The following is a 57,671-nucleotide window of genomic DNA, read 5'->3' as shown; positions in this document are numbered from 1 at the left end:
GATAAGCGTAGTGTGCCAGTTGTCTTTCTATTGCATCAATTACAGTATGTTTTTCACTCCGGATTAAAATAGTCTGTAATAAGTCGTTCCCATTTAATTCATGTAATGCTTGAAATAAAACATTCCAGCCATTTTCCCAGACGCTTTTTAATTCCTGAACAGAGCGAATGGTATCCTCAAATTCTTGATCTCGATTTCTAGCCGGCTTCTCTCCATCTGATGTCAAAAAATCCGTCCATCTGGATAGCATATTTCCGTTTAAATGCTTTACAATCACGGCAATACTGTTAGATGCTTCATTTAACACCCAATGAATTTGCTCGTCAGTCAATTGACCAATCGTTTTGTCTCCAAGTTCTTTGACACTTTGAAACCTTTTTATTATCACCTTTAAGTATTCCTCTTCCACACGCATATCGCTCCTCCTATCTAGAATGAATTTAAATACATACAGATGTAACTGCTTTTTCTGAATGTTTCCGGGTTCTTATCACCTACAATATATCGTATTATTATGATTTAAACAATTGTTCATTATTCTATTGACAAACATGTATATACAAGTTAAACTGAAACCGTTAACACTTGTATATACAAGATATAAAAAGGAGGAAAGACATTGAGTAAATTTACTGGCGATGCTAAAAAGTTACTGGAAAAAGTCGGTGGAAGTGAGAATATTTCTGTAGTCACGCACTGTGCAACCAGAATGCGATTTGTTTTAAATGATCCGGAAAAAGCAGATGTTGACGCCATTGAAGATATTGATATGGTAAAAGGAACCTTCACACAGGCTGGACAATTCCAGGTTATTATCGGAAATGAAGTCGCTTCCTTTTATAATGAATTTACAAAAATGGCTGGTGTTGGTGATACTTCTAAAGAGGATGCCAAAGAAGCAGCAAAGCAAAATATGAATATCTTACAACGGTTAGTTTCCCATTTAGCAGATATATTTACACCAATTATTCCTGCATTGGTTGTCGGAGGACTAATTCTAGGTTTCCGAAATGTGATTGGTGATATCGAAATGCTTGAAAATGGTACATTAACCTTAGCTGACTCCTCACAATTTTGGGCAGGGTTATATGATTTTCTCTGGTTAATTGCAGAAGCAATCTTTCATTTTCTCCCTGTTGCGCTTACCTGGTCTATTTCCAGAAAGATGGGGACAACACAAGTACTCGGAATTATTTTAGGTCTTACATTAATTTCCCCACAGCTTTTAAATGCGTACGAAGTGGTAGAAACCACTGAAATACCAATGTGGGATTTTGGTTTCTTCCAAATTGAAATGATTGGTTATCAGGCTCAGGTTATTCCGGCCATTTTAGCTGGTTTTGTATTAGCTTATTTAGAAATTGGATTGCGAAAAATTATTCCACAAGTGGTATCGATGATTTTTGTACCATTCTTTGCATTGCTACCAACTGTTATTATTGCTCATGTCGTATTAGGCCCTATTGGTTGGACAATCGGTACATGGATTTCAAACATTGTCTATGATGGGTTAACTTCTGCAGTCGGCTGGCTATTTGCGGCAGTCTTTGGATTTGCGTACGCACCGCTTGTTATTACCGGGCTGCATCATATGACAAATGCTATTGACCTGCAATTAATGAGTGAATTTGGAGGAACAAACCTCTGGCCGATGATTGCCTTATCCAATATAGCTCAAGGATCTGCCGTTGTAGCCATGATCTATATCAATCGAAAAGACAAGAAAGAACAGCAGGTAACGATTCCAGCAGCAATCTCCTGTTATCTGGGCGTTACAGAACCGGCACTGTTCGGTGTGAACTTACGATATCTTTTCCCGCTTTTCGCTGGTATGGCAGGATCTGCCGTTGCAGCTGTTATATCTGTCGGGTCTGGGGTGATGGCGAATTCCATTGGCGTTGGTGGAATACCGGGAATCTTATCTATTCAAGTACCACATATGCTAATGTTCGCAGTAGCAATGATTGCCGCTATTGTTATCCCATTCATTTTAACGATTGTTTTATCAAAAACAAAAATGGGTGTAGATGCGTATAAACGTTTAGGTAAATAAACAAGGGGAGTAGTTTCTCTCCTTAATTTATATAAAACGAAACTTCACTCAGTGGGAGTTTTTCGACGCACAACTCTTTACGATGGGGCGAGTAATCGCAGCCCCAGTCCCAGGACGTCGCGAACTTAGTCTGCTTCCTTCATTCTCCCACTGCGTTAGCCTAAGTGATTCAGGGAGCTAGCGTCCGTTATCTCCCGCCTAAATAAATTTATTTTCACGCTTTATTTGGAGGTGGGAGTTTTACGGACGGTTCTCCGTGATAAAAGAAAAAAATAATAGAAACACAGCAATTTTTAGGAGGTTGATTATGCAAGAAAAATGGTGGCAAAAATCTGTTGTCTATCAAATTTATCCCAAAAGCTTTAACGATACAACAGGTAACGGAATGGGAGACATTAACGGCATTACCGAAAAACTGGATTATATAAAAGAACTGGGAGTCGATGTGATTTGGCTTACCCCTATTTATGTTTCTCCCCAAAAGGATAATGGCTATGATATCGCTGATTACTACGCCATCCAGCCGGATTATGGAACGATGGAAGATTTCGAAGCGATGCTAAGTAAAGCGCATAAACTAGGATTAAAAGTCATTATGGATATCGCTGTAAATCATACATCCACCGAGCATAAATGGTTCCAGGAATCGAGAAAATCAAAGGATAATCCTTATCGAAACTATTATATATGGAAAGATGGCGAACCTGGTGAATTGCCGACAAACTGGGAGTCAAAATTCGGTGGCAACACATGGGAATATGATGAAACAACCGGTTCTTATTATCTGCATCTTTTTGATGTTACCCAAGCGGATCTTAATTGGGAAAATGAAAAAGTCCGTGATGATGTTTATCAAATGATGAACTTTTGGCTGAATAAAGGAGTAGACGGGTTCCGTTTAGATGTGATTAATTTAATTTCTAAAGATCAGCGTTTTCCTGATGATGACGGCAGTATTCCTCCGGGAGATGGACGTAAATTCTATACAGACGGACCAAGAGTACATGAATTTCTTTACGAAATGAATCAGGAAGTATTTAAAGGCCGTAAAACCATCACTGTCGGAGAAATGTCTTCTACCTCGATGGAGGATTGTATCAAGTACTCCAACCCAGAGCGCGAGGAGTTAGACATGACATTTAACTTTCACCATTTAAAAGTGGACTATCCAAATGGTGAAAAGTGGACAAAAGCACCGTTCGATTTTCTATATCTGAAGCAGCTATTATCCGATTGGCAGACGGGCATGCAGGAAGGCGGCGGTTGGAATGCATTATTCTGGTGTAATCATGATCAGCCGAGAATTGTATCCCGCTTTGGGAATGATACAACTTACCATAAAGAATCAGCAAAAATGCTGGCAACCGCGATTCATATGTTGCAGGGAACGCCTTATGTCTATCAAGGAGAAGAATTGGGTATGACGAACCCTGGTTTTGATGACATTTCCCAATATCGCGATGTCGAATCACTAAATATGTATCAAATCAAAAAAGCAGAAGGACTTTCAGATCAAGAGATTATTGAAATTCTTCAGGAAAAATCCCGGGATAATGCACGGACACCTATGCAATGGAATAATGAAGCAAATGCCGGTTTTACAGAAGGAACTCCTTGGATTGGCATACCCGATAATTACCGAAAAATCAATGCAGCTTCTTCCTTAGCAGATGAAACATCTATTTTTCATCACTATCAAAAGCTCATTCAGCTTCGAAAAGACTATCAAGTAATCACAGATGGAAAATATCAGCTCATTTTGCCTAATGACTTTGCAATTTTTGCGTATATAAGAGAAAATAAAGATACAAAACTATTAGTAATAAACAATTTTTACGCAAAAGAAGCAGAGCTGGATTTACCTGAATCGATTCATCATGCATTTACGGGCAGCGAGATATTACTGTCCAACTACTCAGATTCACCGTTATTAGCTCAAGATATAATTTCACTTCGACCGTATGAGTCTATTGTTTATTATCTAAAGAAATAACTGGAGTTAGTTGCGATGCGAAATAAATATGTCATGATTTATCAAGAAATGGTTCAAAAAATAGAAAAAGAAACGTTTAAAGCAAATGAATTTCTCCCCTCGGAAAATGAATTGGCGGAGCAGTATCAAACATCACGGGAGACGATTCGAAAAGCGTTAAATTTGCTTGCCCAAAACGGATACATTCAAAAAATCCGCGGGAAAGGATCTACGGTGATTGAACGGAATAAATTCGATTTCCCGGTATCCGGTTTGGTCAGCTTTAAAGAACTGGCTGATAAAATGGGAGAAAAACCGATGACAACCGTACATCAATGTGCAAAAATCAGTGCAAATGATTTTATCCAGCATCAATTAAAACTGAAGAATAATCAAGAGGTTTGGGAAATTATTCGGACGCGCTCCTTCTCCGAGCAACGCGTGATTTTGGATAAGGATTATTTAATCGCAAATACCGTCCAGCATATTTCCAGAGACATAGCTGAGACTTCTATTTACGACTATCTGGAGAATCAATTAGGTCTTATCATCAGCTTTGCAAAAAAAGAAATCATTGTGGAAGAGCCAACAGAAGAAGATCGTGCATTATTGGATTTAGAAGGTTTTTATAATGTGGTAGTTATTAAAAACTATGTCTATTTAGATGATGCAACCTTATTTCAATATACAGAATCCAGGCATCGTCCGGATAAGTTCCGTTTTGTTGATTTCGCCAGGAGAGAACATTAAAGACAGGCTGATACAGATGTGAAACTGTATCAGCCTGTTTCATATACTATTTTAAATATAAAACGAAACTTTTGCTGGGGGAATTTTCGACGCACAACTCTTTACGATAGAGCGAATAACCGCAAAAGCCCTTCGGTGGGGCGAGTAATCGCAGCCCCAGTCTCAGGACGTCGCGAACTTAGTCTGCTGCTTTTCTCCCACTTAATGTCTTATGAACAACGCTAGAAGTCCAGAAAGTTATCCATGTCCCGCTCCATCCGGCACTCTGGACATCTTTTGGGATCATGAAAACCCATCTTTCTATAAAACTGCTGCTCACCTACTGAAAAAAGAAACCGGTCTCCACATTCCCAGCATTTCACATAAAGATCTTGCGGCTCGTCCCCCTTCAATGCTTCTTTCAAGCTCGATTCTCTTTCTTGTATCGCTTGATAGTCCGGTGTTTCTTCCGTTTCTAATGACCGGATCACAGAATTAATCCGCTCTCTTACTTTTCGGTAATCAACCTGCTTCCATGCCTCCAAATAAGGAATATACCGCTTATCCTGCGTTTCTCTCATCTTTTCTAAAAATAGGAATATCATATTTCGATTGCGGTCTTTTAAATAAGTCATATCAGGTGCCGGTTTTCCTTCTGCCAGCCAGTCATCCCATTCATGTAAAAATTCATCTGCATACTTATCCCTTTCAATATGCCAGCCGCGCTCTGTAAAAACAATCATCGGTAATTTTCCGCTGTACTCAATATCAAGAAAATCATGGTCAATCATCCAGTCAATCTTCTCCATCACCTCTTCCAGCTTGACTCCTTTAAAATAGCCATAAGCCGGACAGGCATCCAATCCAAGCTGCAATACTTTTTTCTCCCGTGATCCTTTTAAAATTTTAGCAAGCAGGGAGCGCCCACCTTGTGCTATAAGTTCATCGGCTGCACGCAGAATAGCTAAAATTTCCTCTTCCGACAGCTTGTTATCAACCATTTTATTTCAGCACCTTTCCAAATTTATCTTCATATAAATCTCGAACCCAGACTTTTACCGGTGCTTTCCATTGTTCTTTTGGTGCCGGGATATTCTTGATTAAACTTTTAGGCGTCATCCCCAGCTCCTTCGCCATCTGTATATCCTGTTGACTCAAACGGCAGCGCTTTTTTGCTTCTGCCCACGTTGCTTTTGTCTTACTTTTCCCCATTACCAACCGCTCCTTTCTTGATTATTGTTTGTCCGCTTTATTCATTCTGTCAGAGACTTTATCTAATAAATCAATCAAGATAGAAATATACTAGTAACCAGCGTATTCTATAAATCTATGGTAACATTCTCCCCCATTTACTCTGATCCATACCGTTTCTATCAGCAGTGTACTTTCGTGTTCTATTATTATTTTAACAATATTTCCTCACTGGAATAGAACAAATGTGAAAAACATCTGCAATCCGATGATCCAAAACCTTTCACCGGCATTGTTCCTTTATTTTCCCTCATCAGCCGCTGAAAAAGTCCACATTCCCCTTCAGTACCGGGATAAGTTTGCACAGCCTGCGTTTGTAAATATGGGCGCAAATAATCTATATGCCAACGCTTCTTTTTATCTACCTGCAAATGCCTGTCCACCCGTGCACGAATACTCCGCTTTGCACTTCCAACGTAAATATAATACCCTTTTAAGAATTGAAACTCTCCTAGTTTGCCGATAGTAATTGCATCCACATTTTCCGGAAGCCATGCTTTTATCGCATAAAGTGTGTCCGATTCCTGTACAGAATAATTGATAGGCTTCATCTGTTTTATCACCTCCATGGCTATTTCCTGCCATGATAAAGTACTGAAAATTGTCCTTTACTTCTTATTCTTCATAATTATATTTTAAAACGAACCATCGGTATTGTAAAAAAGACAGTATTCATTTCATACAAAAAATAATTTTTAAATTTCAACTTGAACCTTACGTCACGTCATGTTTTATCCTATTATTAGAAAGGGGCAGATCACATGACAAATAAAATAATCAAAACACTTATTTTAGATAAAAGTATTCGTCTTTACTTTACAGATAACACAAAAATGCTACAGGAAATCATGGAGTTAAGTAAAATAAAGGATAAGACCTGCTACCTGGCTTTAGCTAAAGCTGTTTCCATTATGAGCCTTCTTTCTGTAACGCTGAAGGATAATCAGCGAATCAGTGCTGTGATTACTTTGACAGATAAAAATTATAAAATGTATGTAGATACAGATGCAGAGGGAAATGTACGCGGCTATGTCAATCAAGCTCTTTTAATAGCACCCCAACAAAAGAATTCTAATTCAACGCTTCAAGATTTTATCGGTACAAAAGCTTCCATCCGGATAATGAAAGGGTTCGAAACAAATCACTTCACAGGGATTACGGATATGCCTTATCAAAATTTGGATGATGATTTTGCCTATTATTTTAAACAAAGTGAGCAGACAGATACCATGATCCAAACAAAGGTAAAATTGGATAGTGTTTCCTATCTTTTCAAAAGCTATGGAATCTATGCGCAGGCACTGCCGGGAGCTGAAGAGGGTGCATTGGATTTGGTACGGGAGCAATTCGAAGCAGAAAACCTTGCTCCCCTGCTGCTTAGTATGAATGATGCGGGGATAGAAAAGGAATTGAACCAGCGTTTTCCTAATTCTAAAGTACTGGAACATAAGCCGATACAATTTGCCTGTCACTGCTCGAAGGAAATGTTTTATGGCTTTCTGTATTCTTTACCCGTGGAAGAATTACAAAATGCCGTTGAATCAAACACATCTATCGATACAACATGCCATATTTGCGGTCAAAACTATGTATTCATTCCTTCTGAAATACAAACTATTTTACAAACGAGGTGAGCACATGCCAAATTACTGGTCAACTGGTCAGTTAGCAGCTCTGACAGGACTTTCCATCCGAACATTAAGATATTATGATCAAATTGGGTTATTTTCTCCTTCTCTCTATACAGAAGCTGGACATCGGCGTTATACAAGTGAAGATATGCAATTGCTGCTGCAAATTCTTGTATTAAAAAGAATGCATTTACCGCTGGAAGAAATAAAAGAAATGGTTCGTGCCGGCAACGAGAAATTATTAGATACACTAGATCAGCAAATTAGCCGGGTCAAAGCAGAGATAGCTGTTCAGGAAAAGTTGCTAAGTCAGTTAGAACGCACGAAACAAGAAGCTGCTAAAACGGAAAATATTTCTTTCCAAGAGCTTACTTCCCTTTTTGAATTGATTCGATTAAATCGTTCCGACTATTTTACCAATCAACAGCTTGATAAAATGAGAGAACACTATCGCAATACAAGTGATAAAGCACTCAAACAAGGAGAAGAACGCTTTCAGGAACTGCTTGAAGAGTTAAAAGACAAGCAGGAAAAAGGAGTATCTCCACAGGATAAATCCGTTCAGAATTTGGCAAAGGAATGGCAAAAATTAATGGAAACTTTTTCAGATGGGAATCAGGGCCTGATAAAAAGCGCCGAAAAATTTTATGCTGAAAACCCACAACCTGCTTTGCACTATGGTTTGGACGGCGCGTTATATAGATATATTCAGGCTGCTTTGGAGAGGTTCACGATGTAACTATCTGTTGTCCGGAAAAGGCTGATATAAAAAGAAATTACTTGTATCAGCCTTTATTTTCTATAATTAGTCAATATCATCATACTAAATCCTCGTATTTCTGAGCGCCATATAGAACACGCATAATCAATACATCTTTATTCTTAATTAAATAAAAAACGATATAATTTTCAATAATAAGTCTACGGTAACCTCGATCCCTCAGTATCTCATCTGTTACCAGTTCACAAGAAAATGGAAATCTATTTAACCTTTTAATTCCCAATTCTATTTTATTCAATAATTTATTGGCAGCATCCTGGTTGTATAAATTTTCAGATATATACTCATAAATTTCATCCAAATCCTCTGCAGCTTTTGGAGATACTTTAACGACATATTGATTATTTTCCATATTTTTTATTTAACTTTTCAAATACTTGTTCAGCTTCTAAGAAACTATCCTCTTGATGCATTTGCTTTTCAGCTTGAGCTAATTTTTCATATAGCTCTAATTTTGCTAAAGATTTTTCGTAAGTTTCCATACTCATTAGAACCATATCCCCATAACCATTTTTTGTGATAAATATTGGCTCCTCTAATTGATGACATAATTCAGATATTTCTGTTGTATTTCTTAAATCTTTTATAGGCCGTATTTCTGGCATATAATCCCCTCCTTTTTTATATAATAACATAATTATGTCTTAATTATGTTATTATATACGTTTTTTCAAACAGTTACTTTAATCATTTCACTTCACTAAGAAATGGATGACATCTACCCAACTAATCTGATCCAATATATAATTTATATTAAAAGTAGACATTCCATAATCACAAAGGAAGGGATCATATGAAATATTACGCAGCTTCCAGCTTTCGAAATATAAGCACTGTCAGATTTCTTACTCCGTATTAAATAACAAAGGATATTTTAGATTTTGACACCACCAGTACCTTTTATCATTTGGAAGGAGTTAAAATATTTATTGGCGAACTATCATCTTTTATCGATTTTATACTATCTGAACAAAACATTACGAATGACTAAGCATTTCTTTTCTCATAGCAAAACGGCTCCCTTACTGGAACCGTTTTTTAATATCTATAAGTGTATCATACACCTTATTCTTCATTATCTTCCGTCTCTCCATCTTCCAAATCCTCATCCAATTGCTCTTCCATAAGTTCATCAGGATCTACCTGCTCCACTTCGATACTATCATCCAGTACATCTTCCAGACGGAAAAAACCTTCATCATAATCAAAGTCCAATGCATAATCCTGTACTTCCATATGGGTTACCATTTCATCATTATTTGCATGCATATCCATTTGAACGATTACAAACGTTTCTGTGTCAAAATAATATTCAATTTCTTCTTCTCCATTTGTAAATACAAAATGATGTACATCATATTCATTCACGGAAGTTTCACCTTCATAAGAAACTTCATACGTATTCATCAGCTCTCGTATTTGTTCTTCTTCCATACGGACATCAGCAGGATCCATCCCCATATCTACCATTTCTACCTCATAGGCGGTCTCGTCACCTTCTGTATAATTGATAGAAGTTTCACTATCCTCTGAAGCGCTGTATTCTACCGGCCCGCCATCTGTTTCTATTTCTGTACGTTCGCTGACTGATCCATCTTCATTGTTCATTTGCCATGAACGCATATCCATTGTAGTAGAAGAGTCAGTTTCTACATTTTCTTCTTCTCCTAATTCTTCTTCAAGTTCTTCATCCATTGACATTTCAAGAGTAATCGTTGCTTCTTCATAGCGTTGATCAATTCCATTCAAAGCATCTAAAGCCCCTTCAAGAAGCTCCTCTTCCTCACTTGCTATGTCGTCTGTCTCCCCCGTTTCTTGTTGATCTGTCTCTGGTGCAGCTGCATCATTATCCTCTGTTCCATTTTCATCCGAATCATTACTGCAAGCTGTTAATACTAGAAAAAAAGATACCAGAGCAGCTAAAAAATAATATTTTTTCACGTAAACAGCACCCTCTCTATATCAATACTTACGAATGCGTTTCCCTTGCAAGAGGATGCTAAAACGTTTCCTTTATTAAAAAGGCTGCCACTTCAATTGTCTTGCCTTATTAAAACGATTCTCTACTTCTGTCCAGTTTACGATATTCCACCAATTGTCCACGTAGTCTTCTTTCACATTTTCATATTGCAGGTAATAGGCGTGCTCCCACACATCAAGAACAAGAAGAGGCACGACATCCCATTGACTTAAATTCTGATGCTTTTCCGCCTGAAGAATTTCTAAGCGCCTTGCCCGCGGGGACCATACTAAGATAGCCCAGCCGCCGCCTTCTACATGGTTTGCCGCTTCTGTAAAATGCGCTTTAAATTGGTCATAACTTCCAAATGATTGCTCGATTTCATGCAATAAATCTCCTGTAGGCTCGCCTCCACCGTCCGGGCTCATCACTTTCCAAAATATCGTATGCAGATAATGTCCTGCACCATTAAACGCTGCTTCCCTTTCCCAATGTTTAATCAGATCATAATTATTGTCCCAACGCGCTTGCTGCATTTCCGTTTCCGCTTTATTTAAACCATCTACATAACTCTGATGATGCTTATCATGATGCAGCTCCATAATTCGGCGGTCGATATAAGGTTCTAAAGCATCATAGCTATATGGCAGCGGCGGTAGTGTATGACCGCCAATTGGAACCACTCTTTCGCGATTCCCTTCTGCTCGTTTTTCATCCGTATGCTGTTCCAGATAATGATTAAATTTTGTGTATAAATGGTTCGCTTGGTTGTAAGCCTCCTGTTCTTCTATATCTTGGTTATTTGCAAGCTCTTCTTGAAATTGATTGAATTCCTTTTCCCATTCATCTAATTCTTCTTGATGGATACCATTCTGAAAAAGATCACTTGCTTCACGATATGTTTGCAAAATCTCATCACACCATAATTCTATTGATTGCAGATACTCTGACAATGAAAAAGCCTCCCTCAAATTAGTCGTTAATACTATATGCAAAAAGGAGATAGTATGATAATAGTTGTAAAATACATTGTTAAACAAACGTTTGAGTTAACTTTTACAAAGATATTTTTATTTAGAGACGATTATCTTGGAAAATGAAGGGAAGCAAATAGCGATTAACGTAAAAGAATAACTGCATCACTAGCTGTCTACCCTCTTGGCTCATGTAATCAAATATAAAGTACCTGTTAAATGAAGAGACTCATGATTATTATGCATCTTATTTTTCCTTTTAAGACGATGTCCATTGTCCTCCATTCACATGCAGTGTCTGCCCTGTTACAAAACGGGAAGCATCCGAAGCGAGATAAACAAAAGCAGGTGCTACTTCAAAAGGTTGACCTTGCCGTTGCATAGGATTTCCGGCCAGTGTCACTTCATCTGCAGAGAAACTGGACGGGATTAATGGGGTCCATATACGTCCAGGAGCGATAGCGTTCACCCTAATCCCCTGTTCCACTAAATTGTTTGCCAGCGCTCTTGAAAAACTGACTATAGCTCCTTTTGTTGCAGTATAGTCCAGTAATTGGTTATTCCCTTCGTAGGCGACTACAGATGCTGTATTAATGATTGAACTGCCTGCTTTCAAATGCGGAAGGGCAGCACGTGTTGTATAGAAATGAGAATACACATTCACTTTAAACGTATCGTCAAATTGTTCATCGGTAATATCTAACAAACTTAATTGCTGAAATTGAATTCCAACATGATTGCAGAGAACATCCAATTTACCAAAGGTTTCAACTGTTCTCTCTACAATATGAGAGCACTGGCGCTTATCTCTTACATCCCCCGGAAGTAGTAAGCAGCGTTGTCCAAGCTCTTCAATTCGATATTTCGTCCGGTTTGCATCTTCATGCTCATCCAGATAAGAAATAGCTACATCTGCGCCTTCTTTGGCAAAAGCAATCGCAGCCGCTGCTCCCATCCCGCTGTCTCCTCCAGTAATTAGTACAGCCTTACCAACCAGCTTATTGCTGCCTTTTTCATTTTTATTTTCAATAATTGGTCTGGGTACCATCCATTTTTCCAGCCCTGGCTGTCGATATTGACGCTGCTCCGGCACAGTCAAAGCAACCTCTTCATATTGCGTTACTTTCCCGTAATTTGGATACATTGGATATTGTGAATCTGTTGGTTCATTTGATTTATCCTGTGTCATACTTATCCTCCTTGAAAGCTTCTAGATGGGTTAATTTATGACACTTGGGCGAATATAGTGAAAAATGTGAGACAGTTCCATATCCGAAAAAGTTGAATAAAGTATAAAAGAGAAGGAAATCGAGGAGGAAGTTGTTATGCAGCAATACGATTATAATCCAGAGGCGACACTATTATTAGTGAATCATTCCAATAAAAAAGTGAATGTATTGTATGCAGCAAACCAGCATATGTACCAATTACCGAAAATCGGGCCAAGACCGCCTTATTTTATTCACCCTGTTTACGAGCAGTATTATCCAATTATCTGATCCTGTTTAATTTTTTGATGAATAGAAAACAAATAATCCTTTATATTTTAGTGGGTGCAAAAATGGAGTGGAAAGGGAAGACGACATTCAAAACAAAGGCTAGGTCGATATCTTACTATTCATCATCTAAGGACTTCAGAAATGCCCTCTTTTAGCTAATATTATTCTTTGGTTAGATTAATATTAGCCACTACATAGAAAAATTTGATTCACGCAGAGCTTACTCCGCTTCCATAAAATAAAGTTGTGAAATAGATCCTGCTGAAAAGCATCCTATGATGACAATTCCAATAAAAAATACCGATTTGAAATCGGTATTTTTTCATTACTCATTATGTTTTTCTTAATAAAAAGTCCCTGGCTGTGTAGGAGTTTGCGGTCTCCACCAAGACTCTACCATTTGCCACGCTGATTGAAAATCCTGTCCCTGCCCCATCAAATATGCTATTGCTACAGCTTCTCTCAATGCATGCGGATAGCCGAGATGTTGTGCTTCTCGCATCCCATGGTTGATAACTGGATTCACTGCAGATAAAACCTGCTGCTCCATTGAATGTTGTCCCATGTTTGGCTGTTGCTGATAATTTCGGGGATGTTGCTGCTGATTATAAAAATCCATATGCTGATTCGGGTTAAATGGATTAGACAAATTAGCCACCTCACTTATAAATGGAAGTCTTTTAGGTAAATTCCCTACTGTGCAGCCTATGCAACTCCTATTTTAAATGTTCCCTTTGAGTGATTTGATAAGTTTGTGAGTTTTTCCCGGAGTTATCAGATAACATAAAACGCAACTTCATTCAATGGGAGTTTTACGGTCGTTTCTCTGTGATAAATAGAGAAAGTCATCAATAATTAATAGGCTATCTACTTATTCAACAGAATCTTTAAATATAGAAAGTGGCAGCAGTGCGCTTACGACATATTGCCCTGCATCGACGATTTCAGAGATTTTCAAATCTACACAATGACTGGCAAGGAGGTATGCATCTATTCTCTCAAGGGAATAGGTTTCTGAAATATAATCTACCATGGAACGAAGCGCATCCTGAGCGCCTGTCATTAAATCTGGTCCAACACCAGTTGTACCATAAAATCCTTTATCATTTACTTTCGGAGTCAAAGCTCCCTTTGTTTGGAATTGAGGAGCCGGAATCGTTTTAACAGCCTTTTTAATTAACGTAAATCTCAAGCTGGAATACATCGGACATTCTAAAGCAGAAACACAAACCTCTCCATCACCTTGAGCAGCATGTCCATCCCCACAGCTGAATAAGGCACCTTTTTCCTGGATAGGTAAATAAAGTGTTGCCCCTACCGTTAACTGACGTACATCTATATTTCCTCCAAATGTTCCTGGGGGCATAATAGGACTCCCATCCGCATCTTTCGGACAAACTCCCATCGTTCCAAGAAATGGTTCAATAGGTATTTTAATATCTTCTCTAAAATGAATATACTCTCCATCAGATAAATCGAAAGTACGCAAATAAGCATCCGGGAAATCTTCCGCTAATAAACCCAGCCCTGGTAAAACAGCAGTCCATCCCCACGATTTTGCCTTCAAATCAAGGATTTCAACAGCCAGTGTGCCTCCCGGCTCTGCCCCATTTACATAAACCGGACCAGCAAGAGGATATACACGATCCCAATCAAGCGTTGCAATTGCCTCCGTCGTTGATTGAAGGTTAAATTGGTTATCTGTTACTTCCCTCGTTTCAAAAATAACTGTATCACCACTATCAATTGTCAGAATTGGTTCATGCTTTTTGTGCCAAGTATAATGTACTATATCCGTTGGACAGATATGTGTTTTCGCCATGTAAAAACCCCTTTTACTTCAATATATCGAATTTTTTTGAAAAGTAATAATATAACATATCTTCTTTTCAAATCTTTATCTTTTTATATTATAAAATAGAGCCTTATTACATCTAAATACTATTAAAAAAATAGAAAAAGCAGCGTTTTTCCACTTTTAACTGAAAAAATCGCTGCTCTTTCCAAATCAACCTTGCCCTTTTCTATTTAACAGTAAGAACGACATCTTCACTTGCGCTGACTTGCTTCACGTCTTGCTTATTTAAAGCTTCAATATCACTCATATTTGTAATAAGCATTGGTGTAATAGTACTTGCAGCTTTTTCACCTACAACAGACAGGTCTACATCAACAAGCGCGTCGCCTTTTTTGACTTTATCTCCTTCTTTAACATGGATGGTGAACCCTTCTCCATCTAAAGCAACTGTTTCTAATCCAATATGAATTAAAATTTCAGCTCCATTGCTGGTTTTAATCCCTACAGCATGTTTCGTCGGGAAGGCTTGTACAATATCTCCATCAACAGGTGATACAATTTTACCGTTAGATGGCTTAATTGCAATTCCATCTCCCATCATTTTTTCAGCAAAAACCGGATCAGGTACTTCTTCTAAAGGAATTACTTCTCCATCAACTGGAGCAAACAATTCAATTTCCTGATTCTCTTTCTTTTTAAAAAGCTTCCCAAACATAACTATCCCTCCAAGATTTATATATATTGATTTTATCATATGTTGCGAAGAATTACTTTAGAGAGCTAGAAAGATTATTGCATAAATAGATCAAAATGTATAAAACTAAAGGTAGATATTAAGGGTGAGTATTCAGGGCACATACAACAAAAAACTATTTAATAAGTTTAATTTTTCATTTAAAAGCCCTTGCTTATAATTCTTTGCTTCTTTTAAAACGCATTCTTATATAAAAGAATAGACGTATTTCATCTTAAATACATTAAACCCTATACTTTTAGCATCCTTACTTTTCTTTTAATTACTCGTATACGTTTTAAAACCTTCCAAAGCCTCATCAAGTTCTTCGTCTGTTAACGGATTTACACTGTGTAATGTGTTACTCCCATAGGCAAGCAACGCTACCTCTTCAATTGTTTCAGCCCTTCTATATGCATCTGCTAATGTACTGCCGACTGCCACAACACCATGGTTAGCTAATAAAACGCCATTTGCATCTCCAAGTGTCTCCACAGCATACTTTGCAAGCTGTTCAGAGCCATATCTAGCATAAGGTGCAACTGCAACTTCTCTACCTATATCTGCAATTGTATAGTGTACTGGAGGAATTGCCTTATGTGCACAGGCAAATATGGTTGCATAGGTAGAATGTGTATGAACAATCGCTTTAATATTTTCTTTTTGTAAATAAATATTTGTATGCATCGGCGTTTCTGAAGAAGGTTTACGGTATCCCTTCACAACCTCACCTGTTGTAAGGTCTACTTCTAAAACATCTTCTTCTGTCATTTCATTATAAGGAAGAGCGGATGGTGTGATGTACATCATTTTCCCTTCTTTAACGCTTACATTCCCAGAGGTTCCTACTGTTAATCCTGTATCATAACATTGCTTCGCTATCTTTACTAGTTCATTTTGAATGGACATAATCTTTTCCACTTCCTTTATTTTTATTTAAACCATTAATATCATTTCTATAGTTGTACCATGCTTGATAAAGTTCTCTTAATTTATTCTCATTTGAAGGGTAAAATATTTTGGCAGATTCCTTTACATTATTGACCTCTCCTAAAGCATCATTGCAAATAATAACACCGCCCATTAGAGATGCTTGCCGGTACCCTTCTTTTACAATGATTTGTTTACCGAGCAAATCAGCAAGCATTTGTGGTAAAACCATCCCCTTAAATCCTCCGCCACACCCATACACATATTCTTTGGATGTTGGTGATATATCAATTAGTACATCAAAGTTGTACTTAATGGAACTAGCAATATCAAAAAGGATTCCATAAACGAAATCTGCCGCTGTAATTTCATGATGCACTGGAGCATCCATATAAAAACCACCTTTTAACAATGGTAAGTTTTTATCAAACACTAAAGTTCCAAAGGATGCTATAACATTGGGATGTTGTATAGCTAGCACTTCTTCTTCCATTTCTTCATAGCTTTTATCTGGAAAAAATACTTTTTTAAGTCTCTGATAATTTAATCCTGAAACACCTGCATTCGTCTCGATAATAAATTCATTTTCATGAACATGACGATTTGCCCAGCACCTAGCTTGTTTATCCGTTTGGTAATCGCTTACAATTTTGACTATAGGTGTTGTTGTACCAGACACGATCACAATATCATCGATTTCAGGCAACGCATTTTTAGCTGCAAGTTGGGTATCAGCTCCTCCAACGATAAATGGTATACCTTTTTTTACACCAAAGTATTTTGATGCTTGTTGATTTACCTTTCCTAAGATAGTCCCGCTTTGTTTCACTTCCGGAAGCCAATCTTGATTGATCCCAAATATTTCACAAAGCTCCTTTGACCATTCTCCTTGTTCAATATCAAATAATAATGTTTCAGATGCTTGAGAAGTTTCGTAAACGAGGTGATTCGTAAATTCATAACCAATCCAATCACTTATGCTTGTGAAAGCTGCTATTTGATTCCATAATTCAGGTTGTCTTTCTCTGACTCCAACAAGCTTTAAAGCTGAAAATACAGTCACTGGCCATCTACCTGCCTTTTGATAGACAGTATCAAATTCTGTAATTTCTTCTTCCCATTCTCTTCCACGATTATCTACATTAGGGAAACCAATAATGGACTTTCCTTCTTTATCTATCAAAACAATACCCTCTCGTTGGCTGGTTGAAAGAATTGCAGTAATTTCTATATCTCGACTTTCTTCTAGCACTGTTTGAATCATATTCCGGATATCTTTTAACATCCCCTCTGTATGAAACGAAACTGCATCTGGAAAATCACTGTCTTTATGGTACTGCACATCTGCTGTCTGTAAGGAAATAAGTTTCCCATCAATCGTTGTTATACCAACTCTTGCATTACCAGTTCCAATATCTAGGATTAAATAGCCTTTTTGCATATTAGTCCTCTCCTCTCATTACCGAATTACGTTATCAAGTTTCTTTTGGTTAAATATATTCGGGGAAACTCCTTCTTGTTTCCACTTTTTTAAATTATTATTCATAATTGCAGCGTGATGATTTTCTACTTCATAACTTGCCCCTGCAATATGGGGTGTTGCAAGTACATTAGGCAATTTGATAAGCTGATAGTCTTTTTCTCTTGGAGGTTCATGATCAAATACATCTAAAATAGCCCCTCTAATCGATTCGTTAGATAAAATTTCTATCAATGCATCTGTATCTACTACTGCAGAACGAGCCGTATTTACAAAAATAGCATCAGGTTTCATCAGTTGAAGCAGTTCTTTATTAATTAGATTTTTAGTAGCATCATTTACTGGTAAATGAATCGAAACAATATCACTTTTTGCAAATAAATCTTCTAGAGATGTTTTTTTATAAGACGCATGCAAATCTTCAACAAATGGATCATAATACTGTATATCACAAGGAAAATGCTTAATTAAATTTGCTATTGTTTGTCCTACTGCACCAAAACCAACAAATCCCACCGTTTTTCCCGCTAACTCATTTCCTTTAAATTCCAAGTATGCACTAAGTTCTTCAGATGACCAATTATTCTCTTCAATCCATTTATTACTTGGAATGATATTTCGCATAAAAGAAATGACATTGCCAATAAATAATTCAGCTACAGCTTGAGCATTCCGTGCTGGAGTATTAAAAACCGGGATTTTGTTTAGCGTAGCTGCATCAATGTTAACGTTTACAGGATTAGCACGACAAACTCCTATAAAGGAAAGTTTATGATTTTCTATCACATAACTGCTTACATCATCAACTTCTGTAATCAGTCCCTCAATATCATTCTCTTTGCATAATTTAAGAAGTTCTTCTTCATTAAAACCTCTTCCATTGGCTTTCCATGGTTTGTATATCACTTTTTCATTATATTGTTCCAGCTCCTTCATAGCATCTTCGCTATAAGGAGCTGTAATTAAAATATTCATTCTTCTTCCTCCTTAGATTTAATCATTATAAAAGTAATTTTGCGGTTTCATCTGTGGTAATTAAAATATTTACAAGTCTGCCGTTTAAAGCACCTTTTATCGCATCTGCTTTTTCCTCACCATATGCTAACGCGATTCTAGTCGGAATTCTTAAAAGATCAATAGGCTCCGTTCCTAAAACCCTGTCTGAAATATGGTTTAGTGAAAAATTACCTTGTTTATCAAAAAAATGAAGTAAGATATCTCCAACACTATGTTTTTTTAGCATTTCACTTGTTAATTCAGGATCTAGATTTCCTCTTAGTATTGTTGCATCTGGACTTACATCTCCAATACTGACAATCGAAATGTCAATATTTCTAATCTCATTACAGCTAGACTCTATATTTTTATCCTTCAAAAAGTATTCCTTTACTTTTTTAGATTCAACAAGAGCTGGAGCAGGTAAGAAATAAGGTTTTGCATTTAACGCCTGAGCCCAATTTTGAATTAGTGAAGTGGAAGGGATTTCATTTTCCATTCTTCCAATACTCCCAGTCATCTGAACAATTTTCAAATCAGGTCTTGCATCACATACATGCAGATATTTTCCAACCTTGTGCACTGTCCTTCCTAACCCTAAACCTAATGAGCCTTGATATGGGATGATGCTATTCAAATAATTCCCAACTATCATTTCGTACATATTATCTCCGTTTTTTTGAACAACAACAGCGTCTTTCAGCTTATATTTCGTTACTAATTCATTTTCTAAATCACTTCTTCTTAGATTATCAATGTTAGAAGTAATATAGAAACGCACCACTCCTTCTTGTTTTGCTTCACTTAGAAAACGCGCAACGGAAGATCGTCCGATATCTAATTGTTCAGCAATTTCTTTTTGATTCATTTCTAGAACATAATACATTCGAGATATTCGTTCTAAAAAATCTCTTTTGGTATTTTGTTCATTATTAATACTTTTGTCCATAAGCTTATACACCTCATTATAGTAAATAAATTCAAATATTCAATAGTTAATACTAAAAATTTAAATAAAAACGCTAAAAAAATAGGATTAAAAAGAAAAACATAAACTTAAATTTTCCGAAAATACTATCTTGTACTTTTTTATCATTGATGATAATATTCTATTACACAATAACAAAATATCATATTTTGGACATATGTTCAAGTGTTTCGATTTTATTTGTAAGCGCTTTATAAAAAGGAGGAATAATAATGAATGAATTAGAAAAGCAAAATGAAGGGTTTCTTTACAAAATAGGTATTCCACCTAATCTAGCTTGGGGATTTTTAGGTGTTTTGATTTTTATGATTGGTGATGGAATTGAACAAGGTTGGATCAGCCCCTATCTAGTAGATAATGGTTTCACAGTTCAACAGGCAGCTTCATTATTAACAGTGTACGGGATTACCGTAGCTATTGCAGCTTGGTTTTCAGGTGTTCTTGTCGATATGCTTGGTCCTAAACAAACGATGACACTCGGATTGATCTTGTATTTAGCTGGAACAATAAGCTTTATTTCATTAGGTTTATCCAGTATGAATGAAGCAATCTTATTTCCCACTTACGCATTAAGAGGATTTGGTTATCCTTTATTTGCTTATTCATTTCTTGTTTGGATTTCCTATAGCAGTCCAAAAGAAAATTTAGGAAAAGCAGTGGGGTGGTTTTGGTTTGTATTTTCTGGTGGTCTATTTGTAATGGGAGCTTTTTCCTCCAGTTATCTAATCCCTGCCATTGGTCATATTCCAACATTATGGACATCTGTGCTTTGGGCACTAATTGGAGCATTTTTTGCGCTTGTATTAAACCGGGATAAAATCAAAAAAGACGATACTGGCGACCCAAATCAAGATAGCAAATTAAAAGAGTTGCTTAGCGGAATTACAATTATGAAGGAAGAACCAAAAGTTTTTGTTGGTGGGGTAGTTAGAGTTATTAATTCTCTTGTTACATTTGCATTTCCAGTATTTATTCCTTTATATATGATTGAGCTCGGCTACACGACCGAAGAATGGCTGAAAATTTGGGGAACCCTGTTCACAGCAAATATTATCTTTAATTTAATTTTCGGCTTTGTCGGTGATAAACTTGGCTGGAGAAATACCATTATGTGGTTTGGTGGTGTTGGAACAGCTCTAAGCACATTAGCGCTTTACTATGTCCCTCAGTTCTTCCCAGGAAACGCAACTGCTTTACTAATTGTGACAATATTATTAGGAGCATTTTTAGCCGGATATGTTCCACTTTCCGCCTTAATACCTTCCTTAGTAAAAAAGGAAAAAGGAGCTGCAATGTCTGTTTTAAACCTTGGTGCCGGATTACCAACTTTTGTAGGTCCAGCACTTGTCGGATTATTGATTGGCCCTATAGGTTCTACTGGGGTAGTTTGGGTTTTAGCTGCTATTTACCTTTTGGGAGCATTATTAACTAAATTCCTTACTATAGACACTAACATTTCATCTGCTCAAGATATAGATGATTCCTTAGCAGATGAAGAAATAAAACTTTCTTAAGTTTGATCTAAAAATCAGTTACATCCGATAAAACGAAACTTCACTCAGTGGGAGTTTTTCGACGCACAACTCTTTACGATGGGGCGAGTAATCGCAGTGCCAGCCCCAGTCCCAGGATGTCGCGAACTTAGTCTGCTTCCTTCATTCTCCCACTGCGTTAGCCTAAGTGATTCAGGGAGTTAGCTCACCTGATCTCCCGCCTAAATAAATTTATTTTCACGCTTTATTTTGAGGCGGGAGTTTTACAGACGCTTCTCCGTGATAAATTCTTAAAAATATCTCGTTAAAAATGGATGAGCTCACATATAAGTTAAGTTCATCCATTTTTATAATTCATTGTAACGACCAAATACGGCTCTTCTTAATTTCTAAACAGGGTGCAACAATTAGCTAAACACTAACTCCTTATTAGCTTCTCCACAACTTCTCTCGGCTGTACCTCCAAACAAAACAGCTCATCCAGCTTTACCCACACCGGCTGATAAGTCCCTCTCTTCCGATAAAAATTTGTGTATTCTTCTCCTTTTCCCGTCCCAAACTCGCCCCCTATCATTTCTGCTGCAAAATAATATTGTTTCCCTTTAAAATATATAATATCGAAAAGCTCTGTAATTCTGACATGGATTCCCAATTCTTCATATGCTTCCCGAATAGCAGCTTGCTCGGGAGTCTCCCCTTCTTCTATACCGCCTCCCGGGAACACATAATAAGTTAAGTTCTCACGTACTCTTTTTATCAATGCTATTTTATTCTCCTGAATAATCACCGCAGCACTCCTGTTTCTCATCCATACACCTCTTTTTATAACGTATCCCCTTCTATGCCAGACCCTAAGATACTTTTCGCAATCGTCATAGTCACAATAACTGAGCAAAAGAAAGTATCTGTTAACCCGAGTTTCGACCAGGCATCTCCGTCTCTTTCCACCACCCACGTCAACGCCCGGCAGAAGGTTTGGGAAAGGAATAAACAGCGCGGCAAAGAGAACCAGAATTCTCTTTTCTATTACCATCGAATAAGTGCTATTATATCAAAAACAACACGTAATTCAGAAAAGTTTAGATGAAATAGGTACATGCAAATGGATTCAAAGCATCGTAAAAACTTCAGATACCCCAGGTATGATACCTGAAGTTTTCCCAGTTATTCCTGCTCCTGCTTATCCCAGTCTTCAAAATCATCATTATTTAAATTTCTTATCTTACCGTTATTCTCGATGACCGCCTCCACTTCTACGTCCACATTTATATGCGGGTATATTTCATCCAGAAAGTTTTTCAGCTCATTATGGGTATAATTTTTTCTGATTCGATTACTGATTCCAAGGACATCTGCATGTTTATCTTGCAGTTTTTTCACAAGCTGAACTGTATCTTTTTTTACTTTTTCTTCAAACTTTTTCTGGATATCTTCATCGTTTAAATGATCCTCTGCTTCGGCAACAATCATCACAAATTCTAATTGGATGGTTAAATCAATCTCATCTCCATGATGTTTGTAATCGTACTCTACATCTCTTTCAACAAGCTCTACATCCGTTGTCTCATCAATCGTTATAAACGTTTTAATAACGTTTTCTTCATTATTTAATAAATTCATCAACAGCACTTCTAAAGAATCCAATGTTTCAATGTTTTTTCCATTCTTTAGAACAGATGCACCAAAGTAATCCAGTTCCAAATTTTCATTTGAGCTAATAATTGGGATTGCAATATCTGAGGTATACGAGTGAATGCCCCTATATACCTGCCATAGACTGACTTCGGGATTATAAATTTCCCACCCGGTCTGCTTTTCCAAAAAACCAAATATAGGTACTCCAACTTTTTGAAACGTGTTGATCATCTGATCAATATAGGTATCCATATCTTCTTTGGTAAATGCCACAGTTGGTGTTGCCGGCATATCACGCATGCGCATGAAGGTATTAATGATTTTTCCAATTCCCTCCTCCCCTAGTGCTTCATCTAAAACAATAAAACCGATATGTTCTAAATCAATGGTTGTTTCAATTTTTTTCTTGAGTTGTTCAATAGCGTCAACAATCGTAGCTCCTTTGCCGTCCACCTTAGCTAAATTCCTCTGCTCAGAAACCACGGAGACTGGGATAACCAAATACACTTGATACAAATCTTCATCTTTGGTTACCCCCATTAAAATAGGCGTAGAACGGTAATTAATATCTCTGGAATCCCAACATCCACTTAATAAAGCCAGCAGCATGAAAGAAATGATTATCTTTATCCAATAATTACGTTTCATGTCTATTCCTTCTTCCTATCCAAAAAATGAATATCAGCAGACTGATAATTGCGTAAAAGCGAAGAGGCAATATCCAAATAATATGCGACTGTACTTGCTCCCATGTAGAAATCATATTTGCTACAATTGTTATGAGGATAACTATAATAACTAGTGCAATTGAAGCATGGAGCTTGCCTGTATGAAACATACTTTGATATAACATCCGTAAAATATGCAATAACATCCCTAAAAATAATGTTGCGTAGATTAACAGGCTTAATCCAAAAAGGCTAGTCAGTGTTTCAAAGATAGACCAGTCGATATCAACAGTAGCTAGCATTTCTATATATGGAAAAGTAAAATTTCGCGCTATTTCATTTCCAAATACCAGCATGGGTGAATAAGCAGCCATAAATATAAACGGAATGATAAACCACGAAAACCAGAAGACTGTTTTGTAATTGAATTTTTTCCCCTTTGGTAAAAAAGCTATAAATAAAAAGGTTGGAGATAATATTAAAAATCCTGTAATAAAAGGCATTTCAAATAAAAAATCCATATTACTCACCTTTGCCGGGAAAAAGTTATACCATTCTGCATTGAAAAACGATAATATAAAAATAATAACAATGACATATGAAGAAGCTGCTGCTATTAAAAAGGTCGTCCGGAAAATACTTTCCATCGAACCAAGACCAATATAAGCAGCCGTTGTAATGAAAATAACCATGACATAAAACATTGGCGTCTGATTCAAGAATAATACCGTAGTAAACTCTGCATAAGTTCGGATGGAAACAATCACTGTTCCAATTATGAAAAGACCTAAGGGAACGAGTAAAGTAAGAGATACGAGCCAACGTTTTTTCGGCAAAATTTGTAAAATATTAGGTTCTTTCAACTTGGACACACCAAGCAATAAAACACCAAAAAGAACAACGTGTGAAAGTCCATGTATGAGAACAATCAGCCAATGCCCGTTATCTACTGTATCCAGGATAAGACTGGGAAACAGCAGAAACATCACTCCGATATTTGTAATTAAAAAATAGATTATAATCAATAAATTATTGATTTTCACTTTGAACCCCTTCCTTTTTCCACCGGACATAAGGAACTCCAAAACTCGAGATACGGGCTATATAGGAGCATAAAACCAGCAGACCGATGACATGCCCGAGAATTCCAAACAAGGCGGAGAAAACAACAATAATATACTTCATCAAACGCAGCGTGATCCCATTTTCAAAATTAACGACAATTCCATTGGCAATCGTCGTAGCAGCAATAATAATAATTAATACACCACTTACAAGGCTGGCTTCCACAATCGCCTGTCCTAAAATAATACCGCCTACCACGCCAATCGTATTGGATATCGAGAGAGGGAGACGGACTGCTGCCTCGGTAATCAATTCAATCAAGAGCAACATAATAATTATCTCAATAAAGGCAGGATAAGGGACGAACTGACGACTCTCTGTGATTGACAAAGCCAGCTGCACTTTTAACATTTCCGGATTGATTGTAATCAGTGCTACATATAACCCTGGCAATAATACAGCAATCATAATTCCGACAATACGAAGGAGATATAAAGAATATACAAATGCACTCAGATAGTTACTGTCACTTGGCTGCTTAAACACATCAAATACTGTGTTAAATAACACCAGCGCAAACGGATAGCCATCCATAAAGAATACAATTTTCCCCTGCTCTATGTATTCCATAGCATTTTCAGGAAGCTCTGTAGAGTTTACTCTTGTAATTAATGAAAATTTAGAGAAGCCAAATGCAACATGAATGTCTTTCACTTGTTTGATTTCATTTGAATAATCCTCGATTCTCTTTTTAATCATCTCTACCATGTGTTCCTCTGTCGTCCCTTTTAAAATAAGAAAAGAAAAGCGGCGGTTTCTTTTTCCGTGCTGTGTTGTAATTACTTCAATATCTTTTGATTGATATTTACTTCGCAACAGCCCTATGTTCTGTTGGCTATTCTCCGTAAAAGCATCCTTTGCCCCGTAAATAATCGATTCATTAACAGGAACCTCGATACTCCTGTAAAGAGGTTGGGAAACGGGATCGATAATCAATGACACTTCTTCCGCACGATTCCAAATGATTACTTTCCCTTCATATAATGTTTTAATTTGTTTATTGAAATCTATTTTCTTCCAGGATGTATTTGGGAAATGAAGACCGATTGATTCCGATGATTTTTCTTCTTCATGCCGGACCAATGTCTCCACCATTTCCCATGTGGCCGAAAAATCGACCAAACTTTCAAACCCAATCACATCATAAGGAATTTCATTAATAATGACGGACTTCATTTGCAAATCTTTATTCTTCTGTTTCAACTCTTCTATCTGATTGATGAAATCCATTCTCCGCATCCTTTCACTTATCTTATCTTTTAGTTATGAGCCAGGAAGTGCTTTTTCATACAAAAAATACGCTTCTCTGTTCTTACTATTTTTTTTAACGAGCGGGGATAAAACGAAACTTCATTCAGAGAGAGAGGTTTACAGGCTTTTCTCCATGATAAAGCGTAAATTATAAGAAACCTTTCCTCCTTTTTCTCGTATTATCTATAAAAGAATACGATTCGGAGGCTGGATAGCATGTTTCGTTTTTTTAAAAGCAAGCGCAGAGAAAGAGCAGTGAAAAAAGTAAAAAATGGGGACGGACATGCGCTGAAACCCTTTCGTTTTTATGAAATATTTTATCGTTCCCTTTTTTATATAAACCTTCATGAAGATGATGAAGAGAAGCATACTTATGCAGTCCATATTAATTACTTTGATGAAAATGAGTCCATCGATTTATACCGTGATGGAAAGCACCATGCAAAAACCTCTACTCCAGCTGTCTTTCCGGTTCCTGGAGGAGTTATTGAAGCTACAGCAACGACATATGGTTTAAAACGAATTCATTATATTACGGAAGATCAACGCGAGTTTGTACTCTCCCCAGATCGCCGTTCAGCGGAAGGTCTGCGCATGCGTTTCGATGCCAAATTCCCTGAAACAAGCGCCATTATCGGAAAGCTTGCCATTTTTATTCTGCTGGTTTCTTTAATACTAGGGCTTCCGCAGCTGGCTTCGCTTATTTCGGAGATTCCCTTTATTGCAGAGCGGTTTGGTTCTTTTGATTCGCCAATCATTCTTCCTTCTTGGGTGAATACGACACTTCTCATCGCTGGAGCCATCGCAGCTATTGAACGTGCTTTGACATTAAAAAACCATTGGCTGATTGATATGGAAACAAGCTGGTGGGATGATTAGATTTTTGAAGTGAACGGAAGAGGAAATGCATTGTTTATAAGCGGGGCATTTAAAAAATGTTCTGCTTTTTAATACAGCACCCATTCTTTAGGAGATGGATGCTGTATTACATATTTTTAGATGTGATTCCTTTTTATTGTTCTGATTATCAGCGATAAGAAGCGTATTCACACAGCTTTTTATCTATCTTTACGCTTCTACCCATATCCGCTCAATCTGTTCATGATGTTCTGAAATTTTTAACGCATAAACGTCCGGATTACTAAGTGTTCTCCATGCCTCAAATCCCGCATTCTTTTCATAATAGTGTAACAACAGAGAGATAATCCCTCCATGAGCAACAATGATGCTGTTCTCCGCATCACTTGTGCGCAAATCATTCACTACATCAACAATTCTTCTGGTTGCTTCATTACCACTTTCGCCACCTTCATATTTCAAATCTAAATCGGTATATGCCGCTTCGAGTTTTTCGATCCAATCTGGCATGGAAACAGTACTAAGCACCCTCTCCCGTAAACGATGATCTGTCTCTATTTTTAAATTATTCTTTTCGGCAAGCGGCTCTATCGTTTGTATCGCACGTAAAAATGGACTGGAGATAATACGATTAACTTCCTTGTCGGACAAAAATGCAGCTAACTCTTCCGCCTGCTCTTTTCCTTTTTCTGTTAAGGGAGCATCAGGAGCTTGTCCGGTTGCCTCACAATGCCGGATAATATAGACCGTTTTATTCATCTTTATCAACAATCCTTTCTTTTAAAAATTTGATTGATAATCTTAGCCTAACATGATTTTATAATATTTCTTTTATTTTTTATGAACCTTTTGCTTCGTTCATTTGTATAGTCAATAAGGAGGCGGTAATGAAATGAAGAAGTATACAAAAGGAGTTATCCGTGTTGGTGCGGCGATGATTATTCTATTTACATTAATCTCATTCATAACGAACAGGTGGTCATTTTTATGGATGTGCTTCATTATAGTCTTTCTTCATCTAATGTTTGCCGTTTTAGTAGAGAACAAGAATAAATATGTTAAAAAAGTTAATGAAAATCACTCTAAATAAAGCTAAAACAAGGGGGACGTGAAAATGAGTTTAACCGTAGAAAACCTGACTAAAAAATATGGAAATAAAACTGTTTTAAATAACATTACAGCGACATTTAAAGAAGGCAAGTGCTATCTGCTGTTAGGCGAAAATGGTTCTGGTAAATCTACATTGGCAAGGTGTCTTAGCGGTGATGAGCCTTATCACGAAGGTTCCATTTACTTCCATGAAAATGCAGCACCTTCTGATAAACCGATTATATTACAATATCAGACCTTTGACAGCTATCCCTATTTAAAGGTAAAAGAAGTCATAAAGCTATTTAGGAAATTGGTTACGAAGCCTTTTGATACAGATGAATTAGAAGAGATATTGGACATTTCTGCTTTTGCTAATACGTTAATGAAAAATACTTCTGGTGGACAGCGCAAAGCTGTTTCCATTCTAGTGGCATTCTTACTTCATAAACCTTATATCCTGCTGGATGAACCATTTGCTGATTTAGATCTGCATAAAAAACAACTGTTAGCTGCATTTTTACAACAGCAGGTACAACAAAATAATCAATGTCTGGTTATTATCAGTCATGAAATAGCTGGTTTGGAGGAGATATTTGATTATATCTATATCTTAAAGAATGGTACGTTTATTGAACAAGGCAGCAATACAGAGCTTCTGCAAAAATATCCACACAACGTATTTCCGGGATTATCTGGCGTATATTTCGAAGTAACTGGAAAAACATTGAAGGAGATGACAGGATGATTCAAACCATTGCCAAGAGTTATATATTAGAGACAGTAAGGAATTCAGGTGTCTTTTTAGGGAATGTCTTAACTCCAATTATTCTTATCGCTTGTTCTGCACTGGTCAACGTCTTTTTAGATCATCGTCCGGAGACTGTAGAATTCATGATTAAAGAATTATTTCTGCCTTTCTCTATTGTGTTATTGCTATTTTCTTTTTCATTTAACAGTGCAACTATTTATTTAGCGCAATTAAAAGCCAACAAAACCTTCCATTGGTTAACAAAGACAAATGTTTCACCATTTACTTACTTTCTTGGAATGGGAATCGGTGTATTTATTCTTATGAATGGATTTCTGATTTTTATTTTATCCGGATTTGCATTTTTAGTGTCTATTTCGATATCGGTATTTTTTACGATTCTGCTCACATGTAATATTATCTTTTTAGCGATGTATCCAGGAACCTTTATCGTAGCCGGCATTGTCAAAAATGGAGAAAAAGCACAAACCTGGCTGCTTCCAATCATGATGATTCTGATTTTCTCGATTTATATGCCCTCGGTATTTCTACCGGTAAGCGGGATCAACCCACAAGATTATTATATCTTTTTAAGCTGGAATCCAATGCTTTACTTCTTTGATATACTACATGTACAGTTAAATGTAATTGATCATACCTGGCTGAATCTTTATCAATATGCGTTGATTTTGATTGGATTAAGTATTTTGCTTAGTATACTTGCCAAGAAAATATATAATAGATAGGAAGGGAATTATGGGTACAGGATATATTGTTTCTTTAATTATAACTGGGATATTGTCAATATTGCTTGCAGCTATTATCAGATCATTCAATCATAAATATGTTGTTAAAGAAAAAGGAAAAATAAATTATAAAAAAACAACGATTTATTTAAGGTGGAACGTATTTGATACAATCACATTATTCCTTGCTATTTATGTCGTTATCTGTGCACAAATCTTATTTTTCTTCATAGCAGGTGGCCAAAACGTTGAAAATGTATGGGTGCAATTTCTATCCAATCAGACACAGACTTGGGTAATTGTTATTGTTAGCTATTTTGTTTCCCGTATTTCGATGACATTAAAATCCATCAAAGCGCACTTAAAGGATAATGAAAATGAGAAGTAATGAAGAATGGATGGAGATGTATCAACGTGGAGATAAAACAGGCTTTACGCAATTATATGAACGTCTGCATGAACCACTCTACTGTTTTCTATATCGATATACACAGGAAGAACAGCTCAGTATCGATATTGTGCATGATACGTTTGAAATCCTGCAGAAGAAAAAGCAGGCATTCAGCTCTGACAAAGGTACCGTCAAAGCTTATTTATTCCAAATTGCTTACCGCTTATTAATTAATAAATTAAACAGACGGAAGAAATGGCGGTCTCTTTTGCCATTTTTGGTTCCACAGACGGATCATGTGATAAACATAGATGAAAAAATGTGGGTCCAGCAGGCCATTGCCGGCTTACCCGATAAACAGCGGGCGATTATTTTACTTGTTTATTATGAAGATCTGCCGCAAAATGAAATTGCATCGATATTAGATATTCCAATAGGTACCGTTAAATCGAGACTACATAAGGCAATGAACACATTAAAAAACGACCTGGAGGAGGATTTTCATGCTGAAAGATGAATTTAACAAAGAAGACACATTAAAGAAAGAACTGGATCAATTCCAGGTGATTATTCCTGAGCAGAAACTCAGGCAAAAACAAACAGCCTGGCAGCGATTTATCCATTATTTAGCTTCCCCTGCCAAAGATCCTTTAGAAAAAGCAACCGTTACTTTAACCGGGCTAAATTTAACAAGGATGGTTCCTTTAGCTTTAGGGGTTGGGGTGAGCATTATTCAGTTATGGATTCATATGTAGACAATAAAACGCAATTAAAGAAAGATAAACTTTCTATTACTAATCTCTGTCCAACTTCCTTAACTGCAGTTTTACAGATACTAGATCAGGGAATGGATTTATAACCTGGAATAATGGGAGGTTCGTAAATTCATGCAGGCAGTATCCTGGATTATCTTTGGATATCTTCTCCTTCTCTTACATGTTTGGGTTCATGAATTGGGGCATTACCTTGCCGGCCGTTTTATTGTGGGAATCCATAAAGACAATATCCGGATAAAACTCTTTGAATATCCCCCTCATGTTGCGTTGAAAGGAGAGGATAAGCAATGGGTGGCACCGAATGACAAAGACGGAGATTATATAGAGAGCTATTTAAAACATGATCCGCAGGGTGAATGGTCATTTTTATACATAATGGCGGGTTTTATTTTTCAAACGGTTATTTTTTTCAGTCTGGCAGCGTGCCTCTTTTTTATTTTTAACCATTCTTTTGCAAACTTTATTATTGGCGGATCATTAATTTTCAATGCCGTATATATTTTCGGAGATGTTCTATTTTCTATTTGGAAAAAAACTCCTTTTGGTGACACGAGCGCTGCTTTTCTTTTTGCCAGGTGGCAAACGATTCTATTTGTCAGCATGCTTTTACTAAGCTATGTTTTCTTCTATATGTATATTTGGATTCAATCATAACTTTCATGTGATAAGGGGGCAGGTTTCATAACCGCTCCTCTTTTTAAGTTTACTGATACAAAATTATTTTTCCGGCAATATCATCTACTCGCAAGCTTTTCCACTACTTTTTCGGTTAATTTTTTAATTTCCGCTGCCTGACTGATGGACTCCCCTTATCCAGCAATTCTACAGCTATTTCCTTTCTTCCTTCTTCTTTCCCTCTCTCAAAATAAGAATTCGGCAACTGCATGATCATTTCTTTTTCCTCTGCTGGCAGGTTTCCCATTTTCTTCATCATTTGCGCTTTCTATTTGTTTAATTTTAAATAAGCCTCGCAGTAAGTTTTGCTTCATGTAAACAAAGTGAGCCAATTTACAATGAAACCAGCTCACTTTGTTTGTTAATTGAAACAGATAATCTATTTTATTTGTTTACTCACCAGCAAGCCTTTTAATTTCTGCTTCGCTTAAGTCTGTAATTTCCGCAATGTCACTCATTGACATACCTCTTGCTAACAGTTTCAAAGCTAATTCCTGGTTCCGCTTTTTTATCCCTTCTTGCTTTCCTCTTTCAAAATAAGAATTCGGCAGCTGCATGACCATTTCTTTTTCCTCTTCCGGCAAGTTTTCCATTTTCTCCATCATCTGTTTTTCCTCCTCTTTGTTTAGTTTTAAATAAGTCTCGAAATAACCATATAGGAACTCCATTTGCGCCGGATTGATTTTCAAACGGGTAATCATTCGCAGAAATTCCAGCTTTACTTGGACACGCTCATGTTCTTCATAGCCCATCTGACTAAGCAACGCGGCTGCCGCCGGGTTGTCTGATTGAATATATTCTTTCCAGTTTTTCTTTTTTAATTGTAATTGTAAAAAGTTAAATTGAAGTACTTCTTGGGTAGGTGTATTGACTTTGAATTGCGTCGGTTCTTCTTGTTTCCTATTATAACTCAAAACGGCGATAGGTTGAATTGGTTTGCGGTGTTTGGCATAGAGGTAAGCAAAGTAGAGAAACATTCTTTCAGGAAAATCTGCTTCATGGGTGGATTGTGCTTCGGTATGAATATGGAGAATTTTATCCTCGTGATGCAACTTTACTTCGGCGAGCACGTCAATTTCCTTTTTGGAGCCTTCAAGATAATCCAGGTAGACTTCCTGTTCAAGAAATGTGACGTTGGAGAAATCAATGTGGGAGTGAAGGTCGGGGAAGAAGCCTTCGATAAATTCCTCGAAAAATTCTTGTATCAGCTTTTTCGTCAGCCGATCATGTTTCATGTAATCTGCTTCTTCTAGTACAATGGGGACTGTAAACAATAGAGCACTTCCTTTCGTTGGATTATTTATATTTTAGCAATTATTCTGAAATACAACCAGTATAATGATTCCACTTTTGTTTCGAAAAATCTAATGAAATCAAGAAGCTCAAGTACTTTTAGCTATTGTAAAAACTTCCACCACTTCCTCATAAGAAAAGAGCATCGTCACAGACCATGCTCTCCTTCCCTTATTAGAACTGCTACACTAACCTTTTTCATTGTTTTACCCTTAAACTTGCGGTTTCTTTCCTTTAAATGAAACAAAGAAAACAATCAGACTCACAATAAAAGCAGCTAACGCTAACCATGAAACCGCATTTGACACGGGAATCACATTTAAAAATCCAAGTACAGCAATAATGGGCATAACAATAATGGCACCCAGAACCTTTTTAAAACGGGCATATCTGGCTCTTTCTTTAAATGAAGTCATGAAATGCCTCCCTTTCTAGTTATAAAAAGTTTTCCCGGTGCCCTTGCAAACAAAACATACTCTATGCTTTATGACGTGAAAATATAAGAATCTTCATTATTTTACAGGAGTAATTGTATTTATAAATCACTTATAGACAAAACCAAGTTCGTCCAATTTTTTATCTACCCAAGGACGTTCATACACCCCTTCAGTTAAAATTTTATTCATAATCAAATCTTCTTTCTCTGTTACTTTTCTCGTTTCTAAAGCTAATTCTTTTGCGCCGTCAGGGTCAATTATAACTATACCATCTTGATCTCCAACAACAATATCTCCAGGGGAAACCACTTTTCCACCAATCGAGATCGGAACATTAATTTCACCTGGTCCATTTTTATAAGGACCGTTGGGGCTAACCCCCTTTGCATATATGGGGAAGTCCATTGCTTCTAATGCTTCTGCATCTCTTATACTCCCATCTACAACAACACCAGTAATTCCTCTTGATTTACAATAAGAAATCATTAATTCTCCTAGAATCGCTCTCTGAGTATAACCCGCAGCATCGATCATAATTATATCTCCTGGTTTAGCCATATCCATTGCTTTATGAAACATTAAATTGTCTCCTTCAGGAACTTTTACGGTAAATGCTACACCAAGCAACGGGCTTTTATTCATTGGTCTTATTATAGAATCAACTGCACCCATCCGGCCCATACAATCATCAATGTTTGCAACCGGTATCCCTTTAAATGCATTCACTAAATCAGGCTCTGGTCTTTCAAAGTTATTTACTATTAAACATCCTACATCACTCATTCTTTCAACTCCCTATTTAAATGTCATTTTTATATTTGTGTCAAAAATTTCTTTATTTGCAATGAATTCTTTTTTTATCGTATTTCTATTTAAAACTTGGCTGACAAGTTCAAATGCCCATTTTAGTTGCTTTTGCTTAGAACCTTCACCATAAAAAGCGCTATGACTAGTTAGAATAACATTTTCCATATTTCTCAATTTAGATTTTTTATCTAACGGTTCATTCTCAAAAACGTCTAATCCTGCAAAACGAATTTCTCTTGTCTTTAACGCATCTACCAACGCATCTTCATCAATTAACGGACCTCTAGCAACATTTATAATCATTGCATCATTTTTCATTTTTTTAAATGCTTCTTCATTAAAAATATGCCTTGTTTCTGTATTGAGAGGAGCATGTAAAGAAACAACATCTGATTCTTTTAACATTGTATGAAAATCTACAAAATCTATATTAAACATTTCCTTTATTTCTTCTGACACATATGGGTCACAAGCTATTACTCTTGATTGAAACCCTCCATTGAAAATTTTGTATAATTCCTTTGCAGAACCACCAAATCCATATAAGCCTATAGTCATCTCTGAAATAGATTTTGGTGTATAATATTCTGCTTTCGGCCATTCTCCTTGTCTGATACGCCGATCATAATAAGCTGTATTACGAATTAAACTTAAAATCATAGATGTAGCATGAGCAGCCAATTCATCTAAACAGAAGCCAGGCATATATGACACAATTTTATGATTTTCTGTTGCAGCAGAGAGATTAATTGAATTAACTCCTATGCCAAACCTTTGTATCATTTTAAGGTTTGGCAATTTCGAAATCACCTTTTCACTCATTGGTGGATTTCCTGTACCTAAAATTGCTTCGGCTTCTTGACATTCTGATATTATTTCATCTTCTGAATAAAAATGTTTTAATTCCAACTCTATACTTTCTTCTTTAAATTTTTCTTTCAATATATTCAAATCGTCTATTGTTACGCTTCCATAATCCTTGTCAACTACAATAGCTTTTTTCATCTGTAAAACTCCTTCTTCTAGTTCTATTACAATGGCCAAAATAATGGAATTAGCATCATGCTACCAACGAGCACAACTGCAGAAAGTCCAATACCTGGAATAAAAAAATCTCTAAAGCTTAAATTCCCTGGCTTGATGATTAACGTATTAGTCCCCGAACCAACAGGTGTTAAGAAAGGAGCTGAAGCAGCTACGCATATTGCTATACCTATAGCCACAGGATTAACATCAATGGTAACGGCAATTGGAATTAACAATGGAGTAACCAAAAGAACAGTTGATGTATTCATCATCATATTTGTTAATAACATTGTTATCACTAGTACCAAGAATAAAAATAAAAGTTTATTTGGTTCTTCTCCTAATACCTGAACAACACCATCAGCAATTAATGTACCTGCACCGCTATCAGTCATTGCTTTTGAGACAGCGCTCATTCCTCCAACAATAAACAATGTTGGCCAGTCAATCGATTTTATTGCATCTTTTTCCGACATACACCTTGTTAAAATTAACAATATAGCTCCTACAGCAGCAACAAAATACATAGGGAAACTATCATGATTAATTGCCATAGCAATTAATACAGCTACAAGAATAACGCCTGCGATGATTGCTTTAGCAGGGCTAAATACATTACTTTCACTGCTTTTATGCGTATACTCCTCCAAATAGTCATGGTTAGATGTGTCCCCTTTTGTCAACGCTTTCTTACCAATTGTAAGAAAATAAATTAAAAATAGAATAGCAATGGGTATCCCAACTTTACCAATTTCAAAAAACGAAATGAATGAGATTCCCATATCTTCAATTAAACCGGCAGTACTTACATTACTTGCTGCACCAGCTAAAGTTAAATTTCCGCCAACACTCGCTGCAAACGAAAGGGGAATTAACTGTCTAGAAACCGATATATTTGCTTTCATACTCATTGCAATGACAATTGGCAGCATCATTGCAACGACTCCAAGTCCACTCGCGATGGAAGATAGTAATAATGCCACTAAGACCACGGCGATCATAATTCCATTTTCTGAGGTTCCCGTTATTTTGGTTATGCCAATACTTAACGTTTCGGCTATACCTGTATGGAAAAGTGCTGACCCTATAATCATCATGGCCGCTAATAATACAATTGTGGATCCTCCCATAGATTCAAAAACGACTGACTTATCTATAATCCCAAGTGAAGCTAAAACTAGTGCTCCAGTGACAGAAGTAACTGCTAACGGAATTCTTTCTGTAACAAAAAAGAATACCATGATGGCAAGAACAACCAATGTAATAATAGCTTCAATATTCATATTTTCCTCCTATAATATTAATGTGTAATTTCATTGAATTATATCTGCGCAGATTATTCATAAAACAACATTCAATAGAAATACTCAAAGAATACGCTTACATTAAATTGACTATTTCAATTGAATTATCGTTAATATTTATCTTATAACAATATCGATTTGATTAATAATGGGATTTATTCTATAGTGATTATAGACTTTTGGTTATATAGTAAAAGGAGACTACAAAATGCTGTTTAAAAATTTTGAATATTTTTTGACTATTGTAGAGGAGGAGGGCCTTTCGAAAGCAGCAAAAAAGTTATATATTTCTCAGCCTTCTCTTAGTAAATATTTAAAAAGACTAGAGGAAAATCTTGGGGTTGAATTATTTGACCGTAATGCATCACCATTAAAACTTAACTACACTGGTGAACGCTATTATCAATATATATTACAGATCATGACGCTTGAAAAGCAACTACAGAAAGAGTTTTCTGAAATACAATCAAGCAATCGCGGGAAAATTCGGTTTGGCCTTGCTATTTGGAGAGGCACTTCTTTATTGCCGGAAATTCTGCCTTTCTTTACAACTACTCACCCAAATATTGAAATAGATATTACGGAGGGGAAATCAAATTTCTTAATAAGAGAGCTTTTGAATGAAAAGATTGATTTTGCTGTAATGAACTTACCAACCGACATGGATTTTTCAAAGCTTACTTATGACACCTTGATGGAAGAAGAAATATTACTTGTAGGTAATAAGGATCATCCCTTAGTAAAAAAAACGAAATCGAAAGCAGATAACCTTAAGAAATATCCTACTATAGATATTTCCATATTAGAACCTGAGCTTTTTATTATTACTAAACCAGGTCAAAATTTAACGTCAGCTATTTTACATCACTTCAGCAAAAAACATTTCGAACCAAAAAATCTATTAGAAACTGAAAATTTAACTACAGCAATCAATCTAGTTTCTGCTGGAATGGGATTTACCTTTATGCCTGAAGGCGGACTAAAAGGTAAGCAACTTCCAAATAATATTGAGGTCTTTACACTAAATGATGCTAGTTTGATATGGCCCTTAGCAGTTGTATATAAGAAAGATACTTATATTACGAATATATCAAAATTATTTATTGATTCTCTAAAAGGAATTTATCAATAATTATACTCTCATCTACTAAATCAGAAAATTATGCTTGCATACATAAATAATTTATTAATGTCGTTTTGGAATTTAAGGCAGTCTTATCAGGAACATGATTTATCCAATTTTCAATAAGACTGCCAAATTATATTTTAAATGATTTCTTTTTAACGCACCGTATCCATATACCGGTCTTTCTCCAATTCCAACACTTTTTTCTGAATAGACGCTTCTTCCTCTTCTTGCTCCTGCTCCTCCAAGATACGGGACGCTGTATCCGACTCTTTGGAGAATAAATGAAAGAGATTCGCTTTTTCCCCTAACATTTCCAGCATTGCCACATCGATGCTATCCTCTGTCAGTAAACGATACACAACCACATTCCGGGATTGTCCCATTCGATAAGCACGGCTGATAGCCTGTTCCTCCATTGTCGGCTTCCACTGCGGTTCGCATAAAATAACCACATTGGCAGCTTGGATATTCACCCCGACACCGCCGGCAGTAATCTGGCTGACCAAAACAGAACCCGCTTCATCCACTGTAAAGGCATCAATCATTTCCTGTCTTTTATGATGCGGAACATCCCCTGTCATCGTTCGATAAGTTCCCTCTTCTAAATTTTCACTGATTATCTGAATCACATCTTTAAAATAAGAGTATACCAGCACCTTATGTCCGTTTTCCTTGGCATTCTCACAGATTTCAAGCAGCTTCTCCAGCTTAGGTGATTTACCTGGAGTACCGCCCTGCCAGCCTGCACGGCGCATCGCCATCACTTGTTCCTCTTTTACGGCCTGCTGATAGAACTTCTCCTCTTCTTCACCAAAACGAACCCATTCTGGAATAATCTCCAGATCTGGAAGCTCATGTAATACGTCCTTCCGATTTCTTCTTAAATAAACCGGAGCAATTGCTTCACGGAATGCTTGCGGCTTACGCAACAGCATTTCCTCTGATAAATTCTCCGCAATTCCAGGCTGTAGAACAGAAACCAACTGCATCATTTCTTCTACTGTATTCTCGAGTGGCGTTCCGCTCATAAGTAAGACATACTCCGCTCTATCTACCAAATGATACACATTTTGCGAGCGTTTGGTATTCGGATTCTTCACGTAATGTGCCTCATCTACAATCAACGCATCAAAATGGTGGCTATTTTCCAACGGCAGAGTTCCCGCCAATTCAAAGGTGGTTATTAAAAGACCAGCACCTTCTTGCCAAGCTTGAAACTGTTCCTCCCGATTGCTGCCATGAAAAATAAATGGCTGTAAATCAAAACGCTGTTCCATCTCTCTTTTCCAGTGGGCAATCACACTCAGTGGACAAATAATAACAGCATGTCCCTGATGGTTTTGCCTGAGATGGTTAAGAATAGCAAGTGCTTGAACCGTTTTTCCTAAGCCCATCTCATCGCCCAGCAGCGTTTTTTTATAAAGCAAGGCATACTTCGCACCAAAAATTTGATAATTTCTTAATGTAATATGCAGTCCAGTCGTATCAAGCGGATGGTTATTGACTGCTTCTACAACTTCTGCCGGTAAACTTTCGGAAACATTCTCCGTATCAAAATCGGTTGCTTTTTCAATTTCTGTATAATAAAAGGCATTTTCTGTTTCAAAATGTCGTTTAAGCTCTTCTTTACTTACTTCAAATTCAAGCATGTCATCTAATTTTTGCTTGATTGCATCTAATTCCTTCTGGTGCTTGCTTTTATTTAAATTGGCAAAAGCAGACCGGATTTTTTCCTTCTCCTCTTTCGGCTGGAACAAGCCTGCAAAAAAGCCTTTCTGCTTCTTAGCCATCTCAATATCATGTTTGGCTTCATTATAATACTCCTGAAACTTCTCCTGCATCTCTTCAAACATCTTCATCAGATGCCATTTCTTATAAATTGATTCCAGCAAATGAAAATCTACATCTGAAATATCATCCGGATTCACACGGGGAATTGCCTGTTCATACACAGATGCTTTTATCCCGGTAACAGCCGAATAAATTTGCTGCGCCGTATCCTCATCTACCTCATCCAACTGCATCAAATCTTGTACTGTATAATCCGTTATATCATTCATCGTTTTCAAACCATTATCTATCAAGCTGTTTATAGGAAGCCCATGTTGCACTGTTAAGATGGTGTCCAAAGGCATCTTCTTTAATTGCGCTTTTCCTGAGCTTGTTTTCAGCCTCTGCCAAATTCCTTTAATACGATCATTAAATAACTCCTCCGAGTTGATATCAATACTTTTGCGAATCCGGTTCAGCTCTGCTTCCAACCGTTCCACATCTTGTCTTGTCCGTACCATTCCAACTTCCTCCTGCTTCTCTATCTCAAACATATCTATATCTTTTATTTTTATTAAAGACAGCTGTTGTATCGTTCACACTTACTGTCTCACCACGTTTATAATTACCTTTCGTTCTCACAGAATAAACTACATTTTATTATTGTAGCATTGTTTAGAGCAGGTTAAAAAGAGAATACCGTCTTAATATTGTATATTCTCCTTTGTTACTCATGAAAAACCAATATCCAGATTCTAATAAAGATATGAAATAGCTTCTGAATGAATGAAAAAACCGCTTGATACAAGCATACCAAACGGATAAAAAAGCATTGATTTTATTTTACATAAAGCAAATTTTATGTAGTATGATAAGAATTCTCCTTATGAACCTTCTGAAAAAAATGTTTATAGGATTTATGTTCACGACTTCCCTTGATCAAATGATGATTTCTGCTTAATAAACTCTTATAATACGCAGTAAATCCTGCATGTGATAATCGCAAATTTGCCATTCTTTTAATTGGTTCATCTGTTTTACTCACCTTATCATCCTCCTTGCTTCAGCTTATGTACAAGAAGAATTAATTATGAAACCAGCAGAAATATATAAGAACAAATTAAAAATATTCCAAACATTTTCTTTGTTTGGTTACATCATTTTCGGTGTTTCTGTCCCTGTATCTTGTTGTTACACGATGAAAACCCCTTTGTTAGAGCCTTTTGGGTATGTTCAGAGCTGCTTAAATTGTTTACATTTTTATAATTATAGTGTATTATAAATTTATAAACGAATATACTAATAAAAACCGCCCGGTGCTCTAACACCGAACGGTTTTTACAATAGACTACTTATAGGAGTAGCGCGCTTGGATTAAAATAATCCCTCATAGCCCTACAAAAGCATACGAGGGATTATTTTTTATTATGCTTATCGGACATGATAAATGCAATCAGCATCCCGAAGGACACCGTTAATGTCATAATAGAAATGACTATCGTTATCACATTTGTTAAATCCATAAGCAGCACCTCCCTTCTTAAAAGAAGTTCAGTGCGCTGCCCCTCATATGCATGTTCGTCTATTGATTCTATTATTATAGCATACAGCCAATCAATAGTCGCACTATTTCGTTAAATATCCGATAACTTTTCCTCAGCTTATTCACATTCCATTCTCAGGAAGTCTATCCATAAAATGAATGCATAGATAGCCCTTCCTTTTGAATTTTGATTATTTCCAGCTATTCTAAACATACATACGTTTATTAACAGAATCAGCTTAAATCAAGTTCCGCAAATATTTTATCTTATCCATATCTTTATGATTATTTTTATCCGCACGGTAGCTGTCTTTAGAAGAAGCCTCGTACACTTTCAAATATTGGTCAGATTTTAACAAATAATACTTTACATCTCCCTGCCGATGAAGTTCTAAATCCTCTAAAGGTATCCCAGCAAAGGCTGGTAACGTATCCATAATGCCAAATCCAACAGCCAGGCCATCCTTTTCAAATTCATGCTCATGCAGATCGACAAGGCTGTATCCCAGAGATAACATACTATTTATAATTTCCTCCCAATCAAAAACAGCTTGTTCAGGCGGGACCTCCCATCCTCTTTTATCACCGGGAACATGAATATCCAGGTCCTGTGCATTCCAATTCTTCCCTGTAACTACTTCTAAACCGACTGAACCCATTAATAAAGGCGTAATGTTTCTCTGATTAAGCTGTTTTGCAATGATTAGAAAATTAGTGAACTTATTATTTTGCACGGATTCACCCCCTTTTCAATCTGGTATAATAATTTCTAATTATAGCGCAGGAAATGGCGAGATAACCTCTTTGTTCAAATTATCTCTTCTTTTATCGTAGAGACTTAAACATATACTCCTTGTATTTCCTGATTTTCATATTTTCGCAATACACTGCTTATCATCGTTGCAACATTTTCCTTCTCCACCGATACAGATGCATATTGTTCCACTTCATGTTCACCGACACAAACGCTGTGCAAGGCATTTTCAAACAGGCATTGATCATTACTGTCATTACCAAAAGCAATAAATTCCTGTACCTGTAAACGATGCAGCCCTCTTACTTTATTGATCCCGATCGGACTGATGTCGATTGCATTTTCCCCTTTGTAACAGGTTATATTTACAGGCAGGGTGGAAAGCTCATCTATTACACGCTGTGGAGGGTGAAACAGAACAAGCTTACATAGCTTATGTAGACTTCGCAGGTTGCGATTTTGTGCTGACGTTTGATTAATATTCTTATAAATCGGATGTATCATTTCCCCTGTAAACGCATAATCCCAATCACTATCTGCCAAATACGTAACTTGGGTTTCCTCCACCAGTTTTATGAGCTGTGTAAGCAAACTATCTTGAAAATGGATGACATCAATCTTTCCATTTTTTGAAGTATATGCCCCGTTCCCTCCAACTAATTTCTCTTGTTGAAGAGACTCCGGCAAGACCGGCAATAAATCGCGAATTGGTCTTGCGGACGCAAAAATTACTTGATGTCCTGCTTCTTTTATCTCTTCCAACACTTGTACAATGGATGAATCAATTGTTTTTCCATCAAAACAAATTGTGCCATCTATATCAAAAACAAAATTCATGTGAATCACCTCTTTTTCAAGTATACTATGGATAAAAAAATACGAAAGGACAAATGTCCCAAGGAGGAAATAACATGAAACTAAACCAATTCGCTGCTATTTACAATTATTCCATTCCAAATAAATTGGAAAAGGAAATCAGCATTCGCACATATCAATCCCGAGAATACATATTAACGGCTGGAGAAGAAATCGACGGATTTTATTTTTTAATAAGTGGAAAATACTTTGTTTCTACTCAAGAAATCACCGGCAAGGAACTGTTGCTTCGTTATTGCCAGACTCCTGCCATCATGGGGGATATTGAAATGCTGGAAGGATGCCTGATTGAATCGAATTGTATCGCTGCGGAACCATGTACTTTTGTCTTTATTCCCAAAAGGTTATATGAAAAAGAGTTACATTATGATGCAGCCTTTATGCAGATATTATTAAAAGAGCTGGCATATAAACTTCGGACATGCACCATTTCATCCAGAGTTAACGCACTGTCCCCTGCTAATGTCCGCTTAGCTGCTTTTTTGTGCACGACTGCTTCTGATTCAGATTCTAAGGCATCATATATTTCAACAAATAATATTGAAGAAACAGCTGCTTTAATTGGAACCACGAAAAGACATGTCAATCGCATTTTAAAACAATGGATAAACCAGGGGATTGTAGAGCGGGAGGAGAATGACATACGAATTTTACAATGGGATAAGGTGGAGGAGATTTCTGAGAATGTGCGGTTTGAATAACACCAGCCATTCCCGGAAATCTCCTTCTGTTAAAGCAGGAATCTACCAAAAATCATCGCATTTTCTAACCACATATGTAATCGCATTTGTTTGCAATAACACATCCGTTTCATCACGTGTAATTGTATACTTCAACGGCTTCACCAGCTGCTTCCGTACTTCCCAGCCTTCATACAGCCTGTTTAATTTATAAAGCATTTCATCTGTTTTCATATTCACTTCCATCATGACATCTAATTTTTTATTTTCTGCAATATCTATTTCTTCTACCTCTGAATTAACAATAATGCAGTTGATTCCATTCTTTCTGGTTCCCTTTGCCATATTCTTTATTACTTTGTCAAAAACAGTTTCAGAAGCAACATGTTCTAAGGCTGATACTGCGATAATAAAATCAAATCCCTCTTTTTCGATTGGATAATCCTCTATATCCACAGTTTCCAGCTTTATGACTTCTTCCACATCATATTCTTTACGGTATTGATTTAATTTTTCCGTTGCGGAGGACAACAAATCAACGCAGACAACCTCTCCACTGCCTTTTATTTCTTTGGCTATTGGAATACTGTTCCGCCCAACCCCCGAACCTATATCCAGTACACGAATATTCGTTTTTTCTTTAAAATACGGCAATTGCTCCATTACTGTTTTAACAGGCCTGTACAGCCATGATCCTTTCTCAAACAGCTTATAATTATCATAACAAGCATCATGGTATTCTTTTTCTTTGTGTCTAATGTATTCAATTCTGTCCAATGGAATCCCCCCAAGATTGTATAACTTTAGTCATCCTCAAACTCATGAAACAGCATGCCCCTGACTGTTGTAAATTACTTACTTTCTCGTTTTCCCTGCTTCTTTTTATTTGCTATAGTAAACATTATACAGAATAAACTGAATTTCAGGAGGTTTCTTATGCCAGACAAAACATCATTACAATTACCAGAAGCATTTGAGCAATACCGTTCTATCGTTCAAGATACGCTGATGCCGGTTGTAAAGGTTTCTACTACAGAGCGGGAAACATCTTTATTTGAAAGCAAGTTTGCAGGTGATCCATACTTTCCTGCTTCTAAGGAATATCCTAAAAATGAAGAGGGGGCTCCTTTAAAGCTATTAGCACAAATTAATTTTGAAGAAGTTCCTGTTCATTTACCGCATTTCCCTCATAAAGGGATTTTGCAATTTTATATTGATGGCAATGATGATGTGTTGGGAATGGATTTTGATGATAGGAAAAATCAATCTGGCTTTCGTGTGATCTTCCATGAAAAAATAATTCAAGATGTGTCTCAATTAATACAAGACTTTTCTTTTGTAACACTGCCAGATGATGAGCTATTTTTCCCTGTTGAGCAAGAGATGGGTTTATCTTTTAAAACAGATCTGGAAGCTCTTACGGAAAGCGATTATCGCAGTGATGAAATTTACGCAGATATAATTGATAAAATAAATGATGATGAAAATCTGACAGAAGCATTTTTCCAGTGTTTTAGCGGGACTGGGCATAAACTTGGCGGCTATCCTTTCTTTACACAGGAAGATCCGCGTGCCTATGGAGATCATCAAGATACAGATATTTTACTGCTGCAGATAGATAGTAATGGCGATAAGATTGTTTGGGGAGATTCCGGTGTTGGAAATTTCTTTATCTCCGAAGAGGATTTGAAGAATAGAAATTTTAGTAAAGTGCTTTTTAATTGGGATTGTTATTAGAAAGAATGGCTGTTGCATGATCAGATAACTGAACTGATTATGCAGCAGCCTGTTCTTTTTCATAAATAAAGTTATTCCCAAACTGTATCCAATTTATCTGCATAAAAACCGATTGCTCTGCCAAATTTTTTAATATCTTCATCGCCTGTCGTTTCTGCAATATTCTTTAATAACAGCTCCATTGCTTGGTGATGCTCTTTTACATTGTAAAGCGTCATTGCGTAAAATACTTGAATCGCTCTATTATTAGGAAATGATTCCAATCCTTTCAAAAATGTTTCTTTTGATTTTTCATATTCTCCTAATGTTCGATAAGTGCTTCCAAGCCCTAATAAAGCATCTTCTAAATTCTCTTTTTCCAAGCCTAACTGAATTGCTTTTTCATAATACGGCACGGCTTTTCTTTCTTCTCCTAAAACATCATGGCTCCAGGCGCATTGATAATTAAGAAAAGCATTGTTGGGATGATCTTCAACTAACCTTAATATAATATTTTTAGATTCATTCAGCTCTCCTTTTTCTCTTAATTCAATAGCTTTCTGCAGTTCCTGGTTTACCTGTGCACTTTTTTGAATATGCTCATTCATCTGCATCACCTCTCCTTAATCCCTTTCCCGGCAAACACCGTTGTTTTCGTCTCTTCAGGCATAACCAGCACCGGCCAGTAAAAAGCTCCACCGCGCCAGCCCTGTTCTTCCACTCCATTTTGCCTTGTCAGGATTAATGATGGCACAATCCGCGCTAAATTTCGTGCTATTTTCAATTCATCCTGCTTCGTATCTGGAGCATCTTCAAACTTTCCTGTGCTTTTCCGAATACGTGCCATATTACGATTCTGACGCAAAACAATCCAGACCAGCCCTTTTCGATTCGTATCCGTTTCCTCTGATAAATAATTTATCACAGCACCATATGTTTCTAAATCCCACTCATAGCCCTCTTTAAACGAATAGGTTTGATAAATCATCGCCAGCAGCGCTTGGACTTTCTCCTTTTTAACCAGAAAACAACGGTCATCTTTAGGGTGTACTGCTTTTGCTGTCTGCTTCATTGTTTCTACATGCTTATCTATCTTTTTCATTTCCCGTTCCAGATAGCTTTTCGCAATCGTTTGAAAACCAGATGGCAGCATCCGTTTTCCCGGCTTTAACATGTGTACGCTTGATAGTAAAATTTTATTCGGATTGCATGGTAAGATCGTATTATCAGTATCCTTTTGAATAAAAGTCACTTCGCCGCTGTTTGCCCCAGATTCAAAAGCCCGGCGCAATTCGGTATCAAATTCATGCATCTGCTCCATCACATCATAGATTCGTCTGGTTGTATAAAAACGGGTAACTGCAATATCAGCCAGCGGACGAGCACCGTACATTCTGGAATGCTGCAAAACCGTGTCCTGCTGGAATTTTTGCGGATTCCTTCCATAGTAAAAGCCAATTAAATTTTTAATCGTGATTCCACGGTCGAGAATCTGTCCGCCTATAAAGAAATTAAGCGGTGTCCGTAATTTCAGTTCTCCTGATTTGTCCAATAGATTATCAACATCCTGCTCTGAATTCACAATTTCAATCAACAGCTCCTCCTCTATCAAAGCATCACGGACGTTAGAAAGCACTTCATCAAACGCAGGAAAATACGTATCCTTCCTTTTTGAGCGCGCAAAATCCTGGTACGCCGTACGAATTAACTGATCAAAGATAGGGTCTTCTTTCTCCATTGCTTTGCGCAGCTGTTCCTCCATCCGCAGCATAACCTCTTCCTGCCACTGATGTGCAGCCTTCGTGGTGATCGTGTGCATGATGAAAGCATATTTTCCAGGCCGCTCCCCCTCTTTTTGCTGTTGAATATTACGTATTTTACTGCCGACAATAAAATGAATCAATGCGCTGCGAATCCCTTCATAACGTTCTCCTGTAAGCAGATGGTTGACTTTCACCTTACGTTTATCACTTTTCCTTAAAATTTCAAGCTCTTCCTCTTGAATTTCATGGTAGAGACAGCTTGCCATGTGTTTGTCCTCTTTCGATCTTTCAAAATACATTTCCCCGCCAACATATTTATCATGCACCGGCACCAATTCTGTAAAAGCCGGACGCTTCGGCTGAAATGCTTTATGCTCATGAACAGTCATATCATCCGGCTGGAGATATAAGGAATATGGTGTCGCTGTCACCTGCAGATAAGCCGCATCATCTAATCGGGCTCGAATCTGATCAATTTGCCCGGCAATCACTTTGAGATCTATTATATTTTTATTATTTTCATATGCCACAGAAGCAAAATCTGCCTCATCATCAATAAATAAGATTTTCCGTACAGCCAGATCGGGATACATTTCAAACAACAGGTTCTCTAAACGCTGCATATTTTTCTTTTCTTTTTTTAAAACAACCACAAGCTTTTTCTTCAATTCAAATTTACGCAGCTTTATCGGCATTTTCATAATGTCGTAAACTGCCAGATGATCCCCTTCAATACACTCCGCAAATTCACTCTCTACCCTTTCAAAAGTCTGTTTGACAAGGGCGTTTGAATTTTTAGTCAGGATAATCACCATGTCAAAACCATTATCAAATCCTAGTCCCATCGAACCAAGAAAAGAGCGTGTTTTTCCTGACTGGATATGTCCTAAAAGCATTCCAGGCTTTTTGGATGTCGTCGAAGTTTCTATTAGTTTTGACACTGTATTCTGCATGACATTTATTTCTTCTTGTTTATAATTATTTTTGTTAAGTAATGGGGAAAAGAAAGCTCCATCCATTTTTAATTCTTTTAAATCGACAGTTTGCATATGTATTTCCTTACCTTCTATATCAAGCAAAAAAGTGACCTAGACCGCCACTTTCAGCTTTTTTTATTTCTTCACAAGATGTATCTAAATATATCATTTTTAGATAGTATACTCAATTTACTGCGGCAAAAGATCCTTCTTATCTAAAAGTGCGTGTTCAAAAAGTCCGATAAATAGGACCAAGTCGGTTAAGAACGCGACGTCCTGTCGCAACACCGACACTAGCACGTCCTGTGCGTCGGAAGTTCAAGGCGACTAGCAAATTCCAAACGGAGCGTATGCCTTATGATACGTGAGTAACGGTTTTGGTGGGGCGAGTAATCGCAAAAGGTCTTCGATGGGACGAGTAATCGCAGTCCCAGACCCCATTGGAATTTGCTAGTCAACGCAGAAATTCGCCGCGTCATTTTTATTGGACTTTTTGAACATCCTCTAAAAGTTCTCATTCGTATATGATCACTTTTCCTATTTACTCCTGCCGTCTTATTTCTGCCATGTTCTTGCGAGATTCGAAAAGAAAAGCTACAATGAAAAGCGGACATACAAGCAGATTTCTATTATAATGATTGATCTTTCAAGCCATGAGGATGGTTAAAAATAGAATCTTTTTCCCTATTAAAATAAAATAACTAACATAAAAAGCTCCTTCTATTACACATAGAAGGATTTTGTAAGTCTATATCGATAAGGATACAGGAATAAACTTTATCCTTTTTGACCGTAAATAATGAGGAGTTATCAATATGAATAAAGTAAAGAACGAAAGCTATTATAAGATTCTTGGCACAACAGCCAATATTGGTCAAGCAAGAATCGAAGAAAAATATCTGGAGGCTTTGGAGAAACATCCATTGGAAACAGATCCGGAAGGCCATACCAAAGTACAGGAAGCTTATGAGGTTTTAAAAGATCCTGAGAAAAGAGCCGCGTATGACGAAACCCGTAAAAATGGAAAGAAAAGCAGCGGGCACAACACAAAGAAAACCGACACAGTTGGATCTACCAAAGCAGAGAAAGACAATATATCAGGAACAGAGACAAATGAAATCAAACAACCCGATGAAGCAGAACAATTAATTATCGATGCAAAAAATGCAATGGATAATGGAGATAACCAAACAGCCTTTGAAATTTATAAGAAATTAAACAAACTTGTACCCGATAGCGGTGAAATCAAGTTCAAACTATTAAAATTGGCCAGTTTAAATAACGATGTCAACGAAATGGAAAAGGTATTTTCAGAAATCATTCCTCTAACTATCAGCGACGAGGAGCAGCAGGTTATCTATGCTTTAAAAGCTGACATTTATCAAGATCACGGCTATCTCGACAAAGCTATCGAAACATATGAATATATACTGAAAAAGTTTCCTGAACAGGCAACCATGTTTGGACCTGCCCTTGCGCATCTTTATGCCCATACAAAACAACCCGATAAAGCTCTCCATTTAATGGAGCAATCCCAACCGACAGAAAATGAGGATATAAAAACAACAACAGCATTCTACCTGAATTGGATTGACACGATCATTATCCTGGAAAATTGGCCGGCATTATCTAAGGTATTATCAAAATTTAAAAAGCATCTAAAAAAAATCACTGACGAAGATACTTTAACTAATTTGAAAGATGAACTAATGGAGCAATATATGTATTTTCATAAAGGGGCACTATTTCAAGAAGCTGAAATTTACATCGGCTTAGCTGATACGGTCACAAACAAAAATGATAATGACATTAAACAAGCTTATAATGAAACCAAGAAACAAGCCCGACTACAAAAAGAAATAAATAAGTTATCTCGTGAGATCAATATCCATCAACTGATTTACTACAAAGCATACGAATGGTTCTATACTGGAAAAGTAGCAGCAGCTAGAGTGATTGCTGTCATTAATGAATTACCCACCTATATAAGACAACAGCTTGAAGATGATAAAGAGAGCTACGCAGCAGGTATTTTGCAGTTGAAGAAAAAATATCCGTTCATTTATAAAACATACCAGAATCAGTGGGATAGTTTATTTGAACAGTTAACTGTTGGACTTAGCCGGGAAGAGAGAAGGAATTTACGTAAGAAAAAATAAGAGATGAATATAAACTAACACTTAGCCATTCGGTTAAGTTGTTAGTTTTTTGTTTAATTAGATTCACAATTTATCTTGTGTTTGCAAGTATTTAAAAATGAAATAATATATTTTCATGAGTCTTTATTAACATTATCTTCAAAGCAATTTCATTATTAGAAAACAAGAAGGCTGGGTTCAACTTTAAAACCTGCCTTCTTGTTTTCTGATATTCTATTTCAAGTCCCCTCACTCATCCTTATTCAAAGGAACTGGAGGCCTACCCTCCAGCGGAATCTTCCAATACCACCATTTAAATATTCTTGCTATAACAAAACAAGCAATAACAATAGCTAAATAGATACTTACAAACGCCCAATGCTGTCCAGTCATCAGCATAATCGGTCCCGCCGACCATGCAAATAGCTCCAGAGGTGTATTTAATGGACCAACGATTGCTGTATCAGTTAACGTTTTTGATTTATTATTCGGATCAATAACTCTTAGCAAGGTAAGTCCAATGGCAAAAACTCCTGTGGAATAGCCGTATACAAAGATAGAGCGCTCAAACCAGCTTTCATAGTTCATTCCAGGACCAATGACCACAAGTGTGAGCACGATGACAACAAGACCTGAAAGCATTAATAACGTTAATGGCAGCCAGTACTCTCTAACGACCGGCAGTTGAATCGAAGCCACTCCGAAGAATACAAGATAATCAGTTGCAGAACTGCCAATACGGTCTACGATTTTACTATCTACATATTTATAGATACCTTTTTTCCCTCTTCCCAGGACAATATACATCAGCAAGGCAATAATAAATGCAATCGTAAATGTCGGGAATTCTAAATTCCAGGTCTCTGCAATGTAGTTATTTAATAAATACCCTAAACCGGCAGGAACCACTAACAACGCTACGTGGAAAGCCAGCGGATCAAGCGCGATAGGCGATACCGTATCCTTCCCCATAGATGTTCGATTTTCAGGCTTTACTAACCCCGTTTTTAAATCCTCGGATATCTCTGAAAAATCCTTTACATATTGTGTATAACCTTTTCTTGTCGCCCATTTGATAAAAATAAGCCCGCCAAAAATACCAATGAGCATACCACCGGTGGCTGCTGTCATACCTAAATCAGTTGCATTTGCCCATCCTAAGTTCTCAAAAGTCGTCCCTATTGCCGCTGCTGTTCCATGTCCCCCATAAAACCCAGCCGCTAATAGTAAACCGAATCCATAATTAATCTCCGGCATAAACTTGGAAATAACAATGATTGCAAAAATAATCGGAATCGCAACCTGAAGAGCAATCCCTAAAATTTTATAAATAGCATAAGCACCCATCCGGTTAAGGTCTTTCTTCATATTGCCCGGGGAGAAAGAAAAACCATTAATCCCTACAGCTGCAAATACTAATATGGTAATCACGCCTGCATAGGAACCAATATGTTCAGAAAGCGGTAAAATATCAAGAAAACCGGGGCCTAAAGCTAGACCAAGGAACCCCGCTAATAAACTTGCAGGCACGAAGCTTCTTTGTATAAACCTAATTTTTGCACGTAGAAACATCCCTATTAAAATAAGAATGCTTGCACAGGCAAAATCTACTAATAATGTATTTATCGTCATCTATTATCCTCTTTCCTGCATTAATCCGTAATAAAATTGGTTGATCTTGTGCGTGTAGCTGGAGGTGCAAAATCAATTTCTTCCTTTTGAAGATGAAGCACATCTTCCGGACGGGCCCAAGGCCGGTCTTGAATCGCACTGGTTTCTTCATGTGTAAGATAGCCTCTATAAGCCGTTAAACTTCTTCTCAAAAAGCCATCGCGCACACAGGCTTCTTCCACACCATGATTTAAAATCGATTGAATATGCGGTAATACCGAAGCCGCATAAGCAACGGAAGTAGAATTTGCAATTGCACCAGGAATATTACTGACACAATAATGTACCACGCCATTTTCAACATACATCGGATCTTCATGGGTTGTTTCACGGAAGGATTCAATGGCACCATCTTCATCATTACTGATGTCTACAATAACAGAACCCTTTTCCATTAAGTGAAGCATATCCCGGTCAATTAAATAATCTTTATTTTCCTTTGGCCACTTCACACAGTTAATCACCATATCTATTTCCGGAAGTAATTTCTTAATATTTTGCTTTGTGGATAATTGTGTATTTACTTTTTCGTTATATGTTTTCCCGATGTCTCTTAATACACCATAATTAACGTCCATTACCGTACACCAGGCTCCTAAAGATTGCAGCACCTGTAATGCAGAGCGTCCTACAAGTCCGCCTCCTAAAATCAGCACCTTCATACCAGGAGCTCCTGCAAGTCCGCTGACAAATTTTCCTTTTCCGCCATTGATCGTCAGCATTGCATTTAGACCCATCAATGCACCTTGTTTTCCTGCTGCTTCACAGTTAACAGAACCAAAACGATGCGAATCCTCTGCTGTAAAGGCAATACTCTTGCTATCGAGAATAGCCTGTACTTGTTCCGGGTGCGCAGCCGGATGGATACATGTATAAACAATCTGGTTTTCTCTTAATAATCCATACTCGCTTTCTTCAATCTCTTTCACCTTTGCAAGAAAATCACATCGTTTGTACATTTCCTCCGTAGACTCAACTATTTCAGCGCCTTCCTGCTCATACTGTTCATTCGTAAACCCCGCTGACAAGCCTGCATCTTTTTGAACGAAAACGGTATGTCCATCTTCTTTAATAGTTGCTACCTCAACAGGAGTTAATACCACACGGTACTCTCCTATTTTATTATCTTTTAACACACCAAAAATCATTACTATTCCTCCAATATCTTTGTGAAGCATTTTTTTACATATAAATTAATACGATTAATATTTCACACTTTAAATACTTAACAAAGTATAAATTATATTACATGAAATTTCAAAATTATTTTCATTATGCACAAAATCTCAAATGAGAAAAGTTAGCGTCAGCTTTTTACTAAATAGAAGTATTTTATGATATACTTTTATTTAAATTGCTTTATAATGAAGTTAACTTAATTATAAAGAGAGGTGCTTTATAGTGGACTCAAAAATAGAGCTTATTCAAAAAATAAACGCTCTACAAAACCAGCTGAATGTCCAACTCGCCAGCAGATATGAGCATGAACTTGATAATCAGCTTACCGCAAAGCAAGTTTTATTATTAGAATTGATTCAAAATGGAATTGCTTCCACGAAAGACTTATCTCAGCATTTAAATACTTCCATGAGCGCCATTAGCCAGCTGCTGAACAAATTGGAGTCGAAGGAATATATCACTCGTCATATTAATAAAGAGAACCGCCGTGAAATCATTTTAAATTTGGCACCAAAGGCAGAGTTATATTTTGATAAATTACAAGAGCTTAACGATGACATCAACTATCATGTTTATGGACAGCTTTCTTTAGAGGATTTGCAACATTTAGATCGAATACTTAGCCATTTAAATACGATTGTAGAAGAGGTGTAGATGATGAATGTTATTCAGAAAGGAAAGTATCTTTGGCTGCTGATGCTCAGCCTTATTTTAGCCAGTAATTATATGCTGTATCAAACAGCGGTCGGAGCTGAGGTTTTACCGCCGGGGACTAATCCGGTTGTTTTAGGCTCGTTAATTGATTTAGTTATTATCGGGCCACTATTTTTCATGCTGTATAGAAAGAAATTCTCTATCAAGACAGCTGTTTTATTCGCAGCAGCAGGCTGTATAATAGCAAGACTTCTTATCCCCTCTCACTTGTTAGGCCCTTATGCAACAATTACTTGGGTCGGGATAGGCGCAGAAGCAGCATTAGTGCTTTTCGAGCTTTTATTTGTTATCGCTTTTTTCCGGTACCTTCCTAGCATCATACAAAAAGTGAAAACAAGCGCATTGCCTGTTATTTTTTCTTTTCCAAAAGCAGTGGACCATTATGTAAAGAATAACCCGATTATCCATGTGATTTGCTCGGAGTTTTTGGTTTTTTACTATGCGCTTTTCACTTGGAAAAAGACACCGTCAAACGGGATAACACTCCATAAAAAATCAAACTTTATCGCCTTTCAGATTATGATGATTCATGCAATTATCGTGGAAACGTTCGCTATTCATTGGTGGCTTCACGAAAAGTCTATTGTTATTTCTATAATTTTATTGATTCTTAATATCTATTCGGTGATTTTTTTGATAGCGAGTATTCAATCCATCCGCCTGAATCCAATATATACAGATGAAAAGGCTCTCTATGTATCGTTCGGAATATTAAAACGGGTCAAAATTGATTTTCAGGATATTGAGAGCATAGTAGAGGATCCTGTTGTTTTAAAAAGTAAATTAGAAAAGGATACCATTGATTTTATCGCAAAGGATTTTGAGCAGGTTTATCCAGATATGATTTTAAAAATGAAAAAGCCAGTTAAAGCAACTTTATTTATGGGGATTCAAAAGGAATATTCCAAGGTCGCTATTAAGTCAGATGATCCGGAAAAACTGAAGGCTGTTATTTTTGCTAAGTAACAATAATGATTGATTACGCAGATCTCCTCATTCCAACAATCTGTACCGAATTAGTGTAGGATTTTTTTAAATTGGGTATAGTAATTATGGACATCTTAGCAAGAGATGTAAACATGAAATACTGGTAATGTGACCTGGGTTTGATGATTGACCGGAAGCTCTGTTTGCTGAAGGCCGCTTGTTGTTTTCATAATGGCAGACATCTATCATTCTCAGCTTGCATTACAAAGATTGTAAAGGAGATGAGATTGTGACTGTTAATCATAACGGTTTTATTCTAAATGATGGCTCTGTACTTCCCTTCGTAGGACTAGGCACGATTGGTATTGATGGGGATCAGGGTACATTTGAAATTTTAAACGCCTTGAACCTGGGATACCGTTTAATCGATACTTCAACAAACTATAACAATGAAGGTATTGTCGGGGAAGCTGTGCGTCGATCTGCACTCCCAAGAGAAGAAATTTTAATCAGTGCGAAATTGCCCGGCTCGCACCATGAATACGATAAGGCATTTATCTTTATTCAGGAATCTTTACGCCGCATGGGACTAGAATATTTTGACAAGTATTTAATTCATTGGCCGAACCCTAAAGACGGCAAATATGTAGAAGCTTGGAAGGCTTTAGTGGATGCTCAAAAGCAAGGATTAATCAGAACCATCGGTGTTTCCAACTTTGAACCCGAACATTTAGATAACATTATCGAAGAAACAGGTGTGACGCCTGCTACAAACCAGGTAGAACGTCATCCGTATTTTCATAATAACCGCATGGTTGAAGAAAATGAAAAACGGGGCATTCTTACGGAAGCCTGGAGTCCTTTTGGCCGGGGTTATCTGAATGACGTGCTGGAAAATGCTACAATAAAAGAAATTGCGGATAAATACGATAAAACTCCGGCACAAATTATTGTGAATTGGAACTATCAGGCTGGCGTATTTACTATTCCAAAATCAAGCAATCCAATGCATCAAAAAGATAATATCAATAGCACCAACTTTGAATTATCTCCTGAGGATATGGAAACAATTGATTCATTGGATAAAGGGGAAGACGGCCGTGTAGAAGGACAGGACCCCAACGAATATCACGAATATGTATAGAACGGCCATCTTTTTTGGCATTACAGCCTTTTAAATAAAGGGAAATTTCCTTTAGCGGGCATTTTTTGACGCATAAACATTTTCGATGGAGCGATCGTCCCATCGAAAAGCGTTGTCTCAGACTTCTTGGTGACCTGTGTTCTGCAGGGACAATCCAAACAGATCCATTACTGAGATAAAATCAGTGAAAAAGCTTTAAAAAACAGCCGTGCTTCCTTTTAACATGTAGGAGGCACAGCTGTTTTTGTTTCTTTTTAATTTCCACTCCTTTTCTCATCAAACTCTGTAACTTTTCTCCATGATTGCTATAATGAACAAGTAAGATGTTCAAAAGGGAGAGGAACAAAGCAATGAAATACGATGTCATATTTTTTGATATGGATGATACCTTGTTTGATTTTGGCAAATCGGAGAAAGGGGCTTTACAAAAAACATTTGATGCCTTTGGATTGCCGAACGGTCTTGTAGACTACCGGAGCAGCTACCGCGAAATCAGCAAGGTGCTCTGGGGCGAATTGGAGCAGGGAAAGCTGACGATAACTAAATTAGGATCCGAACGATTTAGAAGATTATTCGAAAAACATAGCCTTTCTATGGATGGAGCAGCATTTAACCATGCTTATCTTGAAAATTTAAGCAAAGAAATATATCTGGTGGATGGTGCTGACGTCTTATTTGATTCGCTTCCTGAACAGCGTTCCGCGATTATCACGAACGGGTTTAAGCATGTGCAATTACCTAAGATAGGAAATTCGCCGCTTCAGAACACGTTTGAAGCGGTGATTATTTCAGAGGAAACGGGTTTTCAAAAACCGGATCGCCGCATATTTGATTATGCTTTTTCCAAGCTTGGACTCACCGATAAAGCGAAAGCATTAATGGTCGGAGATTCCTTAACTTCTGATATGCAGGGCGGAATAAACTATGGAATCGACACATGCTGGTTTAATCCTGACCATAAGGAAAATACGGCAGGAATAGAGCCTACATATGAAATCAACCACTTAACAGAGCTTATTCCGATTGTTAAATGATGGTTAGACAAAGAAGGAAGATTCCCGTATGAAACCTTCCTTCTTTGCTGTTTTTTTCTATTCAATCGGAGCTAGATTTGCTTCAATTTCAGCACGCTTTTCTTCTAAGAATGGCGGTAAATCAAGTTTTTCTCCCAAATGCTCGACATCCCCGTCAACAGTGAATCCCGGACCATCTGTTGCGATTTCAAACAAAATACCATTGGATTCGCGGAAATATAAGCTTTTAAAGTAGAAACGATCCACGATGCCGGAAGTTCGGAATCCGCGTTCCTTGACTTGTTCTTCCCAATATTGAAGCTCTTCATCGTTTTTTACACGAATTGCTAAATGATGAACGCTGCCACGACCCGGTCTTTCAGAGGGCCCGTCTAAATATTTCACAACGACTTCTCCAAAAACCTGACCTGGAACAGATTGAAAAATAGCTTCCCGCTCGCTGCGGCTGACCTCTGTGTAACCAAACATATCTGTCAATGTGGACGCCAGCTTATCCAGTCTTCTTACGGTTATTTCCACAGAGCCCATACCTTGGATTTGGTATTCAATAGGAACTTCTGACTTTTCCCAGCTTTCCCAGTGGTCTGCTTGTTCTCCATTTGCAACAAGCAATACCATCTGCAGTCCTTCTGGATCTTCGAATTTCATTGCAGTTCGATTGGCATACGTTGTTACCCCACTGTGTAATACATTGTACGTATCAAAGCGCTTTTCCCAATAACGCAGACTCTCTTCCGATGGAACCAACAGACCGATTCGAGTAATGGCATTTGTTCCTCGATGCGTGTTGCCAACCATCGGGATCTCAAAAAAGGTCAACTCCGTACCTGGACTGCCTGTTTTATCACCGTAAAACAAGTGATACATGGAAGGGTCATCTTGGTTCACTGTCATTTTCACACGGCGTAAACCTAATACATCACGATAAAAACGATTATTTTCATTTGCATTTTTTGTAACCATCGAAATATGGTGGTGTCCTGGAATGGTATACATAAATCATCTCTCCTTTATCAGTTTACTAGTCAAGTTATAGCAAAAAAAATAATAGACATATTATTTTTTTAATTTGCTTTCTGTATGCTTCTGCAGCTTCGACATCAGCGTATATAGTGTTCGCTGTTCGTCTTCTGTTAAACAATCATCAACCATAGACGTTTGAAAAGCCAGCTGATGTTCAAAAACTTCCTCTATCTTGGTTTCTCCCTTTGACGTCAAACTTATCCATTTTGTTTTCCAATCCTGCTTACGCTGAATATATCCTTCCTGCTCCAGCCGGGCAAGCATACGTGAAATGCCACCCTCTGATACGGTCACTCGGTCAGCAAGCTCACTCTGCACGAGCGGCTGATAAGACCAAATCTGATTTAATACATCAAATTGGGCTACGGTAATATCAAATTGCTTTAGAAAGTCATTGGACAGCAGATTGCTCTGATGCATGAAGCGGGCAATCCGAAGCCAAATCAAGGAACCAAGGGTATTCTTTTTCATTCGCCTCATATCCTTTCTATATCTTCATTTTACTACTCAAGTGATAAGAATGCAATAAAAAT

62 protein-coding genes (1 of these 62 cut by a window edge) are annotated in these 57,671 nt (G+C 37.1%); 23 read left to right on the top strand and 39 right to left on the bottom strand.

The annotated features are described in order from the left end of the window. Nucleotides 1-415, bottom strand: partial view of a DUF1572 domain-containing protein gene (locus BN986_RS09180; RefSeq protein ID WP_040979509.1) — the 5' portion only. The gene continues 119 nt to the left of window position 1, outside the view; the window shows 415 of its 534 coding nt (coding positions 1-415); its start codon is at nucleotides 413-415; the stop codon falls past the left edge of the window. Between the two features lie 204 nt (nucleotides 416-619). Between BN986_RS09180 and treP the strand changes: the two genes are divergently transcribed. From treP to treR, 3 genes are all read left to right on the top strand, one after another. Beyond that, complete coding sequence (gene treP / locus BN986_RS09175) at nucleotides 620-2,053, top strand: PTS system trehalose-specific EIIBC component (protein WP_040979508.1); 1,434 nt, start codon at nucleotides 620-622, stop codon at nucleotides 2,051-2,053. A gap of 307 nt (nucleotides 2,054-2,360) precedes the next feature. Next, a complete protein-coding gene (treC, locus tag BN986_RS09170; protein ID WP_040979507.1) occupies nucleotides 2,361-4,046 on the top strand; it encodes an alpha,alpha-phosphotrehalase in 1,686 nt (561 codons plus the stop codon). Nucleotides 4,047-4,061: 15 nt separating this feature from the next. Next, complete coding sequence (treR, locus tag BN986_RS09165) at nucleotides 4,062-4,775, top strand: trehalose operon repressor (protein WP_040979506.1); 714 nt, start codon at nucleotides 4,062-4,064, stop codon at nucleotides 4,773-4,775. A 221-nt stretch (nucleotides 4,776-4,996) separates the two neighbouring features. On the opposite strand, the gene BN986_RS09160 is transcribed toward treR, so the two are convergent. The 3 genes from BN986_RS09160 to BN986_RS09150 all read right to left on the bottom strand — a co-directional run bounded on the left by BN986_RS09160 (nucleotide 4,997) and on the right by BN986_RS09150 (nucleotide 6,556). Continuing rightward, nucleotides 4,997-5,755 carry an RQC-minor-1 family DNA-binding protein gene (locus tag BN986_RS09160; RefSeq protein ID WP_040979505.1) on the bottom strand — a complete coding sequence of 253 codons (759 nt, stop codon included), beginning with the start codon at nucleotides 5,753-5,755 and terminating at the stop codon, nucleotides 4,997-4,999. 1 nt (nucleotide 5,756) lies between these two features. Further along, nucleotides 5,757-5,966, bottom strand: a complete 210-nt coding sequence (locus BN986_RS09155; RefSeq protein WP_040979504.1) for a hypothetical protein — start codon at nucleotides 5,964-5,966, stop codon at nucleotides 5,757-5,759. 188 nt (nucleotides 5,967-6,154) lie between these two features. After that, nucleotides 6,155-6,556, bottom strand: a complete 402-nt coding sequence (locus BN986_RS09150) for a GIY-YIG nuclease family protein (protein ID WP_052400727.1) — start codon at nucleotides 6,554-6,556, stop codon at nucleotides 6,155-6,157. A gap of 210 nt (nucleotides 6,557-6,766) precedes the next feature. Here BN986_RS09150 and BN986_RS09145 point away from each other — a divergent pair, with 210 nt between their 5' ends. Both BN986_RS09145 and BN986_RS09140 read left to right on the top strand, forming a co-directional pair. Beyond that, a complete protein-coding gene (locus BN986_RS09145; protein WP_040979503.1) occupies nucleotides 6,767-7,639 on the top strand; it encodes an Hsp33 family molecular chaperone HslO in 873 nt (290 codons plus the stop codon). A gap of 4 nt (nucleotides 7,640-7,643) precedes the next feature. After that, complete coding sequence (locus tag BN986_RS09140; RefSeq protein WP_040979502.1) at nucleotides 7,644-8,375, top strand: MerR family transcriptional regulator; 732 nt, start codon at nucleotides 7,644-7,646, stop codon at nucleotides 8,373-8,375. A gap of 79 nt (nucleotides 8,376-8,454) precedes the next feature. Here BN986_RS09140 and BN986_RS09135 read toward each other — a convergent pair whose 3' ends face one another. The 5 genes from BN986_RS09135 to BN986_RS09115 form a co-directional block, all read right to left on the bottom strand. Next, nucleotides 8,455-8,769, bottom strand: a complete 315-nt coding sequence (locus BN986_RS09135) for a type II toxin-antitoxin system RelE/ParE family toxin (protein WP_040979501.1) — start codon at nucleotides 8,767-8,769, stop codon at nucleotides 8,455-8,457. Further along, nucleotides 8,759-9,022, bottom strand: coding sequence for a type II toxin-antitoxin system Phd/YefM family antitoxin (locus tag BN986_RS09130; RefSeq protein ID WP_040979500.1), 264 nt, complete (start codon nucleotides 9,020-9,022; stop codon nucleotides 8,759-8,761). The genes BN986_RS09135 and BN986_RS09130 overlap by 11 nt, the downstream gene beginning before the upstream one ends. A gap of 460 nt (nucleotides 9,023-9,482) precedes the next feature. Next, nucleotides 9,483-10,358 (bottom strand): hypothetical protein, encoded by an 876-nt coding sequence (locus BN986_RS09125; protein WP_040979499.1) that lies wholly within the window; start codon nucleotides 10,356-10,358, stop codon nucleotides 9,483-9,485. A gap of 75 nt (nucleotides 10,359-10,433) precedes the next feature. Next, nucleotides 10,434-11,330, bottom strand: coding sequence for a superoxide dismutase (locus BN986_RS09120; RefSeq protein ID WP_040979498.1), 897 nt, complete (start codon nucleotides 11,328-11,330; stop codon nucleotides 10,434-10,436). A gap of 280 nt (nucleotides 11,331-11,610) precedes the next feature. After that, complete coding sequence (locus tag BN986_RS09115; protein ID WP_052400726.1) at nucleotides 11,611-12,540, bottom strand: SDR family oxidoreductase; 930 nt, start codon at nucleotides 12,538-12,540, stop codon at nucleotides 11,611-11,613. 136 nt (nucleotides 12,541-12,676) lie between these two features. On the opposite strand from BN986_RS09115, the gene BN986_RS27345 reads away from it, so the two are divergent. After that, on the top strand, nucleotides 12,677-12,850 hold the full coding sequence (locus BN986_RS27345; protein WP_187378541.1) for a hypothetical protein: 174 nt from the start codon (nucleotides 12,677-12,679) through the stop codon (nucleotides 12,848-12,850). A gap of 343 nt (nucleotides 12,851-13,193) precedes the next feature. Here BN986_RS27345 and BN986_RS09110 read toward each other — a convergent pair whose 3' ends face one another. From BN986_RS09110 to BN986_RS09080, 7 genes are all read right to left on the bottom strand, one after another. Beyond that, on the bottom strand, nucleotides 13,194-13,499 hold the full coding sequence (locus tag BN986_RS09110; protein WP_244444979.1) for a hypothetical protein: 306 nt from the start codon (nucleotides 13,497-13,499) through the stop codon (nucleotides 13,194-13,196). A 222-nt stretch (nucleotides 13,500-13,721) separates the two neighbouring features. Beyond that, on the bottom strand, nucleotides 13,722-14,672 hold the full coding sequence (locus tag BN986_RS09105; protein WP_040979497.1) for an acetamidase/formamidase family protein: 951 nt from the start codon (nucleotides 14,670-14,672) through the stop codon (nucleotides 13,722-13,724). A gap of 202 nt (nucleotides 14,673-14,874) precedes the next feature. Beyond that, a complete protein-coding gene (locus BN986_RS09100) occupies nucleotides 14,875-15,363 on the bottom strand; it encodes a PTS sugar transporter subunit IIA (RefSeq protein ID WP_040979496.1) in 489 nt (162 codons plus the stop codon). 297 nt (nucleotides 15,364-15,660) lie between these two features. Further along, complete coding sequence (locus BN986_RS09095; RefSeq protein WP_040979495.1) at nucleotides 15,661-16,290, bottom strand: class II aldolase/adducin family protein; 630 nt, start codon at nucleotides 16,288-16,290, stop codon at nucleotides 15,661-15,663. Further along, a complete protein-coding gene (locus BN986_RS09090) occupies nucleotides 16,274-17,752 on the bottom strand; it encodes an FGGY-family carbohydrate kinase (RefSeq protein ID WP_052400725.1) in 1,479 nt (492 codons plus the stop codon). Before BN986_RS09090 ends, BN986_RS09095 begins: the two co-directional genes overlap by 17 nt. Nucleotides 17,753-17,770: 18 nt before the next feature. Further along, on the bottom strand, nucleotides 17,771-18,766 hold the full coding sequence (locus BN986_RS09085) for a 2-hydroxyacid dehydrogenase (protein WP_040979494.1): 996 nt from the start codon (nucleotides 18,764-18,766) through the stop codon (nucleotides 17,771-17,773). 25 nt (nucleotides 18,767-18,791) lie between these two features. Continuing rightward, on the bottom strand, nucleotides 18,792-19,655 hold the full coding sequence (locus tag BN986_RS09080) for a sugar-binding transcriptional regulator (RefSeq protein WP_187378540.1): 864 nt from the start codon (nucleotides 19,653-19,655) through the stop codon (nucleotides 18,792-18,794). 332 nt (nucleotides 19,656-19,987) lie between these two features. On the opposite strand from BN986_RS09080, the gene BN986_RS09075 reads away from it, so the two are divergent. Beyond that, the gene (locus BN986_RS09075; RefSeq protein ID WP_040979492.1) at nucleotides 19,988-21,289 is read left to right on the top strand and encodes an MFS transporter; all 1,302 of its coding nucleotides are present in this window, start codon (nucleotides 19,988-19,990) and stop codon (nucleotides 21,287-21,289) included. Between the two features lie 397 nt (nucleotides 21,290-21,686). Here BN986_RS09075 and BN986_RS09070 read toward each other — a convergent pair whose 3' ends face one another. The 5 genes from BN986_RS09070 to BN986_RS09055 all read right to left on the bottom strand — a co-directional run bounded on the left by BN986_RS09070 (nucleotide 21,687) and on the right by BN986_RS09055 (nucleotide 25,926). Then, nucleotides 21,687-22,076, bottom strand: a complete 390-nt coding sequence (locus BN986_RS09070) for an NUDIX hydrolase (RefSeq protein ID WP_040979491.1) — start codon at nucleotides 22,074-22,076, stop codon at nucleotides 21,687-21,689. Nucleotides 22,077-22,090: 14 nt separating this feature from the next. Then, a complete protein-coding gene (locus tag BN986_RS27885; protein WP_262362462.1) occupies nucleotides 22,091-22,219 on the bottom strand; it encodes a hypothetical protein in 129 nt (42 codons plus the stop codon). A 213-nt stretch (nucleotides 22,220-22,432) separates the two neighbouring features. Beyond that, entirely contained in the window at nucleotides 22,433-23,551 is a 1,119-nt protein-coding gene (locus BN986_RS09065; RefSeq protein ID WP_040979490.1) for a Ger(x)C family spore germination protein, read from the bottom strand. Then, nucleotides 23,541-24,614 carry a GerAB/ArcD/ProY family transporter gene (locus BN986_RS09060; protein ID WP_040979489.1) on the bottom strand — a complete coding sequence of 358 codons (1,074 nt, stop codon included), beginning with the start codon at nucleotides 24,612-24,614 and terminating at the stop codon, nucleotides 23,541-23,543. Before BN986_RS09060 ends, BN986_RS09065 begins: the two co-directional genes overlap by 11 nt. Further along, nucleotides 24,601-25,926, bottom strand: a complete 1,326-nt coding sequence (locus BN986_RS09055; protein WP_040979488.1) for a spore germination protein — start codon at nucleotides 25,924-25,926, stop codon at nucleotides 24,601-24,603. Before BN986_RS09055 ends, BN986_RS09060 begins: the two co-directional genes overlap by 14 nt. A 237-nt stretch (nucleotides 25,927-26,163) precedes the next feature. On the opposite strand from BN986_RS09055, the gene BN986_RS09050 reads away from it, so the two are divergent. Beyond that, nucleotides 26,164-26,826 (top strand): hypothetical protein, encoded by a 663-nt coding sequence (locus BN986_RS09050; protein ID WP_040979487.1) that lies wholly within the window; start codon nucleotides 26,164-26,166, stop codon nucleotides 26,824-26,826. Nucleotides 26,827-27,015: 189 nt separating this feature from the next. Here BN986_RS09050 and BN986_RS09045 read toward each other — a convergent pair whose 3' ends face one another. Continuing rightward, complete coding sequence (locus BN986_RS09045; protein ID WP_040979486.1) at nucleotides 27,016-27,564, bottom strand: histidine phosphatase family protein; 549 nt, start codon at nucleotides 27,562-27,564, stop codon at nucleotides 27,016-27,018. Between the two features lie 133 nt (nucleotides 27,565-27,697). Here BN986_RS09045 and BN986_RS09040 point away from each other — a divergent pair, with 133 nt between their 5' ends. The 7 genes from BN986_RS09040 (at nucleotide 27,698) to BN986_RS09010 (ending at nucleotide 31,212) form a co-directional block, all read left to right on the top strand. After that, complete coding sequence (locus BN986_RS09040) at nucleotides 27,698-27,895, top strand: hypothetical protein (protein ID WP_040979485.1); 198 nt, start codon at nucleotides 27,698-27,700, stop codon at nucleotides 27,893-27,895. A gap of 24 nt (nucleotides 27,896-27,919) precedes the next feature. Continuing rightward, the gene (locus BN986_RS09035) at nucleotides 27,920-28,642 is read left to right on the top strand and encodes an ATP-binding cassette domain-containing protein (RefSeq protein WP_040979484.1); all 723 of its coding nucleotides are present in this window, start codon (nucleotides 27,920-27,922) and stop codon (nucleotides 28,640-28,642) included. Next, complete coding sequence (locus BN986_RS09030) at nucleotides 28,639-29,391, top strand: ABC transporter permease (RefSeq protein WP_040979483.1); 753 nt, start codon at nucleotides 28,639-28,641, stop codon at nucleotides 29,389-29,391. The genes BN986_RS09035 and BN986_RS09030 overlap by 4 nt, the downstream gene beginning before the upstream one ends. A gap of 10 nt (nucleotides 29,392-29,401) precedes the next feature. Continuing rightward, complete coding sequence (locus tag BN986_RS09025) at nucleotides 29,402-29,779, top strand: hypothetical protein (RefSeq protein WP_040979482.1); 378 nt, start codon at nucleotides 29,402-29,404, stop codon at nucleotides 29,777-29,779. Then, nucleotides 29,760-30,299 carry an RNA polymerase sigma factor gene (locus BN986_RS09020; RefSeq protein ID WP_040979481.1) on the top strand — a complete coding sequence of 180 codons (540 nt, stop codon included), beginning with the start codon at nucleotides 29,760-29,762 and terminating at the stop codon, nucleotides 30,297-30,299. The genes BN986_RS09025 and BN986_RS09020 overlap by 20 nt, the downstream gene beginning before the upstream one ends. Continuing rightward, nucleotides 30,286-30,537 (top strand): hypothetical protein, encoded by a 252-nt coding sequence (locus tag BN986_RS09015; protein WP_040979480.1) that lies wholly within the window; start codon nucleotides 30,286-30,288, stop codon nucleotides 30,535-30,537. The genes BN986_RS09020 and BN986_RS09015 overlap by 14 nt, the downstream gene beginning before the upstream one ends. A gap of 132 nt (nucleotides 30,538-30,669) precedes the next feature. Then, a complete protein-coding gene (locus BN986_RS09010) occupies nucleotides 30,670-31,212 on the top strand; it encodes a hypothetical protein (RefSeq protein WP_040979479.1) in 543 nt (180 codons plus the stop codon). Between the two features lie 115 nt (nucleotides 31,213-31,327). Here BN986_RS09010 and BN986_RS26955 read toward each other — a convergent pair whose 3' ends face one another. The 6 genes from BN986_RS26955 to BN986_RS08985 all read right to left on the bottom strand — a co-directional run bounded on the left by BN986_RS26955 (nucleotide 31,328) and on the right by BN986_RS08985 (nucleotide 36,079). Continuing rightward, nucleotides 31,328-31,492, bottom strand: a complete 165-nt coding sequence (locus BN986_RS26955) for a hypothetical protein (protein WP_157037069.1) — start codon at nucleotides 31,490-31,492, stop codon at nucleotides 31,328-31,330. A gap of 133 nt (nucleotides 31,493-31,625) precedes the next feature. After that, a complete protein-coding gene (locus tag BN986_RS09005) occupies nucleotides 31,626-32,507 on the bottom strand; it encodes an Rpn family recombination-promoting nuclease/putative transposase (protein ID WP_052400723.1) in 882 nt (293 codons plus the stop codon). 231 nt (nucleotides 32,508-32,738) lie between these two features. Then, nucleotides 32,739-32,942: a hypothetical protein gene (locus tag BN986_RS09000; protein ID WP_040979478.1), complete on the bottom strand. Its 204-nt coding sequence runs from the start codon at nucleotides 32,940-32,942 to the stop codon at nucleotides 32,739-32,741. A 126-nt stretch (nucleotides 32,943-33,068) separates the two neighbouring features. Next, on the bottom strand, nucleotides 33,069-33,746 hold the full coding sequence (locus BN986_RS08995; protein WP_040979477.1) for an RraA family protein: 678 nt from the start codon (nucleotides 33,744-33,746) through the stop codon (nucleotides 33,069-33,071). Nucleotides 33,747-33,758: 12 nt separating this feature from the next. After that, a complete protein-coding gene (locus BN986_RS08990; protein ID WP_040979476.1) occupies nucleotides 33,759-34,775 on the bottom strand; it encodes a C-terminal binding protein in 1,017 nt (338 codons plus the stop codon). A 26-nt stretch (nucleotides 34,776-34,801) separates the two neighbouring features. After that, nucleotides 34,802-36,079, bottom strand: a complete 1,278-nt coding sequence (locus tag BN986_RS08985; RefSeq protein ID WP_040979475.1) for an SLC13 family permease — start codon at nucleotides 36,077-36,079, stop codon at nucleotides 34,802-34,804. A gap of 229 nt (nucleotides 36,080-36,308) precedes the next feature. Here BN986_RS08985 and BN986_RS08980 point away from each other — a divergent pair, with 229 nt between their 5' ends. Further along, a complete protein-coding gene (locus BN986_RS08980; protein WP_040979474.1) occupies nucleotides 36,309-37,232 on the top strand; it encodes a LysR family transcriptional regulator in 924 nt (307 codons plus the stop codon). Nucleotides 37,233-37,381: 149 nt separating this feature from the next. On the opposite strand, the gene BN986_RS08975 is transcribed toward BN986_RS08980, so the two are convergent. The 4 genes from BN986_RS08975 to BN986_RS08960 all read right to left on the bottom strand — a co-directional run bounded on the left by BN986_RS08975 (nucleotide 37,382) and on the right by BN986_RS08960 (nucleotide 42,133). After that, nucleotides 37,382-39,520 (bottom strand): DEAD/DEAH box helicase, encoded by a 2,139-nt coding sequence (locus BN986_RS08975; protein WP_052400722.1) that lies wholly within the window; start codon nucleotides 39,518-39,520, stop codon nucleotides 37,382-37,384. 338 nt (nucleotides 39,521-39,858) lie between these two features. Beyond that, nucleotides 39,859-40,044: a hypothetical protein gene (locus BN986_RS08970; protein WP_040979473.1), complete on the bottom strand. Its 186-nt coding sequence runs from the start codon at nucleotides 40,042-40,044 to the stop codon at nucleotides 39,859-39,861. Nucleotides 40,045-40,781: 737 nt separating this feature from the next. Continuing rightward, nucleotides 40,782-41,276 (bottom strand): hypothetical protein, encoded by a 495-nt coding sequence (locus BN986_RS08965; RefSeq protein WP_040979472.1) that lies wholly within the window; start codon nucleotides 41,274-41,276, stop codon nucleotides 40,782-40,784. A gap of 104 nt (nucleotides 41,277-41,380) precedes the next feature. Next, on the bottom strand, nucleotides 41,381-42,133 hold the full coding sequence (locus BN986_RS08960) for an HAD-IIB family hydrolase (protein ID WP_040979471.1): 753 nt from the start codon (nucleotides 42,131-42,133) through the stop codon (nucleotides 41,381-41,383). Between the two features lie 74 nt (nucleotides 42,134-42,207). Here BN986_RS08960 and BN986_RS08955 point away from each other — a divergent pair, with 74 nt between their 5' ends. Beyond that, nucleotides 42,208-42,873 carry a Crp/Fnr family transcriptional regulator gene (locus BN986_RS08955; protein WP_040979470.1) on the top strand — a complete coding sequence of 222 codons (666 nt, stop codon included), beginning with the start codon at nucleotides 42,208-42,210 and terminating at the stop codon, nucleotides 42,871-42,873. A 42-nt stretch (nucleotides 42,874-42,915) separates the two neighbouring features. Here BN986_RS08955 and BN986_RS08950 read toward each other — a convergent pair whose 3' ends face one another. Continuing rightward, nucleotides 42,916-43,629: a class I SAM-dependent methyltransferase gene (locus BN986_RS08950; RefSeq protein ID WP_040979469.1), complete on the bottom strand. Its 714-nt coding sequence runs from the start codon at nucleotides 43,627-43,629 to the stop codon at nucleotides 42,916-42,918. A 159-nt stretch (nucleotides 43,630-43,788) separates the two neighbouring features. Between BN986_RS08950 and BN986_RS08945 the strand changes: the two genes are divergently transcribed. After that, nucleotides 43,789-44,589, top strand: coding sequence for a YwqG family protein (locus BN986_RS08945; protein ID WP_040979468.1), 801 nt, complete (start codon nucleotides 43,789-43,791; stop codon nucleotides 44,587-44,589). Nucleotides 44,590-44,660: 71 nt separating this feature from the next. Here the strand turns inward: BN986_RS08945 and BN986_RS08940 are convergent, their stop codons facing one another. Next, nucleotides 44,661-45,176: a tetratricopeptide repeat protein gene (locus BN986_RS08940; RefSeq protein ID WP_052400779.1), complete on the bottom strand. Its 516-nt coding sequence runs from the start codon at nucleotides 45,174-45,176 to the stop codon at nucleotides 44,661-44,663. A gap of 5 nt (nucleotides 45,177-45,181) precedes the next feature. Beyond that, the gene (locus tag BN986_RS08935; protein ID WP_244444977.1) at nucleotides 45,182-47,410 is read right to left on the bottom strand and encodes a Z1 domain-containing protein; all 2,229 of its coding nucleotides are present in this window, start codon (nucleotides 47,408-47,410) and stop codon (nucleotides 45,182-45,184) included. Nucleotides 47,411-48,123: 713 nt separating this feature from the next. Between BN986_RS08935 and BN986_RS25705 the strand changes: the two genes are divergently transcribed. Beyond that, a complete protein-coding gene (locus BN986_RS25705; RefSeq protein WP_052400721.1) occupies nucleotides 48,124-49,467 on the top strand; it encodes a J domain-containing protein in 1,344 nt (447 codons plus the stop codon). Between the two features lie 228 nt (nucleotides 49,468-49,695). Here BN986_RS25705 and BN986_RS08925 read toward each other — a convergent pair whose 3' ends face one another. Together BN986_RS08925 and BN986_RS08920 are read right to left on the bottom strand one after the other, a co-directional pair. Beyond that, complete coding sequence (locus tag BN986_RS08925) at nucleotides 49,696-51,078, bottom strand: sodium/glutamate symporter (RefSeq protein ID WP_052400720.1); 1,383 nt, start codon at nucleotides 51,076-51,078, stop codon at nucleotides 49,696-49,698. Nucleotides 51,079-51,098: 20 nt separating this feature from the next. Beyond that, a complete protein-coding gene (locus BN986_RS08920; protein ID WP_040979466.1) occupies nucleotides 51,099-52,265 on the bottom strand; it encodes an alanine dehydrogenase in 1,167 nt (388 codons plus the stop codon). 253 nt (nucleotides 52,266-52,518) lie between these two features. Between BN986_RS08920 and BN986_RS08915 the strand changes: the two genes are divergently transcribed. The 4 genes from BN986_RS08915 to BN986_RS08900 all read left to right on the top strand — a co-directional run bounded on the left by BN986_RS08915 (nucleotide 52,519) and on the right by BN986_RS08900 (nucleotide 56,115). Then, nucleotides 52,519-52,950, top strand: a complete 432-nt coding sequence (locus BN986_RS08915; protein ID WP_040979465.1) for a MarR family winged helix-turn-helix transcriptional regulator — start codon at nucleotides 52,519-52,521, stop codon at nucleotides 52,948-52,950. A gap of 3 nt (nucleotides 52,951-52,953) precedes the next feature. Beyond that, a complete protein-coding gene (locus tag BN986_RS08910) occupies nucleotides 52,954-53,976 on the top strand; it encodes a hypothetical protein (protein ID WP_040980745.1) in 1,023 nt (340 codons plus the stop codon). A 250-nt stretch (nucleotides 53,977-54,226) separates the two neighbouring features. Beyond that, nucleotides 54,227-55,081 carry an aldo/keto reductase gene (locus BN986_RS08905; RefSeq protein WP_040979464.1) on the top strand — a complete coding sequence of 285 codons (855 nt, stop codon included), beginning with the start codon at nucleotides 54,227-54,229 and terminating at the stop codon, nucleotides 55,079-55,081. Nucleotides 55,082-55,431: 350 nt separating this feature from the next. Continuing rightward, entirely contained in the window at nucleotides 55,432-56,115 is a 684-nt protein-coding gene (locus BN986_RS08900; RefSeq protein WP_040979463.1) for a YjjG family noncanonical pyrimidine nucleotidase, read from the top strand. 57 nt (nucleotides 56,116-56,172) lie between these two features. Here the strand turns inward: BN986_RS08900 and BN986_RS08895 are convergent, their stop codons facing one another. Next, nucleotides 56,173-57,111, bottom strand: coding sequence for a ring-cleaving dioxygenase (locus tag BN986_RS08895; protein ID WP_040979462.1), 939 nt, complete (start codon nucleotides 57,109-57,111; stop codon nucleotides 56,173-56,175). A gap of 60 nt (nucleotides 57,112-57,171) precedes the next feature. Beyond that, the gene (locus BN986_RS08890; RefSeq protein WP_040979461.1) at nucleotides 57,172-57,609 is read right to left on the bottom strand and encodes a MarR family winged helix-turn-helix transcriptional regulator; all 438 of its coding nucleotides are present in this window, start codon (nucleotides 57,607-57,609) and stop codon (nucleotides 57,172-57,174) included. Between the last annotated feature and the right edge of the window lie 62 nt (nucleotides 57,610-57,671).

It is taken from the genome of Oceanobacillus jeddahensis (genome assembly GCF_000750635.1).
Lineage (GTDB): Bacteria > Bacillota > Bacilli > Bacillales > Amphibacillaceae > Oceanobacillus > Oceanobacillus jeddahense.
Note: the sequence above shows the minus strand (reverse complement) of the source record. Positions and strands in the feature narration are given on the sequence as shown.

Excerpts from the sequence above, each read along its gene's own strand:
- BN986_RS08975 (WP_052400722.1), bottom strand. The coding sequence starts at position 39,520 with ATGGTACGGACAAGACAAGATGTGGAACGGTTGGAAGCAGAGCTGAAC.
- BN986_RS09050 (WP_040979487.1), top strand. The coding sequence starts at position 26,164 with ATGTTTCGTTTTTTTAAAAGCAAGCGCAGAGAAAGAGCAGTGAAAAAA.
- BN986_RS09025 (WP_040979482.1), top strand. The coding sequence starts at position 29,402 with ATGGGTACAGGATATATTGTTTCTTTAATTATAACTGGGATATTGTCA.
- BN986_RS08960 (WP_040979471.1), bottom strand. The coding sequence starts at position 42,133 with ATGAATTTTGTTTTTGATATAGATGGCACAATTTGTTTTGATGGAAAA.
- BN986_RS09015 (WP_040979480.1), top strand. The coding sequence starts at position 30,286 with ATGCTGAAAGATGAATTTAACAAAGAAGACACATTAAAGAAAGAACTG.
- BN986_RS09000 (WP_040979478.1), bottom strand. The coding sequence starts at position 32,942 with ATGACTTCATTTAAAGAAAGAGCCAGATATGCCCGTTTTAAAAAGGTT.
- BN986_RS08925 (WP_052400720.1), bottom strand. The coding sequence starts at position 51,078 with ATGACGATAAATACATTATTAGTAGATTTTGCCTGTGCAAGCATTCTT.
- BN986_RS09075 (WP_040979492.1), top strand. The coding sequence starts at position 19,988 with ATGAATGAATTAGAAAAGCAAAATGAAGGGTTTCTTTACAAAATAGGT.
- BN986_RS09155 (WP_040979504.1), bottom strand. The coding sequence starts at position 5,966 with ATGGGGAAAAGTAAGACAAAAGCAACGTGGGCAGAAGCAAAAAAGCGC.
- BN986_RS09100 (WP_040979496.1), bottom strand. The coding sequence starts at position 15,363 with ATGTTTGGGAAGCTTTTTAAAAAGAAAGAGAATCAGGAAATTGAATTG.
- BN986_RS08990 (WP_040979476.1), bottom strand. The coding sequence starts at position 34,775 with ATGAAAAAAGCTATTGTAGTTGACAAGGATTATGGAAGCGTAACAATA.
- BN986_RS26955 (WP_157037069.1), bottom strand. The coding sequence starts at position 31,492 with ATGATGAAGAAAATGGGAAACCTGCCAGCAGAGGAAAAAGAAATGATC.
- BN986_RS09140 (WP_040979502.1), top strand. The coding sequence starts at position 7,644 with ATGCCAAATTACTGGTCAACTGGTCAGTTAGCAGCTCTGACAGGACTT.
- BN986_RS09090 (WP_052400725.1), bottom strand. The coding sequence starts at position 17,752 with ATGCAAAAAGGCTATTTAATCCTAGATATTGGAACTGGTAATGCAAGA.
- BN986_RS09150 (WP_052400727.1), bottom strand. The coding sequence starts at position 6,556 with ATGAAGCCTATCAATTATTCTGTACAGGAATCGGACACACTTTATGCG.
- BN986_RS08980 (WP_040979474.1), top strand. The coding sequence starts at position 36,309 with ATGCTGTTTAAAAATTTTGAATATTTTTTGACTATTGTAGAGGAGGAG.
- BN986_RS09095 (WP_040979495.1), bottom strand. The coding sequence starts at position 16,290 with ATGTCCATTCAAAATGAACTAGTAAAGATAGCGAAGCAATGTTATGAT.
- treC (WP_040979507.1), top strand. The coding sequence starts at position 2,361 with ATGCAAGAAAAATGGTGGCAAAAATCTGTTGTCTATCAAATTTATCCC.
- BN986_RS27345 (WP_187378541.1), top strand. The coding sequence starts at position 12,677 with ATGCAGCAATACGATTATAATCCAGAGGCGACACTATTATTAGTGAAT.
- BN986_RS09055 (WP_040979488.1), bottom strand. The coding sequence starts at position 25,926 with ATGGATTTCATCAATCAGATAGAAGAGTTGAAACAGAAGAATAAAGAT.
- BN986_RS09010 (WP_040979479.1), top strand. The coding sequence starts at position 30,670 with ATGCAGGCAGTATCCTGGATTATCTTTGGATATCTTCTCCTTCTCTTA.
- BN986_RS08940 (WP_052400779.1), bottom strand. The coding sequence starts at position 45,176 with ATGAATGAGCATATTCAAAAAAGTGCACAGGTAAACCAGGAACTGCAG.
- BN986_RS09130 (WP_040979500.1), bottom strand. The coding sequence starts at position 9,022 with ATGCCAGAAATACGGCCTATAAAAGATTTAAGAAATACAACAGAAATA.
- treR (WP_040979506.1), top strand. The coding sequence starts at position 4,062 with ATGCGAAATAAATATGTCATGATTTATCAAGAAATGGTTCAAAAAATA.
- BN986_RS09065 (WP_040979490.1), bottom strand. The coding sequence starts at position 23,551 with ATGAAACGTAATTATTGGATAAAGATAATCATTTCTTTCATGCTGCTG.
- BN986_RS09145 (WP_040979503.1), top strand. The coding sequence starts at position 6,767 with ATGACAAATAAAATAATCAAAACACTTATTTTAGATAAAAGTATTCGT.
- BN986_RS08945 (WP_040979468.1), top strand. The coding sequence starts at position 43,789 with ATGCCAGACAAAACATCATTACAATTACCAGAAGCATTTGAGCAATAC.
- BN986_RS09035 (WP_040979484.1), top strand. The coding sequence starts at position 27,920 with ATGAGTTTAACCGTAGAAAACCTGACTAAAAAATATGGAAATAAAACT.
- BN986_RS08995 (WP_040979477.1), bottom strand. The coding sequence starts at position 33,746 with ATGAGTGATGTAGGATGTTTAATAGTAAATAACTTTGAAAGACCAGAG.
- BN986_RS08890 (WP_040979461.1), bottom strand. The coding sequence starts at position 57,609 with ATGAAAAAGAATACCCTTGGTTCCTTGATTTGGCTTCGGATTGCCCGC.
- BN986_RS09030 (WP_040979483.1), top strand. The coding sequence starts at position 28,639 with ATGATTCAAACCATTGCCAAGAGTTATATATTAGAGACAGTAAGGAAT.
- BN986_RS08895 (WP_040979462.1), bottom strand. The coding sequence starts at position 57,111 with ATGTATACCATTCCAGGACACCACCATATTTCGATGGTTACAAAAAAT.
- BN986_RS08920 (WP_040979466.1), bottom strand. The coding sequence starts at position 52,265 with ATGATTTTTGGTGTGTTAAAAGATAATAAAATAGGAGAGTACCGTGTG.
- BN986_RS09105 (WP_040979497.1), bottom strand. The coding sequence starts at position 14,672 with ATGGCGAAAACACATATCTGTCCAACGGATATAGTACATTATACTTGG.
- BN986_RS09115 (WP_052400726.1), bottom strand. The coding sequence starts at position 12,540 with ATGACACAGGATAAATCAAATGAACCAACAGATTCACAATATCCAATG.
- BN986_RS25705 (WP_052400721.1), top strand. The coding sequence starts at position 48,124 with ATGAATAAAGTAAAGAACGAAAGCTATTATAAGATTCTTGGCACAACA.
- BN986_RS09160 (WP_040979505.1), bottom strand. The coding sequence starts at position 5,755 with ATGGTTGATAACAAGCTGTCGGAAGAGGAAATTTTAGCTATTCTGCGT.
- BN986_RS08910 (WP_040980745.1), top strand. The coding sequence starts at position 52,954 with ATGAATGTTATTCAGAAAGGAAAGTATCTTTGGCTGCTGATGCTCAGC.
- BN986_RS09070 (WP_040979491.1), bottom strand. The coding sequence starts at position 22,076 with ATGAGAAACAGGAGTGCTGCGGTGATTATTCAGGAGAATAAAATAGCA.
- BN986_RS08985 (WP_040979475.1), bottom strand. The coding sequence starts at position 36,079 with ATGAATATTGAAGCTATTATTACATTGGTTGTTCTTGCCATCATGGTA.
- BN986_RS08900 (WP_040979463.1), top strand. The coding sequence starts at position 55,432 with ATGAAATACGATGTCATATTTTTTGATATGGATGATACCTTGTTTGAT.
- BN986_RS09045 (WP_040979486.1), bottom strand. The coding sequence starts at position 27,564 with ATGAATAAAACGGTCTATATTATCCGGCATTGTGAGGCAACCGGACAA.
- BN986_RS08955 (WP_040979470.1), top strand. The coding sequence starts at position 42,208 with ATGAAACTAAACCAATTCGCTGCTATTTACAATTATTCCATTCCAAAT.
- BN986_RS09040 (WP_040979485.1), top strand. The coding sequence starts at position 27,698 with ATGAAGAAGTATACAAAAGGAGTTATCCGTGTTGGTGCGGCGATGATT.
- BN986_RS09080 (WP_187378540.1), bottom strand. The coding sequence starts at position 19,655 with ATGAATCAAAAAGAAATTGCTGAACAATTAGATATCGGACGATCTTCC.
- BN986_RS09135 (WP_040979501.1), bottom strand. The coding sequence starts at position 8,769 with ATGGAAAATAATCAATATGTCGTTAAAGTATCTCCAAAAGCTGCAGAG.
- BN986_RS09085 (WP_040979494.1), bottom strand. The coding sequence starts at position 18,766 with ATGAATATTTTAATTACAGCTCCTTATAGCGAAGATGCTATGAAGGAG.